We start from the raw sequence: 56,402 nt of genomic DNA, 5'->3' as shown, positions 1-56,402 counted from the left end.
GTACTTGCGGCGCCAGCTCTGGGTTTTGCACCAGTAACCCTATCAGTATACGCATGGTTGTGCGTTTTAGCTGTGGCGCGGGGCGAACCGCACCGTTTTCCGCCAGTTTAGGCATTAAACGTTCAAGCTGGCTGTCATCCAGAATGCCGAGCTTGTTGCCGAGCTCCTGACGCAGGTAAATGCGCAGCGTCTCGCCTGGGACCTGAGAAATCAGCGGCAGGGCCAGCGTACTCAGCTGAGCGCGTCCGTCCGGGGTACTCAAATCCACCTGCGGCATCAGGCTGTTAAACAAAAACGTGGAGAGCGGCTGAGCCTGCTCCATCCGCGCTTCAAACGCCGCTTTGCCCTCTTTACGCACCAGCGTATCCGGGTCTTCACCGTCGGGCAGGAACATAAAGCGCAGCTGGCGCCCGTCGGTCATATAAGGTAGTGCAGTTTCCAGCGCGCGCCAGGCGGCGTCGCGTCCGGCTCGGTCACCGTCGTAACAACAGATGACGTTATTCGTCGCCCGGAACAGGAGCTGAATGTGGTCGGCGGTGGTGGACGTTCCCAACGACGCTACCGCGTAGTTGATGTCGTACTGCGCCAGCGCGACCACGTCCATATAGCCTTCGACCACCAGTAAACGCCGGGGTTCAGCGTTATCCTGCTGGGCTTCATAAAGGCCATACAGCTGGCGACCTTTGTGGAAAATATCGGTTTCCGGGGAGTTGAGGTATTTCGGCATGCCGTCACCCAGCACGCGCCCACCAAAACCAATCACCCGGCCTCGCTTATCGCGAATGGGGAACATCACCCGCTCGCGGAAACGGTCGTAGCTTCTTCCCTGATCGTTTGTCACCAGCATGCCGGCGTCGATCAGAGATTGACGATCTTCGCTATTGCCACCAAAACGCTTTAACACGTTGTCCCAGCCGGGCGGGGCGTAACCAATAGCGAAACGCGCAATGACTTCGTCGCTTAAACCGCGTCGGGTCAGATACTGACGCGCAGGTTCAGCTACTTTTTGCTTAAGAGACTGTTGGTAAAACGAATTCAGACCGTCCATCAGCTGGTAAAGCGTTTGTCGTTGATGACGCTCTATCTGACTCGGACCGCTGCCTGCTTCGTAAGGCACTTCAAGGTTGTGCATCGCCGCCAGTTCTTCGACGGTTTCCACGAACTCGAGCTTGTCGTAGTTCATCAGGAAGTCGACGGCATTACCGTGTGCGCCACAGCCAAAGCAGTGGTAAAACTGTTTTTCACCGTTTACGGTGAAAGAGGGGGTTTTTTCGTTATGGAACGGACAGCACGCATGGTAGTTCTTGCCCTGCTTTTTGAGCTTTACCCGCGCGTCGATGAGATCGACGATGTCGGTTCTGGCCAGCAGGTCATTGATAAATACGCGTGGGATTCGTCCAGCCATAGGCCCCGTAAAAATTTGCTACGCATAAACGAAAATAAGCCGCGCATTCCTTCCGGAAGCACGGCCTTACGACTATAACTCAGTCTGACCATTGAGGGCGTGCGCCCTCAACAGATTAGTACAGACGAGTACGGCGTGCGTTTTCGCGAGCCAGTTTCTTCGCGTGACGTTTCACAGCAGAAGCTTTAGCGCGTTTACGTTCGGTAGTCGGTTTTTCATAGAACTCACGACGACGAACTTCCGCCAGAACACCTGCTTTCTCGCATGAACGCTTGAAGCGACGCAGTGCTACGTCGAACGGCTCGTTTTCACGTACTTTAATTACCGGCATGTAACTCTCACCTTTGATAAATTCGGTTTGCCGCTGGCATCGGCGCCAGCTTATTTCAAAATGGTGCGGAATTTTACTGCAACTAATGCTGCTTTGTAAAGCACCAATGCCGTTTTTGAACGGGACTTTTGTAAGGGGTGAGAGTATACACGAACTCACCCCTCAGGGTATACATCGACCCGCATTCGCCCTACACTGCGCGGTATCGAAAAGAGGTAAATTAAGCCATGCGTGTACTGGGTATTGAAACATCCTGCGATGAAACCGGCATCGCCATTTACGACGACGAAAAAGGTCTGTTAGCCAACCAACTGTATAGTCAGGTGAAATTGCACGCTGATTACGGCGGAGTGGTGCCTGAGCTGGCGTCGCGCGATCACGTGCGCAAAACGGTTCCCCTGATTCAGGCGGCGCTGAAAGAGTCCGGATTGACCGCAAAAGATATCGATGCGGTGGCCTATACCGCCGGGCCGGGTCTGGTCGGTGCACTGCTGGTCGGAGCGACAGTCGGGCGTTCGTTGGCGTTTGCGTGGGATGTTCCGGCGATTGCGGTTCACCATATGGAAGGGCACCTTCTGGCACCGATGCTGGAAGAGAATCCGCCTGAGTTTCCGTTCGTAGCGCTGCTGGTTTCCGGCGGTCATACCCAGCTTATCAGCGTAACCGGCATTGGTGAGTACGAGCTGCTCGGCGAGTCCATCGATGACGCCGCCGGTGAAGCTTTCGATAAAACCGCCAAACTGCTGGGCCTGGATTATCCTGGTGGCCCAATGCTGTCGAAACTGGCGTCACAGGGTGTTGAAAAACGCTTCGTTTTCCCGCGTCCAATGACCGATCGCCCAGGGCTGGATTTCAGCTTCTCGGGCCTGAAAACCTTCGCGGCGAACACCATTCGTAATAATGAAAATGACGATCAGACCCGCGCGGACATCGCTCGTGCGTTTGAAGATGCGGTGGTGGATACGCTGATGATCAAGTGCAAACGCGCGCTGGATCAGACCGGCTTTAAGCGTCTGGTGATGGCGGGAGGCGTGAGCGCCAACCGCACGCTGCGTGCGAAGCTGGCGGAGATGATGCAAAAACGCCGCGGCGAAGTGTTTTACGCGCGTCCGGAGTTTTGTACCGATAACGGCGCGATGATTGCCTACGCGGGCATGGTGCGTGCGAAAGCGGGCGCGACGGCGGATTTGAGCGTTTCCGTGCGTCCACGCTGGCCGCTGGCGGAGTTGCCTGCGGCATAAGTGCGGTCTGTATTGCCCGGTGGCGCTGCGCTTACCGGGCCTACAAACGGTGCGGTCTGTGTCGCTGCGCTTACCGGGCCTACAAAACCGTAGGCCGGTGCAAGCGAAGCGCCGCCCGGCAAAACCCGCTAAACCCTCAACATCCCTTTCACTTCCAGAAATTCAATAATCCTCGCCAGACCATCACCCGCTTTCAGGTTGGTAAAGGTCCACGGACGTTCGCCGCGCATCCGGTTGGTGTCGCTTTCCATGACTTCCAGAGACGCCCCGACGTACGGCGCCAGATCCGTTTTATTGATCACCAGGAAATCCGATTTAGTGATCCCCGGTCCGCCTTTGCGCGGGATCTTTTCGCCCTCGGCGACGTCAATCACGTAGATCGTCAGATCCGCCAGCTCCGGACTAAAGGTGGCGCTGAGATTATCCCCGCCGCTCTCGACAAAAATCAGATCCAGATTGCCGAACTTCTCGCTTAACGCTTCCACCGCCGCGAGATTCATCGAGGCATCTTCGCGGATCGCCGTATGCGGGCAGCCGCCTGTTTCCACGCCGACAATGCGTTCCGGCTCCAGCGCCCCCGCTTCCGTCAGGATGCGCTGATCCTCTTTGGTGTAGATGTCGTTGGTCACGACGGCCAGCTGGTATGTGTCGCGCATCGCTTTGCACAGCGCTTCGAGCAGGGCGGTTTTTCCCGAACCGACCGGGCCACCGACGCCCACGCGCAGGGGATGTTTGTAATCAGCCATAAAAAAATCCTCAGGATCGGAATAACCGTGAATATTGGTTTTCGTGACGCGCCGAGGCGATGGCCGAGAGCGGCGTCGCCGCCCCCAGTTCGTCATCGCTGCGCGCCCACGCCTGACCGAGCTTTTCAGCAAAATGGTCGCTTAATTCGATAATCAACTGCTGGGCCGCCTGCTGGCCAAAGGGCACCAGCTTCACACCCGCCATCACCGCGCTCTCTATCCAGCTGTAGCCGAGACTCAGAGCCAGGGCATGAGCGTCGATTTTCCAGCGCACGCCGAGCCACGCCATGCCGCACAGCTGGCTCTGTGAAAAGAGCGGCAGCCAGTCGGGTGGACAGTCAGGCTCCCAGCTCTTAATCAGCCGGGTAAAAGCCGCGCCGCGATTGCGCTCCTCTTCGCGCAGTTCGCGCGTTTCCCGGCAGGCGAGCAGGTACGCCGTCCAGCGTTTTGCGGCGGCGAAGTCGTTCTGCTCGCAGGCGCGATACAGGCGCAGAAACAGCGGCAAATCGACGCACAAAAAACTCTGCTCCATCTGCTGAATCTGCCAGTGGCTGAACTCTGCCACCGTAGTGATCCAGCCTGCTTCCACCGCCCACTCGAGCCCCTGGGACCAGGTGAACGAGCCGACCGGCAGGCTGCTGCTGGAGAGCTGCATCAGGCGTAACTGCTGGCGGTTGTGCTCCATTCGTTCAGCGCGCCTTAATGGGAATGGGCGTGCGAGTGACCCTGGGCTTCACTTGTGTAGGCCCCGGCTTCCGGCTCAAACGGCAGATGCGCAAAAGTTACGTCGAGATCGAACTGGCGCAGCATGTCGTCGAGGACGTGATCGTGGTGATAGCGCAGTTCGCCGGGCATGATTTGCAGCGGCACATGGCGATTGCCAAGGTGATAGCAGGCGCGGGCGAGCAGATACGGGTCGGCGCAGCGCACCACCGACACGGACTCCGGCGCGGCGATCACTTCGATCACCTCCAGGCCGTCGTCGGTGGTGAGCAGATCGCCGCCTCGCAGCAAAAGCCCGCGCGGTAGCATCAGGCCCGCTTCGCGCCCATCGTTCAACTCCACGCGGGCGCGGCTTTTCACCCGCACATCAATCGGCAGGGTCACGCTGGCGGTGACCGGGTGGGCGTGATCAAGGCGTTGGGTTAAGTAGATCATTATCTCTCCTCAGAACAGGAAATAGCGTTGCGCCATCGGCAGGACGTCTGCCGGTTCGCTGGTGATCAGTTCGCCGTCAACGCGTACCTCATAGGTTTGCGCGTCGACGGTGATGTTCGGCTGCAGGCTGTTGTGGATCATGTCGGCTTTTTTCACCGTCCGGCAGCCCTTCACTACGGCAATAGCGCTTTGTAAATTGAGCTGCTGGGGAATGCCGTTCGCGGCGGCGGCCTGGGAGACAAAGGTCAGGCGCGTGGCGTGACGTGCTGCCCCGAGGGATCCAAACATCGGGCGATAGTGCACCGGCTGCGGCGTGGGGATCGAGGCGTTGATATCCCCCATCGGCGCGCAGGCGATCATCCCGCCTTTGACGATCGTGGCCGGTTTGACGCCAAAAAACGCCGGGGACCAGACCACCAGATCCGCCAGTTTTCCCGCTTCAATCGAGCCGACTTCGTGGGCGATGCCGTGGGTCAGCGCCGGGTTGATGGTGTATTTGGCGACGTAGCGTTTAACGCGGAAGTTGTCGTTATCCCCGGACTCTTCCGCAAGCGGTCCGCGCTGCACCTTCATGCGGTGCGCCACCTGCCAGGTGCGGATAATCACTTCACCCACGCGGCCCATCGCCTGGGAATCGGACGAAGTCAGGGAGAAGGCGCCGATATCATGCAACACATCTTCGGCGGCAATGGTTTCGCGGCGAATGCGCGATTCGGCAAAGGCCACGTCCTCGGCGATATCCGGATCAAGATGGTGGCAAACCATCAGCATATCGAGGTGCTCGTCGATGGTATTGACCGTGTACGGCAGCGTCGGGTTGGTGGAGGAGGGCAAAATGTTCGGGTGCGCGCAGGCGGTAATAATATCCGGCGCATGGCCGCCGCCCGCCCCTTCGGTATGGAAGGTGTGAATGGTTCGCCCGCCGATGGCTGCCAGCGTATCTTCGACAAACCCGCCTTCATTGAGGGTGTCGCTGTGCAGCGCCACCTGAATGTCCATCTCTTCGGCAACCTCCAGCGAGCAGTTGATCGCCGCTGGCGTTGAGCCCCAGTCTTCGTGAATTTTCAGGCCGATCGCGCCCGCCGCGACCTGTTCGCGCAGGGCGTCAGGATTGGACGCGTTGCCTTTGCCCAGCAGACCGATATTCACCGGCAGGGTGTCGGCGGCCTGCAACATTCGCGCGATATACCATGGCCCCGGTGTGCAGGTGGTGGCGTTGGTGCCCGCCGCCGGACCGGTGCCGCCGCCAATCATCGTCGTCACGCCGGAGACCAGCGCCTCTTCCGCCTGCTGCGGACAGATCCAGTGGATGTGGGTGTCGATCCCACCGGCGGTGACGATCTTGCCTTCGGCGGCGATCACCTCTGTCGCCGCGCCGATCGGGATCGTCACGCCAGGCTGAATATCCGGGTTTCCGGCTTTGCCGATGGCGAAGATCCTGCCGTCTTTGACGCCGATATCGGCCTTCACGATCCCCCAGTGATCGACGATCAGCGCGTTGGTCAGCACCAGGTCTACACAGTCCTGAGCGGTCATCTGCCCCTGTCCCATGCCGTCGCGGATCACTTTTCCGCCGCCGAATTTGACCTCTTCACCGTAAATCGTCAGATCGTTTTCCACCTCGATCCACAGCTCGGTGTCGGCCAGCCGCACTTTATCGCCTGTCGTCGGGCCAAACATGTCGGCATACGCCTGCCGCGAAATCTCAGCCATTGTTCTCCTCCAGACGACCCATCACTTCGCCGCGAAAACCAAACACTCGTTGCGCCCCGGCGATCAGCACCAGCGTCACCTCGCGCTTTTGCCCCGGCTCGAAACGCACGGCGGTGCCTGCCGGAATGTTCAGGCGATAGCCTTTGGTCGCTTCGCGATCGAATTTCAGCGCCGGGTTAACTTCGTAAAAATGGTAATGGGATCCGACCTGGATCGGGCGGTCGCCGTGGTTTTCGACGATCGTGCGCTGGGTTTTGCGCCCGACGTTGAGGGCGATCTGGCCGGGTTTAATCTGGTATTCGCCTGGGATCATCGTTCCACCTCAAAGGATCGGATTGTGGACGGTGACGAGCTTGGAGCCGTCCGGGAAAGTGGCTTCCACCTGAATATCCGGGATCATCTCTGGCACGCCCTCCATCACCTGCGCGCGCGTCAGGACATGGCGGCCCGCTTCCATCAGCTCCGCTACGGTTTGCCCGTCGCGCGCGCCTTCCATAATGAAGGCGCTGATCAGTGCGACCGATTCCGGGTAGTTGAGTTTGACGCCGCGTGCGAGGCGGCGCTCCGCGACCAGCGCGGCGGTAAACAGCAACAGCTTGTCTTTTTCTCTGGGGGTCAGTTCCATAGGGTTCTCTTAGGTCTGCCAGATTCGGGGGGCGTGGGGCGCTTTGGCGGTAACAAACGGTCGCAGGTACTGCCAGATGTCGCGCATCGCCTGCTGGCAAATCAGGTTGTCGTGAGAGAGAAAACGCACCGACAGCAGGCCGTCGGTGAGGGTCGCACCGGCAAAATGTTCAAGCGGCGTGAGGCGCTCGCGCACGCCGTCCAGCAGGGCGTCGCTCGCCGGATAACAGAGCAGGGTGCCGATCCACGGGTGATTCGCTACCGGGGTTAAATCGCCGTCGACCAGATGCTGGCGCTCAATGAGCAGCGGTACGTCGTCGAGCCACACCTCCAGTCGGCTGTCGAGCCTGCCGTGGCTGAAGGTCTCGCCGATCACCGGGCGGCCCAGGCACAGCAACTCCCAGGCCAGCAGCGTACTGGAGTGATGCAGATGGAATACGGAGCGAAGCCGGGCATTCGCACCGGGGAAGAAAATGGTGTCCTGCGGCAGCCACTCAAGCGTCGCATTCTCTTCAATGAAAAATCGTTGATTGAGAAGGGCCTGCGCGCCCTGGCTACGATAGAACTTGCTGGCACCCGGCATGGTGATGAGCGCATGGCTATCCGCGGCCAGTTCGACCGAAATATCGAGTGAATCGCCGCCGACAATCCCACCGGGCGGGTGCAATAAATAGAGATGACAGGTTTCGTCTTCGGGATAAAAAGGGCGTTGAACGGTGAGCGGGCCGACGTGTCGCGCCGAGTGCAGGATGGTTTTTTCAGGGGTGTGGCGAAACTGCAACGCAAGCGATGCCTGCCAGCCTTTATACGCGTTATCAGTGACCTGGGTTGCTAACATGCTGCATCCATCCGCTCGCCATTTACTGCTTCAGTATGCCCTGGCAGAAATGAACCTTGTCATATGAGACGCTTATGGATGGAGGCGTAAAACCCGAATTACTCCGGGTCTTTTTTCTTTCTCTTCAACTTGGTCCAGATTTTGGTTTCCTGGCGACGCCACAGACGCTGGATGTTGTCGTGATGACGCAGAAGAATCAGGCAGGAGAGCATGGAAACGGGGAAGGTGAACTGGGGTTTAAACCACCAGACATAGAACGGGGCGATCAGCGCGCTGACAATCGCGCCCAGCGACGAATAGCCGCTCAAGAGCACGCTCAGCAGCCAGGTGCCTGCCATCACGCCGGTTAAATCCCAGCCGATGGGGGCAATCGCGCCGAACGCGGTGGCGACGCCTTTACCGCCTTTAAAACCAAAGAATACTGGCCAGATATGGCCCAGACAGGCGGCGATGGCGATAAGCCCCAGCCAGAACGGCGTCACGCCCAGAGCATAAGCGCCCCAGACGGGTAACATCCCTTTCAGAACATCAAAGATCAATACCGCTACGGCTGCTCCCTTGCCGCCAATTCGTAATACATTGGTCGCCCCTGGATTCCCGGATCCGCTGACGCGAGGGTCAGGCAATCCGGCGATGCGGCAGACCAGAATGGCGCTGGAGATTGAGCCGCAAAGGTAAGCGAGGAAGATCATTCCAGGCGCGATTGCACTCATAACGCTGTTCCGTTTTGAAAATGTATCTGTATTCTCTGCATCTGTGGATAATACGCATAATTCGCCGGAAGTGGTATCCGGTTTAGCCAAAAACCAGGCAGGTCGTGATGGATATTGTATTTATAGAGCAACTTTCGGTAATCACCACAATTGGTGTTTACGACTGGGAACAGACCATCGAGCAGAAGTTGGTGTTCGATATCGAAATGGGCTGGGATAACCGTCTCGCCGCAAAAAGTGATGATGTCAAAGACTGCCTGAGCTATGCCGATATCAGCGAAACGGTAGTGAAGCATGTCGAAGGACAACGTTTTGCACTGGTGGAGCGTGTGGCAGAAGAGGTGGCCGATCTGCTGTTAAGCCGTTTCAACTCGCCGTGGGTGCGCATTAAACTCAGCAAACCAGGTGCTGTGGCGCGTGCTGCCAACGTTGGCGTGATCATCGAGCGTGGCACAAATCTTAAAGCAAAGATTTAACGTCATAAATGCTAAACCATTTTTAGATATACAGGTCTTAAAGCTGTCTCTTTCACGGCGTCCATTGTGGTGCGCCGTTTTTTACATTTTTAGAAGGGTTAATAGATGAGCGATATACACTCGCTGCTGGTGGCGGCAATACTGGGTGTGGTCGAAGGATTGACGGAATTTTTGCCCGTTTCCAGTACCGGACACATGATCATCGTCGGTCATTTGCTCGGCTTCGAAGGTGAAACGGCAAAGACCTTTGAAGTGGTGATTCAGCTGGGTTCCATTCTGGCCGTGGTGGTGATGTTCTGGCGTCGCCTGTTTGGGCTTATCGGCATTCACTTTGGCCGTCCGCCGCAGCACGAAGGCGAGGGTAAAGGCCGTCTGACGCTGATCCACATCCTGCTGGGTATGGTGCCGGCGGTGGTGCTGGGGCTGATTTTCCACGACACGATCAAATCGCTGTTTAACCCGATTAACGTGATGTACGCGCTGGTGGTTGGCGGTGTGCTGCTGATTGCCGCCGAACTGCTGAAACCGAAAGAGCCGAAAGCGCCGGGTCTGGACGACATGACCTACCGTCAGGCGTTTATGATTGGCTGTTTCCAGTGTCTGGCGCTCTGGCCGGGCTTTTCCCGTTCAGGGGCGACGATTTCCGGCGGGATGCTGATGGGCGTGAGCCGCTACGCGGCGTCCGAGTTCTCGTTCCTGCTGGCGGTGCCGATGATGATGGGCGCCACCGCGCTGGATCTCTATAAGAGCTACCACTTCCTGACGGCGGGTGACATTCCAATGTTCGCCGTGGGCTTTGTGACCGCGTTCCTGGTCGCGCTGGTGGCGATCAAAACCTTCCTGCAGATCATCAAACGTATCTCGTTCATTCCGTTTGCGATCTACCGCTTCATCGTTGCAGCGGCCGTTTACGTGGTCTTCTTCTGAGCCACTGCCCTCAGTCTTTCGGCTGAGGGCAACGCGTTTCCTTCCAGTCTGTTACGGCCTGAATCCGGCGTTTGGTTAACTCGTCGCGGATTGCCGGGCCTTTGAATCCAGCTTCCACCACCGCTTTCGTCGGTACCGCTTTCGCAATTTCCCAGGCTTCACGCAGCAAACGGCCCTGCGGATAATCACAGGCTTCAAAACCGGTGCGCCCGCGCACGTCCGCTTCGCTGGTGAGCGCGATTTGCTCGACGCGCTGCGGTTTGCGCCAGGCGTCGATGCTGTCGAACAGCTTGACGATGGTGGCCGGTTTCAGGATCGGGAAGGTGTGGATCAGGTCGTGGAATTCGGCGACCAGTTTTGCCAGATCGCGGATCTCGTTGGGTACCCGCAGACGCTGGCAGATATTTTCCACCAGTTTGACCCCCGCCGGGCCGTGCCCGTGATGGCGTGGCCAGAGCGCTTTCGGGGTTAAGCCTTTGCCCAGATCGTGACAGAGCGTGGCGAAACGCACGTCGACTTCCGGGCTGAGCATCGCCGCCATGCTTAAGGTCATCAGGGTATGAATACCGGTGTCGATTTCGGGGTGCCACTTCGCCGGAGCCGGGACGCCAAACAGGGCGTCGATCTCCGGGAACAACACTTTTAGCGCGCCGCAGTCGCGGAGCACCTGGAAAAAGACCTGCGGATTGCGCGTCGTGAGGGCATTTTCCGTCTCTTTCCACACCCGTTCCGGCGTGAGATGTTCCAGCTCGCCCGCGTCGGTCATGGCGGTCATTAAGGCCATGGTTTCATCGGCAATGCGGAAACTGAGATGGGCGTAGCGGGCAGCAAAACGCGCCACGCGCAGGACGCGGAGCGGGTCTTCAGAGAAGGCCGGGGAGACGTGGCGTAAAATTCGGTTTTGCAGATCGGCCTGGCCGCCGTAAGCATCGACAATATGGCCGTCGTCGTCCTGCGCCAGGGCGTTGATGGTCAGATCGCGGCGCAGCAGATCCTGCTCCAGCGTGACGTCCGGCGCGGCATAGCAGGTAAAACCGGTATAACCGAAACCGGCTTTACGCTCGGTGCGCGCCAGGGCGTACTCTTCGCGGCTTTTAGGGTGAAGAAACACGGGAAAATCGCGGCCTACCTGCTGGTAGCCCGCGTTAAGCATCTCTTCGGGCGTGGCACCCACCACAACCCAGTCTTTATCTTTGACCGGCAGACCTAACAACGCATCACGAACCGCACCACCGACCAGATAAATCTTCACGCCTGAACTCCCGAATTCTCTTTTCACCAGATAATACGTAAGTCTGGCAGAGAAGACGAATTAGTTCATCCAGCGATCTTTACGCTTACGGCTCGGGATCAGATGTGGCAGCACCAGGCCGAGGAACAGACCCACGCCCAGCACGCCGCCGCCATACATAAACCACTGCATGATGATGGTGCGCTGTTTGTCATCGAGCTGCAGATTGGCGGCGCTCACTTTCTTCTGCGCCACAATCAGCTCGTTTTTCAGCTTCTGGTTCTCTTCTTTCAGGCCGTTGATCACGCTGTCGCTCTGGGCCACTTTCTGCTGCATTTCGGCCGTGCGCTGGTTCCAGGTGGTGTCGATGTTGGTCAGCTTGTCGGTCAGGGTTTTGACCTGATTTTCCAGATCCGGCACGCGGGTGCGCAGGCTCGGCACATTGCTCAGCTGTTTAAGCGGGATCCACGACGTACGGCCCGTGCTGTCGCGCACCTGACCGTAATTACTGTCCTGATTTGTCTGTAACAGAACCACTTCCTCGCCGGCATTCACCGTGCCCACGAGGCGATAATTGTCTCCAGGGCCGCTACGTACCCAGGTGTTTAATTCGTCAGAAACATAACGTTTCTCTTCAGCATGGACCGCGGTCGCGGCGCTGAAAGCAAGTAAAGTCAGTCCAATCAGGCGTAATTTAAGCATCATTAGTCGTTATTTTCATAAAAAGTGGAACGATAGTAGTGGCAACAGTGTCTCCACGCAAAGCATTCGCATCAGCTATCGGAATCATCTGTGCCACCGCGTTAAACTTTTACGCCCGTCAAATTGCTCATTGCGTGGCAATTTGGCGCAAAATACTATGTACTGACAAACAAATGGCGAGGAAGTTCGCCTTCATTGACGCGGCTGTGACGCAACCGAAAGTACAGGGCTATGGCACAAGAAATCGAACTAAAATTTATCGTCGAAAAGGGCAGCGTCGATGCGCTGCGAACCCATCTGAATCAGCTGACGGCTGAACATCACGAACCGGTTCAACTCCTTAATATCTATTACGAAACCGCCGATAACTGGCTGCGTAGCCATGATATGGGGCTGCGCATTCGTGGCGCGAACGGGCGCTACGAGATGACGATGAAAATTGCCGGGCGTGTGGTCGGCGGTTTACATCAGCGTCCTGAATATAATATCGACATTGAAAAACCAGAACTTGAACTGAGTCGACTTCCGGCAGACGTCTGGCCGAACGGCGAACTGCCGGACGGGCTGTCAGACCAGGTGCAGCCGCTGTTCAGCACCGATTTCTGGCGCGAAAAGTGGCTGGTGAACGAAGGGAAAAGTCGCATTGAAATCGCGCTCGATCTGGGTGAAGTGAAAGCGGGCGAGTTCCATGAGCCGATTTGCGAGCTGGAGCTTGAACTGCTGGAAGGCAACGCCGACGACGTGCTGAAGCTGGCGCGTAAGCTGGTGGGCCAGTCGGGCCTGCGTCAGGGTAGCCTGAGCAAAGCCGCGCGCGGGTACCATCTGGCGGCGGGCAATGCGCCGCGTCAGGTGAAAGCCACCACCCTTCTGCACGTGGCACCCAAATCCAGCGTCGAGCAGGGGCTGGAAGCCTCGCTGGAGCTGGCTCTGAGCCAGTGGCAATACCACGAAGAGCTGTGGGTGCGCGGCGTGAGCGAAGCGAAAAAGCATGTGATTGCGGCGATGGGCCTGGTGCGCAGCACCCTGACCCTGTTTGGCGGTGTGGTGCCGCGTAAAGCGAGCGCTCACTTACGTGACTTCCTGACCCAGACCGAAACCCTGATGGCGACGGACGTCTCTGCTGAAACGGCGGTCTACAGCCCGCAAACTGCGGCCGCCAAACTGGCGTTGACCGAGTTTCTGGTGACGCGCGGCTGGCAGCGTTTTCTGGATGACAAAACCCAGAAGAAAATCGCCGACTCATTCAAGCGTTTCGCCGATACGCATCTCTCCCGCAGCAACTCGGAGCTGAAAACCATTTTTGACCGCCCGCTCGGCGATCAGTACAGCGATCAGCTGGTGCGTCTGAACCGCGATATCGACACGGTTCTGCTGCTGGCGGGGAGCTACGACGGCCCGAAAGCACAGGCGTGGCTGGAGAACTGGCAGGGGCTTCGCCATGCCATCGAAACGCGCCAGCGTATTGAAATTGAACATTTCCGCAATGAGGCTATTTCGCAAGAGCCGTTCTGGCTGCACAGCGGAAAACGTTAACTCAGGCAAGGAACCCGATAATGCCGCTTTCTTCACAGCTCACGCAGCACTGGCAGACGGTTTGTGCGCGTCTGCCGGAATCATTACCCGCCGACTCACTCAGTGAGCAGGCGCAGCAAGTGCTTACTTTTAGTGATTTTGTCCAGGAGAGCATCACCGCGAATCCTGACTGGCTGGCTGAACTGGAAGCGGCACCGCCGCAGGCAGACGAGTGGCAGCACTATGCGCAGTGGCTGAGCGACGCGCTGGCAGAGGTGAACGATGAGCCGACGCTGATGCGCGTGTTGCGCCAGTTCCGCCGTCGCGTGATGGTGCGCATCGCTTGGGCGCAGTCGCTGGAGCTGGTGAGCGAAGAGAGCACCCTGCAGCAGCTGAGCGTTCTTGCGGAGACGCTGATTGTGGCCGCGCGCGACTGGCTGTACGACGCCTGCTGCAAAGAGTGGGGCACGCCATGCAGCGAAGAGGGCACGCCGCAGCCGCTGATGATTTTGGGCATGGGGAAACTGGGCGGCGGTGAGCTGAATTTCTCGTCGGATATCGACCTGATCTTCGCCTGGCCGGAAAAGGGCGCAACCCGCGGCGGACGCCGCGAGCTCGATAACGCGCAGTTCTTTACCCGTCTCGGCCAGCGGCTGATTAAAGCGCTGGATCAGCCGACCCAGGACGGTTTCGTCTATCGCGTGGATATGCGCCTGCGTCCGTTCGGCGACAGCGGCCCGCTGGTGCTGAGCTTTGCCGCACTGGAAGATTATTACCAGGAGCAGGGCCGCGACTGGGAGCGCTACGCGATGGTGAAAGCGCGGATCATGGGCGATAACGGCGACGTTTACGCCGATGAGCTGCGCGCCATGCTGCGCCCGTTCGTTTTCCGCCGCTATATCGATTTCAGCGTCATTCAGTCCCTGCGCAACATGAAAGGGATGATTGCCCGCGAGGTGCGTCGTCGGGGCCTGAAAGACAACATCAAACTCGGCGCGGGCGGTATTCGTGAAATTGAGTTTATCGTGCAGGTCTTCCAGCTGATCCGCGGTGGGCGCGAGCCGTCCCTGCAATCCCGTTCGCTGCTCCCGACGCTGAACGCCATCGAACAACTGCATTTACTGCCGGAAGGCGATGCGCAAACCCTGCACGATGCCTATCTCTATTTGCGTCGCCTTGAAAACCTGCTGCAAAGTATCAACGACGAACAGACCCAGACCCTGCCCGGCGACGATCTCAACCGCGCGCGTCTGGCCTGGGGGATGCGCGTTGACGACTGGCAAAAACTGACTGAACAGCTGGACGCCCATATGGCGGGCGTGCGGCGGATCTTTAACGATTTGATTGGCGATGACGAAGCCGAATCGGCGGACGATACCCTGTCCGAACACTGGCGCGAACTGTGGCAGGATGCGCTGCAGGAGGACGACACCACGCCGGTGCTGGCGCATTTAAGCGATGACGATCGTCATCGCGTGGTGGCGCTGATCGCTGATTTCCGCATGGAAATGAACAAACGCGCCATCGGGCCGCGCGGACGACAGGTGCTCGATCACCTGATGCCGCATCTGCTGAGCAACGTCTGCTCGCGGGCGGATGCGCCGATCCCGCTGTCGCGCCTGACGCCGCTGCTCACCGGGATTATCACCCGCACGACTTATCTTGAACTCCTGAGCGAATTCCCCGGCGCGCTCAAACACCTGATTTCGCTCTGCGCCGCGTCGCCGATGGTCGCCAGCAAACTGGCGCGCTACCCGCTGCTGCTGGACGAACTCCTCGACCCGAATACGCTCTATCAGCCGACGGCGATGGATGCCTATCGCGATGAGCTGCGCCAGTATCTGCTGCGCGTGCCGGAAGAGGACGAAGAGCAACAGCTTGAGGCCCTGCGCCAGTTTAAGCAGGCGCAGATGCTGCGCGTGGCGGCGGCGGATATCGCCGGAACCCTGCCCGTGATGAAAGTCAGCGACCATCTCACCTGGCTTGCGGAAGCGATCATCGACGCGGTGGTCCAGCAGGCGTGGGGCCAGATGGTGGTGCGCTACGGTCAGCCGAAACATCTGGCGGACCGCGAGGGTCGCGGGTTTGCCGTGGTTGGCTACGGTAAACTGGGCGGCTGGGAGCTGGGCTACAGCTCCGATCTGGATTTGATCTTCCTTCACGATTGCCCGGTTGATGTCATGACCGACGGCGAGCGGGAAATCGACGGGCGTCAGTTCTACCTGCGCCTGGCGCAGCGCATTATGCATCTGTTCAGCACCCGAACCTCGTCCGGGATTTTGTACGAAGTGGATGCAAGACTGCGTCCGTCCGGCGCGGCGGGCATGTTAGTCACTTCCACCGAATCTTTTGCGGATTATCAGCAAAACGAGGCCTGGACGTGGGAGCATCAGGCGCTGGTGCGCGCTCGCGTGGTGTACGGCGATCCGCAGCTGAAAACGCAGTTCGACGCGATTCGCCGCGATGTCCTGACCGCGACGCGTGAAGGTGAAAAGTTGCAGACCGACGTGCGTGAAATGCGCGAGAAAATGCGCGCCCATCTGGGCAACAAACATCGCGATCGCTTTGATATCAAAGCCGATGAGGGCGGGATCACCGATATCGAGTTTATTACCCAGTATCTGGTGCTCCGTCATGCGCATGACAAGCCGAAGCTGACACGCTGGTCTGATAACGTGCGCATTCTGGAACTGCTGGCGCAAAACGACATTATGGATGAGCAGGAAGCGCAGGCGTTGACCCACGCTTACACCACGCTGCGTGATGAATTGCATCATCTGGCGTTACAGGAACAGCCGGGCCATGTGGCGCCGGAATGTTTTAACATCGAGCGAGAACGCGTTCGCACCAGCTGGCAGAAGTGGCTGGTGGAGCCGTGCGTATCGAAACATGTGTGATATTATCGCGCGCAAATTGTGAATCTTTCTGGAGTCAGGAATGAAAGTAACACTGCCAGAGTTTGAACGTGCTGGGGTTATGGTTGTCGGTGATGTGATGCTGGACCGCTACTGGTACGGGCCAACCAGCCGCATCTCGCCGGAAGCCCCGGTCCCGGTCGTTAAGGTCGATACCATTGAAGAGCGTCCTGGCGGCGCGGCCAACGTGGCGATGAACATTGCTTCTCTCGGCGCGCATTCCCGTCTGGTCGGGCTGACCGGCATTGATGATGCGGCGCGCGCGCTCAGCAAAACGCTGACCGAAGTCAACGTGAAATGCGACTTCGTTTCCGTGCCGACGCATCCGACCATCACCAAACTGCGCGTGCTCTCCCGCAACCAGCAGCTGATCCGCCTCGACTTTGAAGAAGGTTTTGAAGGCGTAGATCCTGAGCCGCTGCACGAGCGTATCGCGCAGGCGCTGGGCAATATCGGCGCGCTGGTGCTGTCTGACTACGCCAAAGGCGCGCTCGCCAGCGTACAGCAGATGATCCAGCTGGCGCGTAAAGCGGGCGTTCCGGTGCTGATCGACCCGAAAGGGACCGATTTCGAGCGCTATCGCGGTGCGACGCTGCTGACGCCAAACCTGTCTGAGTTTGAAGCGGTGGCCGGTAAGTGCAAAAACGAAGAAGAGATCGTTGAACGCGGGATGAAAATCATCGCCGATTTCGACTTCTCCGCGCTGCTGGTGACGCGCTCTGAGCAGGGCATGACGCTGTTGCAGCCGGGCAAACCACCGCTGCATATGCCGACCCAGGCGCAGGAAGTTTACGACGTGACCGGTGCGGGCGATACGGTGATTGGCGTGCTGGCGGCAACGCTGGCGGCGGGCAATTCCCTCGAAGAAGCCTGCTACTTCGCGAACGCGGCAGCGGGCGTGGTTGTCGGTAAACTCGGGACTTCGACCGTGTCACCGATCGAGCTGGAGAACGCGGTACGCGGTCGTGCGGATACCGGCTTTGGCGTGATGAGTGAAGACGAGCTGAAAACAGCCGTCGCGGCGGCGCGTAAGCGCGGCGAGAAAGTGGTGATGACCAACGGCGTGTTCGACATTCTGCACGCGGGCCACGTTTCGTATCTGGCGAATGCGCGCAAGCTCGGCGATCGTCTGATTGTCGCGGTGAACAGCGATGCATCGACCAAACGTCTGAAGGGCGAAACGCGTCCGGTGAATCCGCTGGATCAGCGCATGATTGTGCTCGGCGCGCTGGAAGCAGTCGACTGGGTGGTCTCTTTTGAAGAAGACACGCCGCAGCGTCTGATTGCTGGCATCCTGCCAGATCTGCTGGTGAAAGGCGGCGATTATAAGCCAGAGCAGATTGCGGGTAGCGAAGAGGTCTGGGCCAATGGTGGCGAAGTGATGGTGCTCAACTTTGAGGACGGGTGTTCAACCACCAACATCATTAAGAAGATCCAGAAAGACAGTCAGTAACAAAAGCCCGGTGGCGCTTTTTCGCCGGGTGGCGGCTGCGCCTTACCCGGCCTACGGTTTTGTAGGCCCGGTAAGCGAAGCGCCACCGGGCAATAAGTGCTTATGCTTCTTCGACGGGCGGGATCGCCGGCGCCGGTTTCACTTCCGCTGGCTGACTGCGGTTTTCCAGCTCGGTCAGACGCTGTTCCAGCAGCGCCAGCTTTTCGCGGGTACGCAGCAGAACCTGCGTCTGCACGTCAAACTCTTCACGGCTCACCAGATCAAGACGCGTCAGCTGCGACTGCAGCACCTGGCGGATTTTCTTCTCGACGTCATCGCCAAACTCACGAATGCCTTTCGGCATGGATTCATGAACCTGACGGGCAATTTGTTCAATTTTTTTCGGGTCAATCATGGTCGTTTCCCTTGATCGGAAGGTGTTAGCGAACATTGTAGCGCGTAACCCATAGACATAAACCAGAATTGTTTGATGCTTATGCATTGCCCAGCATAATCAATAGCGTTATAGTTATCTCGCTTATTCTCAGGGCGGGGCGAAATTCCCCACCGGCGGTAAATCAGCCTTGCGCTGAAAGCCCGCGAGCGCTTTGGGTGAAAACTCAAAGGTCAGCAGATCTGGTGTAATTCCAGAGCCGACGGTTAGAGTCCGGATGGGAGAGAGTAACGATCCAGCCGGGCGAGGCCCGCTCACGTTATTTTTTTGCCGCTTACGCGGTGCTCCTAAGACTGCCCTGATTCTGGTAACCATAATTTTAATGAGGTTTTTTTACCATGAATCAGACGCTACTTTCCGCTTTTGGCATCTCTACCGATCGTGTAGAGCTTGCACTGACCGCACTCCGTGAACATCGCGGTGTGATGGTTCTCGATGACGAAGACCGTGAAAACGAAGGCGATATGATTTTCGCCGCAGAAACCATGACCGTTGAGCAGATGGCGCTGACCATCCGTCACGGCAGTGGCATCGTATGTCTTTGTCTGACCGACGAACGTCGTAAACAGCTCGATCTGCCGATGATGGTCGAAAACAACACCAGCGCATTCGGCACCGGTTTTACCGTGACCATCGAAGCCGCGCACGGTGTGACCACCGGCGTTTCTGCCGCTGACCGTCTGACGACCGTTCGTGCTGCTACCGCTGACAACGCAAAACCTTCAGACCTGAACCGTCCTGGCCACGTCTTCCCACTGCGCGCGCAGCCGGGCGGCGTGTTGACTCGCGGCGGCCACACTGAAGCGACCATCGATCTGGTGACGCTGGCAGGCTTTAAATCTGCGGGTGTGCTGTGTGAACTGACCAACGACGATGGCACCATGGCGCGCGCGCCGGAGTGCATCGAGTTTGCGAAGAAACACAATATGGCTGTGGTGACGATCGAAGACCTGGTGGCCTACCGCCAGGCGCACGAACGCAAAGCCAGTTAAATAAAAAACGCCGGGTTATCCCGGCGTTTTTTTATCCAATGCCCGCAGTTTGTAGCAGCACCAGACTTAATCCCATCACCGACATTCCGCACAGCACGCCGTAACTGGGGTTGTTGTTAGGATCGATCTCTTTCGCCAGCGGCATCAGCTCGTCAACCGACAGCGCGACCATAATCCCCGCAACCGCCGCCATAATCGCTGCCATCACTACCGGGGAGATCATGCTGCCGAGAATCAGCCACGCCAGCACGCCGCCTAAAATTTCCGCCAGACCCGAAATCCCGGCCCAGAACACCGCCGTGCGTTTTGAGCCCGTTGCCGCATAAACCGGTCCTGCGACGGCCAGTCCTTCAGGAATATTGTGCAACGCTACAGCCAGCGCAATGCCAAAGCCCAGCTCGAGGTTATTGCTCGCCGTCACGTAGGTGGCCACGCCCTCAGGGAAGTTGTGCAGGCTGATGCCGAGGGTGAGCAAAATGGCCGTGCGTTTGATATTTCCGTGCGACGGTTTGACGCTTTTTTGCATCAAATCCTGCGGATGCGCGTGGGGCAGCATGCGGTCGAGACCGAAATAGCCCAGCAGACCCACGACGAACATGCCGTAGCCGAGCACCGGCGACATTCCCTCGGTGCCGAGCGCCGCGGGCAGCATCTCCATCAGGGAGATCAGCAGCATGATCCCGGCGGCAAAGCCGAGAGAAAATGCCAGTACGCGGTTCGAAGGCTTTTGCCCGAGCACGCCAAGAATCGCACCAATGAAGGTGGCGGCACCCGCAAGTATCGTCAGAATCAAGGGTACTGACATGAATCGCTCCTTATGATAATGATTCTCATTAATGCTAATGATTAATTTGCTGCAAAGCGAGAGGGGACTCCCGGCTTTACAGTTTCCTTACATTCAAATTTTCTGAAGATCTTCATCATGCTTATCTGAGTTCATGTTGTGCAGATAGCGGGTAATGTAGTGACATTAAACAGACACCCTATGTAAGGATATCACCATGACTTCTTCTCGTATGCCAGCACTGTTTTTGGGCCACGGTAGCCCGATGAACGTCCTGGAAGATAACGTCTATACCCGCGCCTGGCGTCATCTCGGCGAGACGTTGCCTCGTCCGAAGGCGATCGTGGTGGTCTCTGCGCACTGGTTTACCCGCGGCACCGGCGTGACGGCGATGGAAGCACCGAAAACCATTCATGATTTTGGCGGTTTCCCGCAGGCGCTGTACGACACGCACTACCCGGCACCGGGCTCGCCAGCGCTGGCACAGCAGTTAGTCGATCTGCTGTCCCCGGTTCCTGTGACGCTGGATAAAGAGGCCTGGGGCTTCGACCACGGCTCCTGGGGCGTGCTGATCAAAATGTACCCGGATGCCGACATCCCGATGGTGCAGCTGAGTATCGACAGCACCAAACCGACGGCGTGGCACCTGGAGATGGGCCGTAAGCTGGCGAAACTGCGCGACGAAGGCATCATGCTGGTGGCGAGTGGTAACGTGGTCCACAACCTGCGCACGGCGCGCTGGCACGGTGAAAACACACCGTATCCGTGGGCGACGTCGTTCAATGATTTTGTTAAAGCGAATCTGACCTGGCAGGGCCCGGCGGAAGACCATCCGCTGGTGAACTATCTGGATCATGAGGGCGGTTCGCTCTCGAACCCAACCGCGGAGCACTTCCTGCCGCTGCTGTACGTACTGGGCGCGTGGGACGGCAGTGAGCCCGTTACCGTTCCGGTGGACGGCATTGAAATGGGAAGTCTGAGTATGCTTTCCGTGCAGGTGGGCTAAAAAGAAAGCCCGGTGGCGCTGCGCTTACCGGGCCTACAAAGGCAGATCGTAGGCCGGGTAAGGCGAAGCCGCCACCCGGCACAAACACTCACTCCACAAAAATATGCGGATAGAAGCGTGACAGATCCTGAGTGATCAGCGCGCGGTCTTCGCGAATGCCAATCCCGGCTGGCTGATCGTTGATGAGCCAACTGCCAATCAGCACATAGCTGTCGCCAAATTTCGGCAGGGGATAGAACTCCTGCACGATCATCCCTTCTTCGCCGTATGGCCCTTCGGCCGCTTCCAGGGTTTTGCCGTTTTCAATAATCGAAACGTTAGCCCCTTCGCGGGAGAAGATCGGCTTGATGACGTACTTATCCATCGGCGGATAATCGTCTTCGGCGAAATACGCGGGCAGCAGGTTCGGATGGTTCGGGAACATCTCCCATAGCATCGGCAGCAGCGCTTTGTTGGAGATAATGCTCTTCCAGGCTGGTTCCAGCCAGCGCACGCCCGCGTCTTCCAGCTTGGTGGAGAACACTTCGCGCAGCATATATTCCCACGGATAAAGCTTGAACAGGTTGCTGATCACCTGGTCCTGAGTATCCGTAAACTGACCGCGCTCGCCTAAACCGATATCTTCGATGTACAGGAATTCCGTCGCCACTTCCGCTTCAGCGGCACAATCTTGCAGATATTGCACGGTACCGCGATCTTCCACGGTATCGCGGCAGCAGGCCAGATGCAGGTAATTAAACCCGTGCTGCTCGCGCAGCTCTGCGAAGCGCTCGATCAGCTTCTCCTGCAGGGAATTGAACTGGTCGCTGCCTTCCGGCAGGTTGCCCGCAGCAATCTGATCTTCAAGCCAAATCCACTGGAAGAACGCCGCTTCGTACAGCGAGGTTGGCGTATCAGCGTTGTTTTCCAGCATCTTAGGATCGCCCACGCCGTCCCACGCCAGATCGAGGCGCGAGTAGAGCGAAGGCTGGTTAGTCTGCCAGGCGTGACGCACAAAACCCCAGGTGTGTTTAGGGATGCGGAATTTGGTCATCAGCTCATCGCTGGCAACCACCTTTTCCACCACCTTCAGGCACATCTGGTGCAGCTCGGCGGTCACCTCTTCCAGTTTTTCGACCTGGGCGAGGGTGAGCTTGTAGTAGGCATCTTCACACCAGTAGGGTTCGCCGTACATGGTGTGGAAGTTAAAACCGTATTCAGTGGCTTTTTCGCGCCAGTCCGGGCGCTCGACAATACTGACTCGTTCCATGATCAGCCGCCCATTGATCGAGAAGTGGAGCCTGTCGCGCTACGCTGCATGGTGGACTGTTTCGCCACGGACTCGCCAAAGCCACCGCGCGTTACGGTGCTGGTGGTCGCAGGTTTAGGTGCCATAGCGGATTTCGGAACGGTCGCGGTACGGCCAGGCGTTGCCGCGCCGTAGTTTTTGCCGCTCGCATCGGTGTACTTACCGTACGCCGGGCTGGACGGATTTTTGGAGCTGAACAGCGGCTGCTGCTGGCCCATACCGCCGCCCATCATACGGCCCATCATGTAACCCGCCATCAGCGGCATCCAGAAGCTGCCGCTGGACTGAGCCTGCGCCTGATTTTCTGGCGCCATACCGGCCTGAGCCGGTGCCTGCTGGCACTGACCTTCACCGAATTCGGCGATACAGTCTTCACGGGTGGCGTATTTCGGGGCGGTACGCTCCGCTTCTTTCAGGGCGTTGTTATAGGCAGTGTTACATTCTGCGCTTTTACCGGTGGCTGATGAGCAGTCATCGGCATTCTGATACATCGATACCGTTTCATCGGATTGCTCACAGCCTGCCAGCATAAAGACGGCCGTGAACGCCAGGGCGACAGGGGTGAGGTGACGCGCGTTCCAGTTTTTGCGGAACGAAGCGTGATTAATCGTTTTTGTCCGTTTCATTTTGTCTTCCAGGACCCAGAGGTGAACACACAGTAAATAAGGCTCAGGATAGAGGATGAGTGGTCGAAAATGAAGCGCAGAGGGGGATTCGGGGGGATCTTTACGTTGGCTTACGTTTGGATGTGATTTCGCCCCAGCTGGCGCTCTGCTTAACCGGCCTACACGACGGTAGGCCCGATAAGCGAAGCGCCATCGGGCAAAACTTAATGGCTACGGAACGGGTTGTTGCTGTTGCTACCGGTCGTGGTGGTACGAGCGGCGGCTGGCTGTGCCGCAGGGGCGGTGCTATTGGCGTTGTAGCCATCAGCGTTAGCGTCCTGCTGTGGGTTTTCTGGTGCCACGCTTTCAGGCGTGGTGGAAACCGGTTTGCCCAGCGTGCTGTTCAGCATCTGCAGGTCCTGCTCGTTCAACGTACCCAGCGCTGATTTGATATTCAGCTGGTTGATCAGGTAGTTGTAACGTGCGCTGGAGAGCTGTTGCTTCGCGTTATACAGCGTGGTGGTCGCGTCTAACACGTCAACGATGGTACGTGTACCGACGGAGTAACCCGCTTCCATCGCATCGAGGGAGCTTTGCGCAGACACAACGGCCTGTTTGTACGCGTTGATGCTGCTGATGGAGGCGTTCACGTTGTTAAAGGAAGAACGCACGGTCTGCACGACGTTGCGGTGCGCGCTTTCAAGCTGCTCGCTCGCGCCAACAAAGTTGTACTGAGCCTGTTTGACCTGAGAGTTCACCATGCCGCCCTGGTACAGAGGCAGAGAGAAGTTCAGGCCGATCTTGTTCTGACCCATGTTGCTGTCATCGTACTGGGTCGAATTATTGGTTTTTGAACCGCTATAGCTGGTGTCAGAAACGCCCGTCGATGCGGTCAGGCCCACGGTTGGCAGATGGCCATCCTGCGCCTGGCGGATTTGCTCGCGCGCCAGATCCTGGCTCAGACGAGCCTGCAGCAGCGCCAGGTTACGGTTTTCAGCTTCTTTCAGCAGGGCGTTAACCGCCTGCGGCTTATCCGTCTTGAAATTGTCGACGTTCAGGGACGCCAGCTCAGGGTAGTAATTGCCGGTCACCTGACGCAGGGATTCGAGTGCGTTATCCAGGTTGTTACGGGCAGTCACTTCGTTCGCCAGCACGCTGTCGTACTGTGAACGGGCGTTCTGCACGTCAGTGATCGCCACCAGACCCACGTTGAAGCGCTGGGTGGTTTGATCTAACTGACGGTAAATCGCCTGTTTCTGCGCTTCGGTGTAGGAGAGCGAATCGATCGCGCTCAACACGTTGAAATACGCGGTAGCGGTGTTCAGGATCAGCGTTTGCTGATCGGTCTGATAGGTCACGTCCTGGATACCGGCGCTTTTTTCCTGCAGGGAGAGCGCGCGCCATTTGGACATATCAAACAAGGTCTGCGTTAATTGCAGGGACGCGCTGGTGACGTTGGAGTTCACGCCGTTCGCATCGCGGAAGCCATTGTTGTAGGTATAATCTGCGCCTAAACCCAATTGCGGCAGCAGCGGGCTACGTGCTTCATTAATCTTTTCGAACGCAGCATCACGGTCGGCGGCTGACTTACGCAGCTCAGGGTTGCCCAGACGTGCTTGCTGATAAACCTGTAACAGGTTTTCTGCCTGGCTCATCGCGCTGAAGCCCGTCAGGCTCAGGCCGATAAGGATGGGGAGCAATTTCTTCATTTGCATTCCTTGTTGTGAAGCAGTATTAGCGCTGATCTAATTAAAAATAATTGCCGATTCTAACAGAATCATCCACACCAAAAGGTTGGCGTTACGTGCCATCTGGCGGTAATTTGCACCAATCTATCATATAGCCTTTGAAACGGCAGCCAAACAGCTTGAAATTCATGATTTCAACACAATTGTGACCAGGATACCGCCATGCAGAAACCAGATAAGTTGCCAGTGACTTTCACCAAAAACGATGTAGAAATTATTGCACGGGAAAAGCTTTATAGCGGTTTTTTTTCACTGGAACTTTACCGTTTCAGGCATCGGCTGTTTAACGGTGAAATGAGTGGCGAAGTCCGCCGCGAAATTTTTGAGCGCGGGCATGCCGCAGTGTTGCTACCCTTTGACCCAGTGCGTGACGAAGTGGTATTGATTGAGCAGATTCGAATTGCCGCCCTGGATACCAGCGAAAGCCCGTGGCTGCTGGAGATCGTCGCCGGGATGATTGAAGAGGGCGAAACGCCGGAAGACGTCGCCCGCCGTGAGGCGCAGGAAGAAGCAGGGCTGATTGTGGGCCGAACCAAACCGGTGCTGAGCTACCTGGCAAGCCCGGGTGGTGCCACCGAGCGCTCTTCGATTCTGGTGGGTGAAGTGGACGCCACGACCGCGCAAGGTATTCACGGTCTGGCAGATGAAAACGAAGATATTCGTGTTCATGTGGTGAGTCGGGAGCAGGCTTATCAATGGGTCAATGAGGGGAAAATCGACAACGCAGCCTCTGTCATCGCTTTGCAATGGCTCCAGCTGCATTATCAAGACTTACGAAAAGAGTGGAAAAAATGAAGCGTTATACACCTGACTTCCCAGAAATGATGCGTCTGTGCGAGACCAACTTCGCACAATTACGTCGCCTGTTGCCGCGCACCGACGCGGCCGGCGAAACGGTGAGCTATCAGGTGAGCAACGCGCAATATCGCTTAACGATTGTGGAATCCACTCGCTACACTACGCTTGTCGAGATCAAACAGACGGCTCCCTCGGTGAGCTACTGGAGCCTGCCGTCGATGACCGTCAGGCTTTATCACGACGCGATGGTGGCTGAAGTGTGTTCAAGTCAGCAGATCTTTCGCTTCAAAGCGCGATATGATTATCCTAATAAAAAGTTGCATCAACGCGACGAAAAGCATCAAATTAACCAGTTTTTAGCTGACTGGCTAAGATATTGTTTAGCACATGGAGCAATGGCGATTCCGGTTTGTTAGCGTCATAAACCTACCTAAGGACACCATTTGGAAAGCCTGTTGAACCTGACTGTTGCTGGTGGGGCGCCAGTCAGGATATTACAAATTACTGATACTCACCTGTTCGCCGAAAAGCATGAAACGCTGCTGGGGGTCAACACCTGGGAGAGTTATCAGGCTGTACTTGATGCCATTCGTACCGAAAACCGCGACTGCGATTTAATCGTCGCGACCGGCGATTTGGCACAGGATCAAAGCGCCGCGGCCTATCAGCATTTTGCTACCGGGATCGCGAGCTTCAGCGTGCCTTGCGTCTGGTTACCGGGCAATCACGACTTCCAGCCCGCCATGTACAGTGCGTTGCAGGAAGCGGGGATCTCCCCGGCCAAGCGCGTGTTCGTGGGCGATCACTGGCAAATCCTGCTGCTCGACACCCAGGTGTTCGGCGTGCCGCACGGTGAGCTGAGTGATTTCCAGCTCGAGTGGCTTGAGAACAAGCTCATTGATGTGCCTGATCGCCACACTCTGCTGTTGCTGCACCATCACCCGCTCCCGGCGGGATGCAGCTGGCTCGATCAGCACAGTCTGCGCAACTCTGCCGCGCTGGATCGCGTGCTCTCGAAATATCCTCATGTGAATAATCTGCTGTGCGGACACATTCACCAGGAACAAGATCTCGACTGGAATGGCCGCCGTCTGCTGGCGACGCCGTCAACCTGCGTACAGTTTAAACCCCACTGCGCCAACTTTACTTTAGATACCATTGCGCCGGGATGGCGCTGGCTGGACCTCCATGCGGATGGTCGGCTGACCACGGAAGTTTGTCGTCTGGAAGGCGCGCAGTTCCGCCCGGACACTGCTTCAGAAGGATACTGATGTCTACGCTCCTCTACCTGCACGGGTTTAATAGCTCCCCGCGTTCCGCGAAGGCGACCCAGTTTCGCCAGTGGCTTAGCGAGCATCATCCGCACATCGAGATGATCGTCCCGCAGCTGCCACCCTACCCGGCGGACGCCGCCGAAATGCTCGAGTCCATCGTGATGGAACACGGCGGAGAATCCTTCGGCGTCGTCGGCTCGTCGCTGGGCGGTTATTACGCCACTTGGCTGTCGCAATGCTTCATGCTGCCTGCGGTCGTGGTTAACCCGGCGGTACGCCCGTTTGAGCTGCTGACGGACTTTCTCGGCCACAACGAGAACCCCTACACGGGGCAGCAATATGTGCTAGAGTCACGCCATATTTACGACCTCAAAGTGATGCAAATAGACCCGCTGGACGCGCCAGATCTCCTCTGGCTGCTGCAACAGACGGGTGATGAAGTGCTGGATTACCGCCAGGCGGTGGCGTATTACGCGTCTTGCCGCCAGACTGTAGAAGAAGGCGGAAACCATGCTTTCACGGGCTTTGAGAATCATTTCACCCAGATTGTCGATTTTCTTGGGCTGCACAGCCTCTGACAACCAATGCGAATTGCTAGCTAAATCATGACGCAAACCTATAACGCTGATGCCATTGAGGTACTCACCGGGCTTGAGCCGGTTCGCCGCCGCCCTGGGATGTACACCGATACCACGCGCCCAAACCACCTGGGCCAGGAAGTAATTGATAACAGCGTCGATGAAGCACTGGCAGGCCATGCCAAACGCATCGACGTGATCCTGCACGCCGACCAGTCGCTCGAAGTGATCGACGACGGCCGCGGTATGCCGGTCGATATTCACCCGGAAGAGGGTGTCCCGGCCGTTGAACTGATCCTTTGCCGTCTGCACGCGGGCGGTAAGTTCTCCAATAAAAACTACCAGTTCTCCGGCGGCCTGCACGGCGTGGGGATCTCCGTGGTTAACGCCCTGTCTAAGCGCGTGGAAGTGACCGTGCGCCGCGACGGCCAGGTCTACAACATCGCCTTTGAAAACGGCGACAAAGTTCAGGAACTGCAGGTCATCGGCACCTGCGGCAAACGTAACACCGGGACCAGCGTCCACTTCTGGCCCGACGAAAGCTTCTTCGACAGCCCGCGTTTTTCCGTCTCACGCTTAACGCACATTCTGAAAGCGAAAGCGGTGCTTTGCCCTGGCGTAGAAATCACCTTCAAAGACGAAGTGAACGGCAGCGAGCAGCGCTGGTGCTATCAGGATGGTCTGAACGACTATCTGGGCGAGGCGATTAACGGCCTGCCGACGCTGCCGGAAAAACCGTTCCTCGGTAACTTCTCCGGCGATACGGAAGCGGTCGACTGGGCGCTGCTGTGGCTGCCGGAAGGCGGTGAACTGCTGACGGAAAGCTACGTCAACCTGATCCCAACCATGCAGGGCGGTACGCACGTCAACGGTCTGCGTCAGGGTCTGCTGGATGCGATGCGTGAGTTCTGCGAATACCGCAACATTCTGCCGCGCGGCGTGAAGCTCTCGGCGGAAGATATCTGGGATCGCTGCGCGTATGTGCTGTCGGTCAAAATGCAGGATCCGCAGTTTGCCGGGCAGACCAAAGAGCGTCTCTCCTCGCGTCAGTGCGCGGCCTTCGTTTCCGGCGTGGTAAAAGACGCCTTCAGCCTGTGGCTGAACCAGAACATTCAGACCGCCGAAATGCTGGCGGAAATGGCGATCTCCAGCGCCCAGCGCCGTATGCGTGCGGCGAAGAAAGTGGTGCGTAAAAAGCTGACCAGCGGTCCGGCCCTGCCGGGCAAACTGGCCGACTGTACCGCGCAGGATCTGAATCGCACCGAACTGTTCCTCGTGGAAGGTGACTCGGCGGGCGGCTCTGCCAAACAGGCGCGCGACCGTGAATTCCAGGCGATCATGCCGCTGAAGGGTAAGATCCTGAACACCTGGGAAGTCTCTTCTGATGAAGTGCTGGCCTCGCAGGAGGTGCATGACATCTCGGTGGCGATCGGCATCGATCCAGACAGCGACGACCTGAGCCAGCTGCGCTACGGCAAGATCTGTATCCTCGCGGATGCGGACTCAGATGGTCTGCACATCGCCACGCTGCTGTGCGCGCTGTTCGTGAAACACTTCCGTACGCTGGTGAAGAACGGTCACGTCCACGTCGCACTGCCGCCGTTATACCGTATCGATCTCGGCAAAGAGGTCTATTACGCCCTGACGGAAGAGGAGAAAGCGGGCGTGCTGGAGCAGCTGAAACGCAAGAAGGGCAAACCGAACGTCCAGCGCTTTAAAGGGCTGGGTGAGATGAACCCGATGCAGCTGCGTGAAACCACGCTGGATCCGAACACTCGCCGTCTGGTGCAGCTGGTGATCAGCGACGAAGACGAACAGCAGACCAACGCCATGATGGACATGCTGTTAGCCAAGAAACGTTCTGAAGATCGACGCAACTGGTTGCAGGAAAAAGGCGACCTGGCGGATATCGAAGGTTGATGCGAAAAGGCCCGGTGGCGCTACGCTTACCGGGCCTACGATCGATCCCCTCGCCCCTTTGGGGAGAGGGTTAGGGTAAGGGGAAACCCCGCTCGAATCAAAAATCCATCTTCACCGTAAACTGCACTTCGCGCGGATCGCCAATCTGGTTGCCCAGATTATTGGTACCAATCGACGACGTGTAGTAGGTCTTATCAAACAGGTTTTTCACGTTCAGCTGCAGCGTCACCGGATACTGCAACTTCAGCTTGTACGCCGCAAAGGCGTCAGCCACAAAATAGCCCGGCAGATAGTAATCCGCACCGTTGGTGGCCGAACGACGGCTCACGCCATGCCCACCGCCGCCGAGCGTCAGAGTATTCCCACCGATCGCGTTTTGAATATCGTAAGTCAGGAACAGAGAACCCGTATGACGCGGCACGTTCGGCAGCGGTTTGCCCGCGTAGTCCGGATCTTCCAGCACCTTCGCGTCCGTGTAGCCATAGCTGGCGATCACGTTGGTGTTCTCGGTCAAACGGCCCGCCAGATCCACTTCCACGCCCTGAGAACGCACGCGTCCGGCGGTTTTCGCCACCGTCTCATCTCCCACGCTCTCCGTGTAGAGCACGTTGCGCTTATGAATATCAAACAGCGCGATATTAGCGGTAATCCCGTCGAACAGGTCAAATTTGGCACCCACTTCGTAGGCATTCGACGTTTCCGGCGGCAGGTTGCCAATGTAGCTGGCGATAGACGACTGCGGCATAAACGTCTGCGAATAGTTGGCGAACAACGACACCTGCGGCGTCAGCTTGTAGACCAGGCCCGCTTTCGGCGTCCACTGGTCGTCGCGGCTGTCGGTATTGACGTTAAACGGACGACCTTTCCCCGCGTACTGGGTGTAAGACTGATAGCGCAGGCCGGTGACCGCAATCCATTTATCCGTCAGATAGAGCGCATCCTGCACGTAGGCGGAGTAGCTCTCCTGCTTGATGGTCTGGTCGCTGTCGGAGGCCGACACGGTCGTACATTTACCCAGATTGCCATAAGACGGATTGTAGATATTGAAATCTTTCACGTTCTTACAGCGGATCATGTCCGTGCGCAGCAGATCGTAATTCTCGTACGACACCCCGGTCAGGATCTCATTGTAAAACCCGGCAATATCCACGTTGCCCTGCAGATCCGCGCGGGTTGAGTGCATGCGCTGGGTCGAACCCTGGGTGGCGTCCACGCGGCGGGTCAGGTTGCCGGTGGCGGAGTCATAGGCCATCACGCGCGCCTGATTATCCGTGTATTTATCCTGGCTAAAGCTGTAGTCGAATTTCGCGGTCCATTGGCTGTTGAGACGGTATTCGGCGTTCAGCTGGGCCAGATCGGACTCCCCGTCGGTAATGTTGAAGGGTTCGTCAAAGCGCGTTTTGCGATCCACATTCACCGGCTGTTTGGTCGTCAGATCGAAGATCGTCCCGCGATCGAACGGGGTCTGATAATCGCGGTGGGAATAGAGCACCGTGACGGTCGCGTCGTCGCCAAACCAGGTCAGGGACGGCGCGATAAAGGTGCTGCGCTCTTTGCCGAAATTGCGCCAGTAATCCTCTTTCTGATATTCCCCCGTCAGGCGATAGGCAAGACGCGTGCCTTCAATCGGACCGGTCACGTCGAGCTGTCCGGTGCCGCCGCCAAAGCTGGTGGAGGTCGCCGAGATCGAGCCGCCAAACTGCTGCTCCGGACGCTTTGTCACCACGTTGATCAGCCCGCCGGGATCGAGAATGCCATACAGCGTCGACGCCGGGCCTTTCAGCACTTCGACGCGCTCCGTCGAGGCGTTAAAGCTGCGCGGCAGCACGGTGCGCAGGCCGTTGGTCATGATCGACCCGTCACGGTTGGCGCCAAAACCGCGGCGCACGAACGCATCCTGCGTGCCGCCGAGGGTGTTGGTTTGCACCACGTTGCTGACGTTATACAGCGCTTCGTCGAGCGTGGTGGCGTGCTGATCTTCCAGCACCTTGTCGCTCACGGTATTCACCACCTGCGGGATATCCAGCATCGGCATGTTGGTGAGCGTGGCGGTGGAGGTGTTCAGCGGCTGATAGCCGTTGGTGGCATCCGTTTTCGCAGACGTATCGGCGGTGACGGTCAGGGTTTCGCCGTCTTTCGCGGTGGCGCTGTCGGCCGCCTGTGCGAAGGGGGCGAGGAACAGCAGTGAAAAGAGCGCGCGCCCTTTAATCCCAGAGAATGAAGGTGTGAACTTAGCCATTAAATCTGTTTTCCCGAAATACCCGCGAAGGGTCGCGGATGAAGATGGTGTGTCATTGCCCGTAAAGCGCTACCCGTTTGCCTGTCCGGTATCGGGTATGTAATTGAGAATCATTCAAGCATGCGGGAATGTAGTAGTAAATGGAAAAAAGCAAAATTCGGCTACAGTCAAAAATCGTCGGATTTGCGATAGCCATGAAACTCTTAATGCTATGAAAATATGGAATTAATTAAGTGATTCCTTAAAGCGATACAGCCCATTAATCCCTGGTTTTTTTAGGGTGTTTATCCCCTTGACTACTACATGGCGCAGCGGCAAACTCACAAAAGAGAATGAGATTTATTTTTATTTATTGGTTATTTGATTAAGTTGGCGTACACGTGGCTCATAACGCGACAAAGCAGGGGCTGGTTCTTGAAAACCTCTCTGCTGGCTATCAGAAAAACATCATCGTCGATGATATTTCCCTCACTATTCCCTCTGAAAAAATGACCGTGCTGGTCGGGGCGAACGGCTGCGGGAAATCGACGCTCCTCAGCACCATGGCGCGCCTGCTGCAGCCGATGGGCGGCACAGTCTTGCTGGACGGCAAAGCGATCCACGACCAGCCGACCAAAGCGGTCTCGCGCGAGCTGGGCATTTTGCCGCAATCGCCGCTGCTGCCAGAAGGGCTGACGGTGTTTGAGCTGGTGTCGCGCGGGCGTTTTCCGTGGCAGAACTTTATGCGCCAGTGGACCGACGCCGACGAGCTGGCGGTCGAAGAGGCGCTCCGTCTGACGGGCACCCAGGCTTTCGCGCATCTGCCCGTCGAGAGTCTCTCCGGCGGTCAGCGTCAGCGCTGCTGGATCGCGATGGCGCTGGCCCAGCAAACGCCCACCATTCTGCTGGACGAACCCACGACCTTCCTCGATCTGCGCTATCAGGTGGAGATCCTCGAACTGCTGCACGATCTCACCCGTCATCACGGGCGTACCGTCGTGGTGGTGCTCCACGATCTCAATTTTGCGGTGAACTACGGCGATACGCTGGTGTTCTTACGCGAAGGCAAGGTGGAGGGCGTGCTGCACGAGGGCGACGTCTGCACGCCTACACTTATCAAAACCGTGTTCGATGTCGACGTGCAAATGTCCATCAACCCGATGACCGGCAAACCCTTCTTTATCCCGTTTCGCCGCAGCGGCGTAACAGCATGATGCGCACGAGTCTGGCTTCCGTCGTATTTTTGGCGCTGCTGCTGATGGGCGCCATTGTCCATCTCGGCCTCGGCGCGCGCTTTATCGCTCCGCAGGCCGTGGTGCAGGCGTTTCTGGCGTTTGATCCGCGCAACTTCGACCACAACGTGATCATCAATCTGCGCCTGCTGCGTCTGGCGGCAGCGCTGACCACCGGTGCCGCGCTCGGCGTGGCGGGCGTGCTGCTGCAGGCGGTGATCCGCAATTCTCTCGGCGAACCGCATATTCTCGGCTTAAACGCTGGCGCCGCGCTGGCCGTGGTCATCACCAGCGCCCTCGGGCTGGCGCTCCCGGTAGGGCGTCCGCTGATTGCGGCGGCGGGGGCGGCGATCCTGTTTCTGCTGGTGCTCACCCTGTCGTCTGCCGGACGCACCGGCCTGACGCCGATGAAAGTGACCCTCTGCGGTGTGGCGCTGTCGGCGTTTGCGTCGTCGATTACTGCGGCGGTGCTGATCCTCGATGAACAAACCCTGCTGGCGATGCGCACCTGGCTGGCGGGCGATCTGGCGGGCTTAAGCTGGGCAACGACGCAAAACGCCGCCTGGGTTACGGCGGTGGGACTGGCGCTTGCCGTGTGGATTTCGCCTTCCCTGAACATGCTGGCGCTGGGCGATCGCATGGCGCAGGGGCTAGGCGTCTCGCTCGTGCGCATGCGGATACTTGCCCTGATCGCCATTGCGTTGCTGTGCGGCGCAGCGGTGTCGATTGCCGGGCCGATTGGCTTTATCGGGCTCGTCGTCCCGCAGATTATCCGCCGTCTGGTGTCGGTGGATTTGCGTGTGATGGTCCCGCTCTCGGCCTGCTGCGGCGCGCTGGTGTTACTGCTGGCGGATATCGCGGCCCGCACTCTGTTTACGCCGCACGAACTGGCGACCGGCGTGATGACGGCCCTGGTAGGTGCGCCGGTGTTTATCCTGATGGCCGCGAGGATGTTCCGATGAGCCGGGCCGTGCTGCGCGCTGAGTTGCGCCCGCTGCGTTGGGGCCGGTTTTCAACATTGATTCGCCCCAAGGCCTTGGCCTGGCTGGCAGGACTCATGGCACTGATCGCTGCGCTGCTGGTGCTGGGCTTGACCCACGGCACGCTGCCGATCCCCACGTCCGACGTGGCGCGCGCCCTGTTTTATCCCGAGGTCCTGAGCGCCGACGCGCGTTACATCGTGCAGGAGATCCGTCTGCCGCGCCTGCTGATGGCGCTGCTCTGCGGGGCGATGCTCGGCATGGCCGGGGCGGCGATGCAGTCCATCACTCGCAACGGGCTGGCCGATCCCGGTCTTATCGGGGTGAAAGAGGGCTGTAGCGTGGCGGTGCTGCTGCTGATATTCCAGTTCCCGGCGCTGTCAGTGCTCTGGCGTCCGGTGGTGGGAATGGCGGGCGGCTTGCTGACCGCGCTGCTGGTGGTGCTTCTCGCCCGTGATATCTCCCGTCCGCGTTTCATCCTGATTGGGATTGGCGTCTCCTGGGCCTTCGCCGCCGGGATGGGCGTGTTCATGACCACCGCAGACGTGCGCGACGTGCAGACCGCGCTGCTATGGCTGGCGGGAAGCCTGCATGCTGCAAACTGGACGCTGGTGAGCGTGGCGGCGGGCTGGGCGCTGCCCGCGTTTGCTTTGCTGCTGTTCACGGCCCGTGCGGCGGATGTTGCCCTGCTCGGCAACCACACTGCCACCGGGCTCGGCGTGCGCATCTCGCGTCTGGCGCTGCTGCGCGTGCTGGCCCCGGTGCTGCTGACGGCGGCCTGCGTCTCTTGCGTGGGGAGTATTGGATTTGTTGGTTTGATCGCCCCGCACATGGCGCGTTTTCTGCTGCGCGGCGGCCAGACCACGCTGCTGGTGGGCAGTGCGGCGCTGGGTGCGCTGCTGGTTCTGCTGGCAGACAACATCGGCCGACTGGCGTTTCTGCCGCTGCAACTGCCCGCGGGCATTGTTATCTCGCTGATTGGCGGGCCATTTTTCCTGGTGTTGCTCTGGGCGCGCCGGGACAGGTTTTAAAAGGGGAAGGGTATGCGCGTCATGTTATTGATGCTGCTGCTGGCGGGGTTTTCCGCGAGCGCAGCCGAACCGGTTCAGACGTTTACGGATGATTTGGGGCGCACGGTGACGGTGCCCCTGCACCCGAAACGCATCGTGTCGCTGCACGATCTCGACATCACTATTCCGCTGATCGAACTCGGCGTGCCGCCGGTGGCCAGCCACGGGCGCACGCGTCCGGATGGCAGCCATTTTATTCGCTCCGGCGGGCTGCTGACGGGCGTGGATTTCGACAATTCGTCGATTCAGTTTATCGGCACGGCGGATATTGATATCGAAGCCATCGCCGCCGCCAAACCGGATCTGATCATCACCGAGCCGACCCGCAATACGCCGGTAGCGCAGCTGGAGAAAATCGCGCCGACGGTGAGCATCGATCACCTCGACGGCGGTGCGCCGGAAATCTACCGTAAACTGGCGCAGCTGACCGGAACCCAGGAACGGCTCAAGCTCCTTGAGCGTCGCTATCATGATCAGATCAGCGCGCTAAAAGCGACGATCGAGACGAAGAAAATCAGCGTCTCAGTGATCCAGGCCAATCAGGGCAAAATCACCGTCATGCACAGCTATCACTCCCTGGGCCGCGTGCTGCGTGACGCCGGGTTTACTTTCCCGCCGCTGGTCGAGAGCATTCCCGAGGGCGGGCGCATTGACGTCAGCGCCGAACGCCTGCCGGAACTGGATGCGGATTTCGTGTTTGCCACCTGGCGCGGCGACACGGGCGGTAAACCGCAGGACGAGCTGGCGGCGATGGATGCCGTGATGCCCGGCTGGTGCCAGTTCCTCAACGCCTGCCGCACCGGGCATTACGTGCTGATTTCACGCGAAGAGGCGATCTCCAACTCCTTCGCCTCGCTGGGGTTAATGGCCGCGCAGATCCAGTCACAGATCGCTGGTCGTCCGCTACCGGAGGCGAAATGATCCGAAAAGACAAATCGCGAGTGGACGTGTATGGCGAGCGTTTTCGCGCCCGTGGGCATCAGCTGACGCCACGCCTGCTGCTGGTCGCCAGCTACATCAACGACAACCGTGAAGCGGTGATGGAGCAAACGGCGATGGAGATCGCCGCCACGCTGAAAACCTCCGATGCCACCGTGGTGCGCGCCATTCAGGCGCTGGGCTTTGCCGGACTGCGCGATCTGAAACAGACGCTGGAGCACTGGTTTGGCCCGACGCTGAGTTCCAGCGAGAAGATCACCACCACCGTGAAGGCGCTGACCAGCGACGTTAATTCGAGCATCGATTTTGTTCTGGAGGGGCATCAGCACACCTGCGAAGTGCTGTCTGAACCCGCCAATCGCTACGCCCTGGCGCAGGCGGTGGCGCTGCTGGGCGAGGCGCGGCAGGTGGCGATTTTCGGCATCGGTGCCTCGGGGATTCTGGCGGAATACACCGCCCGACTGTTCAGCCGCATCGGCCTGCCCGCCACGGCGCTAAACCGTACCGGGATTAACCTCGCCGAGCAGCTTATCGACCTCCAGCGCGGGGATGTGCTGGTGATGATGGCGCAAAAATCCGCGCACCGGGAAGGGCAGACCACTCTGCGCGAAGCTCGGCGTTTAGGTATACCGACCATTCTGCTGACCAATGCCGTCGATTCGCGGTTCAGCAAAGAGGCGAGCGTGGTGATCCACGTTCCGCGCGGGAACGAGAAGGGCAAAATCCCGCTGCACGGCACGGTGATGCTGTGTCTGGAGATGATTGTGTTATCCGTGGCTTCCACCGCGCCGCAGCGTACGATCAAGTCCATGAAGCGTATCAACGAGTTTCACCGCGGATTAAAGCCGGGGAAGAAAAGTGCATAACATTTCCCCCTCACCCTAACCCTCTCCCCGTGGGAGAGGGACGGGGTGAGGGCACCAGACCGCACCCAACCTCAACCCCCCGAATGGTTCTTCCGATACTGCAGCGGCGTCTCGCCGATCCCCTTCTTAAACGCGCTGATAAAATACGTCACATCCGAAAATCCGACCCGCGCACCGATATCCCGCACGCTCTCGTCACTGTGCAACAGGCACTCACAGGCCTTTCGCAGTCGCAGCGTATTCAGGTAATCGTGAATTTTCTCGCCCGTCTCCGCGTGGAATTTACGCGACACATAGCTGCGGGATTTACCCAGCTCAAGCGCCAGCGCGTCGAGGCTAAATTTGACCTGATAGTTCTCATCCAGCCAGAACATCACCTGGCTGGCGATCCCGTGACTGCTCCCCGGCGCGCCGTCGCTGTCGTCCGGCAGCATGGCAAACAGCCCAATCAGCAGGCTGGCGATACTTTCGCTGTTCATCGGCGGCTGATAGCAGTTGAGCAGATGATTAATATGGATCTGACTTTGCGCCACGTCGGCCACCCACGCGGGTCCGCCGCGTCGCGACAGTTTTTGTAGCCGCTGCTGCGCCTGCGGAAAATCGCGCAGCACTTTCAGCAGCGCTCGGTGATCGAGATGGATAATGGTGCGGCGATAAATCGCCTCAGCCTGTTCATCCACCATCACTTTATGCAGGGTAAACGGCGGGAAGAAAAACATCCGCCCGGGACGCATGGTGTAGTGACGGTTATCGACGATCGCCACGCCAAATCCCTCTTCGACGTACAGAATTTCCAGACACTGATGCCAGTGATGATAGCGCACGGTATTGGCGAACAGGCGGCTGAACGACACGATGGTGTCGTTGAGGGTGATCAACTCCAGATAGTCGGATTTTGGCGTGTCGCGCATAGTGCAATAAAACTCAACTTTTCCCCGTCTCCTTCTCGTTATAAACCACCTTTTTAAATTTTCTCAACTTCGGGTTTATTCATCTCTCTTCCCTGTGACACGGCTAACATTTCTGAGGGTTATGGATTCACTATTCTTTGCCGCAGATGATTACGAGGATGAGCGTATGTGGGCGGCAAATAAAGAAACATCAAATCCATTGTCTTCCCGTCAGGATGTGGTGGCGGAGCTAAATTCCCTGTTAGGCGCGCTGGATAAGCAGTTTGCACCGGGCAGTTCACGTATTTCGCTGGGTGGTACCTGCGCGCACTACGCGACGGATATTGCCGAAATGGAGGGGCTGTCGCGCGCCCTGTGGGGCCTGTTCCCGCTGCTGGCGTCTGGCGACAGCACGCGCTACAGCGAGAAATACATCACCGCCATCAAACGGGGCACCGACCCGCAAAGCGCGGGCTACTGGGGCGAAACCGCGCCTTACGATCAGCGTCTGGTGGAGATGGCGGCCTACGGCCTCGGGCTGGCGCTGCTGCAAAACCGGCTCACGGATCTGTTCAGCGAGCGCGAGGTGCAGAACCTGCATACGTGGCTGAATCAGATAACCGATGCCCAGATGCCGGACAGCAACTGGAACTATTTTGCCATTATGGTCCAGCTCGGTTTTAAACGAGCCGGACTGCCGTTTGACCAGTCCGCCATCGATCGCCGCTTTGCGCTGATGGACGCCTACTACCTCGGCGACGGCTGGTATTCCGACGGCGTGGGCCGCCCGAAAGACTATTACATCTCAATGGCGTTCCACTTCTACGGCCTGATCTACGCCACCCTGAGCGGTGACGAGGCGAGGGCGGCGGTGCTGAAAGCGCGCGCGCGCCAGTTTGCTGACGATTTCATTTACCTGTCCGCCGCCGACGGGGCCTCGATCCCGTTCGGGCGCAGCCTGACCTACCGTTTTGCGATGGTCGCTTTCTGGAGCGCGGTGGCGTTTTCTGAGCTGGATGTGTTCACGCCTGGCATTGTGAAGGGCGTGATTCTGCGCCATCTGCGCTGGTGGCAGCAGCAGCCGATCCTCGATCGCGACGGTATTCTGACCCTCGGTTTTGCCTATCCGAATCTGGCGATGTGCGAGGACTACAACTCCCCTGGATCGCCGTACTGGGCGCTGAAAACTTACCTGATCCTGGCGCTGAAAGAGGATCACCCGTTCTGGCAGGCAGAGGAACAGCCGTTGCCGAAACGCGCGGAAAAACACCTGATCCCCAACGCGCAGCAGATCCTGATCCACGCCGATGATTCTCAGCACGTCACCCTGCTCACCGCCGGGCAGCTGGAGCTGAATAACTACGTCAACACCGAGGCGAAATACACCAAATTTGCCTACTCCAGCCGCTTTGGTTTCACCATTGAGCGCGGGCGCTACGGCATCAAACACGCCGCCTGCGATTCCATGCTGCTGCTCAGTGATGGCGATAACTACTTCCGCGGTCGTCGCGACTGCGAAGAGGTGCGCATTGATGAAAACTTCATTTTCTCCCGCTGGTCGCCGTGGCACGACGTGCATATCGATACCTGGCTGGTGCCGTTCGGCGAGTGGCATTTGCGTCTGCATCGCATTGATAGTGCACGCAAATTGCAAACGGTGGAGGGCGGCTTCGCGGTGATCAAAGCAGAACATCGCCTGCAGGGGCGCGGGTCTGTTTTGAATGCGGAAAATGGCAGCAGCGTGATTGTCGATCTCTCACCCGCGATGGCGCGCCAGCCCGACAGCATTGTTACGCCCCCGAACAGCAGCGTGATGTTTGCCCAGTGCGCGTCGATTCCTGTGCTCACCACGGAAATCCCGGTCGGAGAGAGCTGGCTCTGTTGCGCCGTCACAGCCTGTGGAGAACAGAAAAACTACGCGGTCACGCCGCGGCTACAAATCAACAATAACCAGGTCGTGATCCACGAGCCGGGAAGCGAACGTCAGTTGTCGTTCTTTATATAAACACTCTGGACCCTACAAGTTGGCGAGGATTCTATGAAAATCAGCTCAACGAATAAAACCGAATATTACAAAATCAGTACCTTTATTTTTCTCTATTTCTTTACCTGGTCGGCCAGTATTGGCCTGCTGGCGATCTGGCTCGGCCAAAAAGCGAATCTGAGCGGTTCGGTGATTGGCACCGTATTTGCGGTGAACGGCGTGTTCTCCGTTATTCTGAAACCGATTTATGGCTATATTCTCGATAAAATCGGCATGAGCAAATATCTGCTCTATTTTGTGGTGGCGATGTCCGCCCTGATGGCTCCGTTCTTTATTTATGTCTATCAGCCGTTACTCATGTCCAACACGATGCTGGGGATTATTATCGGCGCGCTCTATTTAAGCTTCGCCTGGTATGCGGGCGTGGCGGCGTGCGAATCCTATTCCGACCGCTTTAGCCGCCTGAACGGCATGGAGTTCGGCCAGATCCGTATGTGGGGATCGCTCGGCTGGGCGGTGGCGTCGTCGTTCTCCGGGCTGCTGTTTAACCTCTCTCCGGCCTACAACTTCATCATGGGCAGCGTGGCGTCGGTCATCATGCTAATTGTCCTGCTGAACCTGAAAGTGAACACTAACTCCGTCCATGCGGGCGAGGTGCTCACCAAAGAGAAGATCGCGCCGTCGGACGTCTACGCGCTGCTGCGTAACGGCAAATTTTGGGCCTTCTGCCTGTATGTCGCGGGTGTGGCGTGGATGATGTTTATCGCCGAGCAGCAGTTCTCGCGCTACTTCGTCACCTTCTTCGACGATGTGCATCAGGGCAACGCGGTGTTTGGTTATCTGGGCACCGTGCAGTCTGGGATGGAATTCCTGATGTATATGGTGATCCCGCTGTTCGTGAACTTTATTGGTGCCAAACGCGGGTTATTAATCGTCGGATTAGTGGTCAGTGCGCGCCTGATTATTTCCGGGATGTGCGATTCGCACCTGTTAATTTCGATTCTCAAACCACTATACGGTCTGGAAATCTGTCTCCTGCTGGTATCGGTCTTTAAATATATCGCCGAGCATTTCGATAAACGCGTGAACGCCACCATGTATTTATTAGGCTATCAGGCGATGCTGTATGTCGGCAACGTGGTGGTCTCTTCACCGGCCGGATATATGTATGACCGCATCGGTTTCGAGCAGACCTATATCATCATGGGTGCCACGGCGCTGACCTTTACGCTTATTTCTGCCTTTACCTTATCCGCCTGCCAGAGCAAATGGCGCGGCGCGCAGGCGATTAACGTCGCAGAACAACACCCATCACGCTAATTTTTGCTGTCAAAGAAGGAACCGAAATATGTTAAATCGTATCGCAGAGGAACGCCTGTCCGCTATTCCTGCACCCGTGGATGCGCGCGTGTTCAGGGATGAATTAAGCTCGGCGCGGGATCATGTCCTCGAACTGATTAGCCGTCATTTAACGGAGTTCGGCGAAAAATTCCCGGCGGAAACCTGTGAGGAGGGTTTTTACCCCCTGACGGACAACGTCGAGTGGACCACCAGCTTCTGGACCGGGCAGCTGTGGCTGGCGTGGGAGATGAGCGGCGAGGAGAAATTCCGCGCGATGGCCGAGAAAAATGTGCGCTCGTTTGGCCTGCGCATCGCCGGGCGCCACGACACCAATACCCACGATTTAGGCTTTCTGTATACCCTGTCGTGCGTGGCGGCCTGGCGTCTGACGGGCAATCGCGAGGCGCGCGGTTTCTCGCTGCTGGCCGCCGAAGCGCTGCTTGAGCGCTTCCATGAGAAGGCGAAAATCATTCAGGCCTGGGGCGATCTCTCCGACCCGGAACAGGCCGGGCGGATGATCATCGACTGCAACATGAACCTGCCGCTGCTCTACTGGGCGACGGAGCAGACCGGCGATCCGCGCTTTGCTGAGGCGGCTAAAGCGCACGTGATGCAGGCGGCGACGTACCTGATTCGCGAGGATGCCTCGACGTTCCATACCTACTATATGGACGTGAAAACCGGCGCGCCGCGCTACGGTAATACGCAGCAGGGCTATGCGGACGACTCCTGCTGGTCACGCGGCCAGGCGTGGGGGATTTACGGCTTCCTGCTGAGCTACATCTACACCGGCGACGAGACGATGATTGCCCTGTCGAAGCGGCTGGCGAACTACTTCCTCAATCGACTGCCGGAGGATTACGTCTGCCACTGGGATCTGGCGCTGGTGGGCACCGATGCGCTGCGCGATTCATCGTCGGCGGCGATTGCGGTGTGCGGCTTGCTGGAGCTGGTGAAGCATCTCCCGGTGACCGATCCGGATCGCGAGCGTTATCTGGAGTGGGCGAAAGGGATGATGTCGTCGTTGACCCGTCACTATCTGATGGGCAAAGAGGAGAAGGGCAACGGGCTGCTGAAGCACTCGGTTTACCACCTGGCGAGCAACAAAGGGGTGGATGAGTGTGCGAGCTGGGGGGATTATTTCTACGTTGAGGCGCTGGTGCGGTTTACGCAGAGCTGGAAGTTGTACTGGTAATAAAAAAGCCCGGTGGCGCTGCGCTTACCGGGCCTACGGGTTAGGGTTGGGTTTTGTAGGCCGGGTAAACGCAGTGCCACCCGGCAACGTCCACAGAACTTAAACCCCTTGCTCCAGAATACGGATATGCGTTTCCAGAACGTTCCCTTTCACCGCTTCGCTCCACGCTTTCATGTGCGCGGTTTGCAGATGCGCTTCCAGGTGTGCCACGGTTTCCCACAGTTCAACCATGATGATCGAATCGGGCGCGGTGGTCTGGAAGCTCACGCCAGCGGCGGTGTCGACCATCGGCGCATAGCCGTGGCAGCCTTCTTCTTTCAGCACGGTCGGGATAATCTTCGCAAATTCATCCAGCACCGCCTGACGGTGATGTTGACCTGGACGCGTACGGATTTCAGCAATAACAGTAAGCATAGACATGATTAACTCCTTCTAATTCCAGGCTACCAGTTAAGCAAAAATCTCAGCCAGATGCTTGCGATATTCTGCGATATAGCGCGGCACGTCCGGCATTTTAATCACGTCGTTGACGATAAAGGTCGGGAGTGGCTCCAGCGCCAGGAACTGGTTGGCTTTGTGGAACGGCAGGTAAGCACCGTCTACGCCGACGCCGTGGAAGAACTGATCTTCATCGGTGAACGCATCCAGCGGGGCGTTCCAGGTCAGGGAGAGCATGTATTTTTTACCGTGCAGCAGACCGCCGGAACCGTATTTTTTGGACGCGTCGGAGCGGGTGCGGCCATCGCTGGCATACAGAGAACCGTGACCCTCGGTGAAGACATCGTCCATGTACTTTTTCACGGTCCAAGGCGCGCCCATCCACCAGCCAGGCATCTGCCAGACAATCACGTCGGCCCACAGGAAGTTCTGCACTTCGGCCTGAATGTCGTAATCGCTATCGGCGCGCACGACCTTAACATCATGCCCGGCGTCGCGCAGGAAACCATCCGCGACCTCGGTCAGGGTGTCATTCAGTTGGCCGTTGGAGTGGGCGAATTTTTTCGCACCGTTGATAATCAGAATGTTGCTCATTATTTGTCCTCAGACTGGCGAGTTTGGCAGTCATGTTACCCGTAATAACGGTGCAGAAAAATGAGCAAAATGTGCAAAGTCTTTTGCTCATAGGGCAATAATCCGACTACCAGCTCGCCGTCGCCTCAAACCCGCCCTCGCGCGCATTGGCAAGGGTGACCCGCATCCCGTGCAGGGTGGCGATACGTTTGACGATGGATAACCCCAGCCCGCTGCCGGTCTGTTCCTGGCCCGGTGGACGATAAAAACGCTCGCCGATGCGCGCCAAATCGGCGGCAGAAATTCCCGGCCCGTTGTCGCGCACGATAAAACGGTTGGCTTCCAGGGTGACATCTACCACGCTTCCGCGCGGGCTGTAGCGCACGGCATTATCCAGAAGATTGCGCACCAGCAGGCTCAGCAGCAGCGGCTGCCCGGAGCACACCACCTCAGGCGCCTGGATGTTCAGACGCAGTTCGATGCCCGCCTGCTGCGCCGGATGGTAACTGTCCATCACCGCCGATTGCAGCAGATCCGCCAGCGCGATCGGCTGGATATCATCGAGATTTTCCAGCGAATCAAGCCGTGACAGGGTGAGGAGCTGATCCACCAGCCGCGAGGCGCGGTCGATCCCCGCGTGCAGCTGTTTGAGGGCTTTTTCCTGCGCCTGCGGGTCGTCGAGCGACAGCTGCGCCACTTCGGTCTGCACCTTCAGAGCGGCCAGCGGGCTGCGCAGTTCGTGGGCGGCATCGGAGGTAAAGCGCCGCTCACGGGTCATCATCTCCTGGGTGCGGGTAAACAGATGATTCAGGGCGTCGAGCAGCGGGCGCACTTCCGTCGGTAGCCCGTCGGTCGCAAGCTGATCGGTTGCATCCGGTGACCGCTGGCGCAACGTCCGGGCAAGATTTTTCAGCGGACGCAGTTCGCGGGCGAGTAACACAATCAGCAAGAGCAGCATCAGCGGGAGCGCCACCAGCCACGGGGTGAGCTGTGAGGTGACAATGTCCAGCGCCATCTCCTGGCGATACTCCCACTCCTGGCCGACCACAATCCGGTATTTGCCGTTCGGCGCGCTCAGCCACAGGAATCGCCATTCGTCGTTATCGTCCTTTAGCCGTCCGTCCGTAAAACCGTCGCGGCGATAGTGATAGGGAATATCCCGGCCATTTTCGCCGTCGTTGAGCAGCATTTTCCCGTCGGCGGAGTAGATGGCAAACGCCAGCGCGTCGTCATCCAGGTGGCCGTGTTTGGCTTTTTTCGGCACATCGCTCATGCGCACCGGCGCGTTGAGTTCGTCGAGATCCATGGTCATCAGCCGTTTGGCGAACAGCATCTGCTGGGTATCGAACAGCTTATCGAGTTTGTGGGTGGTCTGCTGCCAGGCGACGACGCTGGCCGCCAGCCATGCTCCGAGGGACAGCACCAGAAAGAGCAGCGTCAGGCGCAGCTTCAGGCTCAGGCGTTGAGTCAGTTTCATGCGTCACCCAGGGTATAACCGATGCCGTGCACGGTGCGGATAAAATGGCTGCCGAGCTTGCGGCGTAAATGGTGGACGTGGACTTCGACGGCGTTGCTGGAGACGTCGTCGTCCCAGGTATAAAGCTTCTCTTCGATCAGTTTGCGCGGCAGAACACGGCCTGCGTTGCGCATCAGCAGCTCCAGCAGGGCGAACTCTTTTGGTTTGAGGACCAGCGTTTCGCCGTTGAGAGTCGCGACCAGACTGACCGGGTCGAGCGTGACCGGGCCGTGGCGCAGTTCGCTGCGGGTTTTGCCGTGGCTGCGCCGCACCAGCGCTTCGAGGCGCGCCGCCACTTCGATCAGGGCAAAGGGCTTGCACAGATAGTCGTCCGCGCCGAGCCGCAAACCTTCGACGCGCTGATCGAGAGCATCGCGCGCGGTGAGGATCAGCACCGGCTCGCTGCGCCCGTTTTCGCGCCATTCGCGCAGGATGTCGAGGCCGTCCATGCCCGGCAGCGTCAGGTCGAGCACCACCGCATCGAAAGGCGCGGTATAAATAGCCGCTTTCCCGGTGGCTCCGTCGGTGAACCAGTCCACGCTAAAGCCCATTTTCGTTAAGCCCGCTTTGATGCCGTCACCAATCAGCCGGTCGTCTTCTACCAGTAAAATGCGCATGTTCCCTCCTTGATGCCGCGAGATAAGTGCAGTAAACCCTCTGTGACATCATGCTGTACAGCAATAAAATTTATATTTTCCCCTTAAGAAGTCGTTAAGGTTTACCCTGTTTAATGGCATTCGACACCACATTAAAGGGAGAGAAAACGATGAAAAAATTCGCAGCCATTACGGCAATCATGATGATGACCACGGCCCCGGTATTTGCAGCAGAGGGCGGATTCAACGGCCCGTCCGCCACACCGGCACAAACCCAGACCCAGCAGGGCGGTTTTGTCGATAACGACGCCAACCTGACCACCGCGGCCAAAGTGAAAGATCAGAAGGACGACAGCTGGGTCAAACTGCGCGGGAACATCACCGAGCGCCTGTCCGATGACCGCTATCTGTTCCGCGATACCACCGGCACGGTGAATGTGGAAATTGACCACAAACGCTGGAACGGACAGACCATCAGCCCGCAGGACAAAGTGGAGATCCAGGGTAAGGTCGATAAAGAGTGGAACGAGTTTGAAATCGACGTGAAACAAGTCATCAAACTGAGCAAATAATGATGAAAAGGGCCGATTCCGCGGCCCTTTTTCTTTGTGACTCAACTCGTCAGATAGGGTAGTATCTGCGGCAATATTGCCTGAAACCCACAGGTTTCTGAGTTGAGGAATGACATTTAATGAGCGATATGGCAGAGCGCCTCGCGCTACATGAATTCACTGAAAACGCCTATCTGAACTATTCCATGTACGTCATCATGGACAGGGCACTGCCGTTTATCGGCGATGGCCTGAAACCGGTTCAGCGTCGCATCGTTTACGCGATGTCTGAGCTGGGCCTGAGCGCCAGCGCCAAATTCAAAAAATCCGCCCGTACCGTGGGTGATGTGCTCGGTAAATACCATCCGCACGGCGACAGCGCCTGCTACGAAGCGATGGTATTAATGGCGCAGCCGTTCTCCTACCGTTATCCGCTGGTCGACGGCCAGGGAAACTGGGGGGCACCGGACGATCCGAAATCCTTCGCGGCGATGCGTTATACCGAATCCCGCCTCTCTAAATACGCAGAACTGCTGCTCGGCGAACTCGGCCAGGGCACGGTGGACTGGGTGCCAAACTTCGACGGCACCATGCAGGAGCCGAAAATGCTGCCTGCCCGCCTGCCGAATATCCTGCTGAACGGCACCACCGGTATCGCCGTGGGCATGGCGACGGATATTCCGCCGCACAACCTGCGCGAAGTGGCAAAAGCCGCGATTACCCTGATTGAACAGCCGAAAACCACGCTGGATGAACTGCTGGATATCGTGCAGGGGCCGGACTATCCGACCGAAGCGGAGATCATCACCTCCCGCGCCGAAATCCGCAAAATCTACCAGAACGGTCGCGGCTCCGTGCGTATGCGCGCGGTGTGGAATAAAGAAGACGGGGCCGTGGTCATTACCGCGCTGCCGCACCAGGTGTCCGGCGCGAAAGTGCTGGAGCAGATCGCCTCCCAGATGCGCAACAAAAAGCTGCCGATGGTCGACGACCTGCGCGACGAATCGGACCACGAAAATCCGACGCGTCTGGTGATTGTCCCGCGCTCGAACCGCGTGGATATGGACCAGGTGATGAACCACCTGTTCGCCACCACCGATCTGGAAAAAAGCTACCGCATCAACCTGAACATGATCGGTCTGGATGGTCGTCCGTCGGTGAAAAACCTGCTGGAGATCCTGACCGAGTGGCTGGCGTTCCGTCGCGATACGGTGCGCCGCCGTCTGAACTATCGTCTGGAAAAAGTCCTCAAGCGCCTGCATATCCTCGAAGGTTTGCTGGTGGCGTTCCTCAATATCGACGAAGTCATTGAGATTATCCGCTCCGAGGACGAACCGAAGCCGGCTCTGATGTCGCGTTTTGGCATCAGCGAAACCCAGGCTGAAGCGATCCTTGAACTGAAATTGCGCCACCTCGCCAAACTGGAAGAGGTGAAAATTCGCGGCGAGCAGGACGAGCTGGCGAAAGAGCGCGATCAGCTGCAGGCGATTCTGGCGTCCGAGCGCAAGATGAGTAACCTGCTGAAGAAAGAGCTGCAGGCGGATGCAGAAGCGTTCGGCGACGACCGTCGCTCACCGCTGCACGAGCGCGAAGAAGCGAAAGCGATGAACGAGCACGACATGCAGCCGTCTGAACCGGTGACGATCGTGCTGTCCCAAAGCGGCTGGGTGCGTAGCGCCAAAGGCCACGATATCGACGCGCCGGGCCTGAGCTACAAATCCGGCGATAGCTTCAAATCGGCGGTGAAGGGCAAGAGCAACCAGCCGGTGGTGTTCCTCGATTCCACCGGACGCAGCTACGCCATCGACCCGATCACGCTGCCGTCGGCGCGCGGACAGGGCGAGCCGATCACCGGCAAGCTGACGCTGCCGCCGGGTGCGACCGTGGATCATATGCTGATGGAAGGCGAAGAGCAGAAACTGCTGATGGCCTCCGACGCCGGGTACGGTTTCATCTGTACCTTCAACGATCTGATTGCCCGCAACCGCGCGGGTAAAGCGATGATCAGCCTCCCGGATAACGCGCACGTGATGCCGCCGATGGTGATTGAGAACGACAGCGACATGCTGCTGGCGATCACCCATGCCGGACGCATGCTGATGTTCCCGGTCAGCGACCTGCCGCAGCTGTCGAAAGGCAAGGGCAACAAGATCATCAACATTCCGTCGGCGGAAGCGGCGAAAGGCGAAGACGGGCTGGCGCATCTCTTTATTCTGCCGCCGCAAAGCACGCTGACCATTCATGTCGGCAAACGTAAGATCAAACTGCGTCCGGAAGAGTTGCAGAAAGTGGTGGGTGAGCGCGGTCGTCGCGGCTCGCTGATGCGCGGTCTGCAGCGTATTGACCGCGTGGAGATCGAATCACCACTGCGCGCGAAATCGGGCGATAGCGAAGAGTAATGTCGCCTCTCCCCCTCCGTTCCGGAGGGGGTTCTCGCTAAAAATTTTCCGTCTTTATATAAAGTCCTTACCTGACTGACATTGGAGTATATAATTGTCAGCGGTCAGGGCTTCTGAGGTCGCTATGCTATTCATTGTTCGTTCAATTCTCACCGTTATCTACTGCATTCTGGTCTGCGTGTTCGGCTGCATTTACTGCCTGTTCAGCCCGCGTAACCCGAAGCATGTTTCCACTTTTGGTCGTATGTTTGGCCGACTGGCACCGATGTATGGCCTGAAGGTCGAAACCCGCCTGCCGGAAGGCGCGGAAAACTTCGGCAACGCTATCTATATCGCCAATCATCAGAACAACTACGATATGGTCACCGCCGCGAACATCGTGCTGCCGCCGACGGTCACCGTCGGTAAAAAAAGCCTGCTGTGGGTGCCGTTCTTCGGCCTGCTCTACTGGCTCACCGGCAACCTGCTGATCGACCGTAACAACCGCGCTAAAGCGCACAGCACCATCGCTGAAGTGGTGAATCACTTTAAGAAACGCAAAATCTCTATCTGGATGTTCCCGGAAGGGACGCGCAGCCGTGGTCGCGGTCTGCTGCCGTTTAAAACTGGCGCGTTTCACGCCGCAATTGCAGCAGGCGTTCCGATTATTCCTGTGTGTGTTTCCAATACTTCGAATAAGATTAATCTTAACCGCCTGAAAAACGGGCTGGTGATTGTGGAAATGCTGCCGCCGGTCGACACCAGCAAATACGGTAAAGACCAGGTTCGTGAACTGGCTGCCCATTGCCGCGAGCTGATGGCGCGTCAAATCGAAGTGCTCGACAAAGAAGTCGCAGAGAGAGAAGCCTCCGGCAAGATCTAAGCCGGAGTTACAGGGAAATGAATTCCCGGGTTTTATCGTCGTTTCACATGGAGCAAATATGTCACTCAGTCGGCGTCAGTTTATTCAGGCTTCAGGAATCGCCCTTTGTGCTGGCGCGGTTCCGCTGACAGCCAACGCCGCCGGGCAGCAACAGCCGCTGCCCATTCCGCCGTTACTGGAGTCCCGTCGCGGGCAACCGCTGTTCCTGACCATGCAGCGCAGCCACTGGAGCTTTACCCAGGGCACGCGCGCGTCGATCTGGGGCGTGAATGGCCGCTATCTTGGGCCGACGATCCGCGTCTGGAGCGGGGATGACGTGAAGCTGATCTACAGCAACCGCCTGGCGGAAAACGTCGCCATGACCATCAGCGGTTTGCAGGTGCCAGGCCCGCTGATGGGCGGCGCGGCGCGTATGATGACCCCGAGCGCCGACTGGGCGCCGGTGCTGCCGATTCGCCAGAGTGCCGCGACCTTGTGGTATCACGCCAATACGCCAAACCGCACCGCGCAGCAGGTCTATAACGGTCTGGCGGGAATGTGGCTGGTGGAAGACGAAGTGAGTAAATCGCTGCCGATCCCGAACCATTACGGCGTCGATGATTTCCCGGTCATTATTCAGGACAAACGCCTCGATAACTTTGGCTCGCCAGAGTACAGCGAGCCGGGCAGCGGCGGTTTTGTCGGCGATACGCTGATGGTCAACGGCGCGCAAAGCCCTTACGTCGAAGTGTCCCGCGGCTGGGTGCGTCTGCGTCTGCTGAACGCCTCCAACTCGCGTCGCTATCAGCTGCAGATGAGCGATGGCCGCGCGCTGCATGTGATCTCCGGCGATCAGGGCTTTTTACCAGCGCCGGTTTCCGTCAAACAACTGGCGCTGGCCCCGGGCGAACGGCGTGAAATCCTCGTGGATATGACCAACGGGGATGAAGTGTCGATTACCTGCGGCGAGGCGGCGAGCATCGTCGACCGTATTCGCGGCTTCTTCGAGCCGTCGAGCATTCTGGTCTCAACGCTGGTGTTAACCCTGCGCCCGACCGGTCTGTTGCCGCTGGTGACGGACAGCCTGCCGATGCGTTTACTGCCGGACGAGATCATGAGCGGAACGCCGGTGCGCAGCCGCGACATCAGTCTCGGCGACGACCCGGGCATCAACGGCGCGCTGTGGGATGTGAACCGCATTGATATCACCGCCCAGCAGGGCTCCTGGGAACGCTGGACCGTGCGCGCGGAAATGCCGCAGGCGTTCCACATCGAAGGGGTGAGCTTCCTGATCCGCAACGTCAACGGTGCGATGCCGTTCCCGGAAGACAGGGGCTGGAAAGATACGGTCTGGGTCGACGGGCAGGTCGAACTGCTGGTCTACTACGGACAGCCTTCGTGGCCGCACTTCCCGTTCCTGTTCCATAGCCAGACGCTGGAGATGGCGGATCGCGGTTCGGTGGGGCAGCTGCTGGTGAATCCGCTGGTGTGATTTCCCCCTCACCCTAACCCTCTCCCAAAGGGAGAGGGGACTTATACACCCTCTCCCCGTGGGAGAGGGCTGGGGTGAGGGCAAAACCCCGCACAATACCCTTCATTTCACGTATAAATCCAGCGTATAATCCCCGCCCTTTGTTTATTTTTTCTTCGGAAGCATTATGAGCGCAATATCCCTGATCCAGCCGGATCGAGACCTCTTCTCCTGGCCCCAGTACTGGGCGGCCTGCTTTGGACCGGCGCCATTCCTGCCGATGTCCCGCGAAGAGATGGACCAACTGGGCTGGGACAGCTGCGACATTATTCTGGTGACAGGCGATGCCTACGTCGATCACCCGAGCTTCGGCATGGCCATCTGTGGCCGTATGCTGGAGGCGCAGGGCTTCCGCGTGGGGATCATCTCCCAGCCGGACTGGAACAGCAAAGAGGCGTTCATGAGCCTCGGCAAACCGAACCTGTTCTTCGGCGTCACCGCCGGAAACATGGACTCGATGATCAACCGCTACACCGCCGATCGCAAACTGCGTCACGACGATGCTTACACCGCCGATAACGTCGCGGGCAAGCGCCCGGATCGCGCCACTTTGGTTTACACCCAGCGTTGCAAAGAAGCATGGAAAGACGTGCCGGTCATCCTGGGTGGCATCGAAGCGAGCCTGCGCCGTACCGCGCACTACGATTACTGGTCTGATACCGTGCGCCGTTCGGTGCTGGTGGATTCCAAAGCCGATATGCTTATTTTCGGCAACGGCGAGCGCCCGCTGGTGGAAGTGGCGCACCGTCTGGCCCAGGGCGAACCGGTGGGCAATATCCGCGACGTGCGTAATACCGCGATCATGGTGAAAGAGGCGCTGCCGGGCTGGAGCGGAGTGGATTCCCGCATCATCGATATGCCGGGCAAAATCGACCCGATCCCACATCCGTACGGCGAAGATCTGCCGTGTGCCGACAATAAACCGGTCGAACCGAAGAAGGCCGAAGCCAAAGCCGTTGTCGTGCAGCCCCCGCGTCCAAAACCCTGGGAAAAAACCTACGTGCTGCTGCCTTCCTTCGAGAAAGTGAAAGCGGACAAAGTACTTTACGCCCACGCGTCACGCATTCTGCACCACGAAACCAACCCTGGCTGCGCGCGTGCGCTGATGCAGAAGCACGGCGAGCGCTATATCTGGGTCAACCCGCCGGCGATCCCGCTCTCCACCGAAGAGATGGACAGCGTTTTTGCCCTGCCGTACAAACGTATTCCGCACCCGGCGTATGGCAACAGCCGCATTCCGGCGTACGAGATGATCCGCTTCTCGATCAACATCATGCGCGGCTGCTTCGGCGGGTGTTCGTTCTGTTCGATCACCGAGCATGAAGGGCGCATTATCCAGAGCCGTTCGGAAGATTCGATCGTTAACGAGATCGAAGCCATTCGCGACTCGGTTCCGGGCTTTACCGGCGTGATCTCCGATCTCGGTGGTCCAACGGCCAACATGTATATGCTGCGCTGCAAATCCCCGCGCGCGGAGCAAACCTGCCGCCGTCTGTCGTGTGTCTATCCTGACATCTGTCAGCATATGGACACCAACCACGAGCCGACGATCAACCTCTACCGCCGCGCCCGCGATCTGAAAGGCATCAAGAAGATCCTGATCGCCTCCGGCGTGCGTTACGACATCGCCGTGGAAGATCCGCGTTACATCAAAGAGCTGGCGACCCACCATGTCGGTGGTTATCTGAAGATCGCCCCTGAGCACACGGAAGAGGGCCCGCTGTCGAAGATGATGAAGCCGGGCATGGGCAGCTACGACCGATTCAAAGAGCTGTTTGATACCTATTCCAAACAGGCGGGTAAAGAGCAGTACCTGATCCCGTACTTCATCTCCGCGCACCCCGGTACGCGCGATGAGGACATGGTGAATCTGGCCCTGTGGCTGAAGCAGCGCCGTTTCCGCCTCGACCAGGTGCAGAACTTCTATCCGTCGCCGCTCGCGAACTCGACGACCATGTATTACACCGGCAAGAACCCGCTGAGTAAGATTGGCTATAAGAGTGAAGATGTGGTGGTGCCGAAGGGCGACAAACAGCGCCGTCTGCATAAAGCCCTGCTGCGCTATCACGACCCAGCGAACTGGCCGCTAATCCGTCAGGCGCTGGAAGATATGGGCAAAAAGCATCTAATTGGTTCGCGCCGCGAGTGCCTGGTGCCTGCGCCAACGCTGGATGAGATGCGTGAAGCACGTCGTCAGAACCGCCATACGCGCCCGGCATTGACCAAGCATACGCCGGTGGCGCATCAGCGTCAGACGCCTGCGGCGAACAAAAAACGCGGAAAAGTGGCGGGGCGTTAAGCCTGTGTTGCCCGGTGGCGCTGCGCTTACCGGGCCTACGATTCTATAGATTTTGTAGGCCGGGTAAGGCGAAGCCGCCACCCGGCTTTTTTGACTGCGTTAACCTCCGAACTGATCCGGATCCGGCCCCAACCGCTTGCCCTGATCCAGCTTCGCTATCTCGCTCAACTCCTCTTTATCCAGACGGAAATCCCAGACGTCGAAGTTCTCGGCAATGCGCGACGGAGTAACCGATTTCGGGATCACCACCAGGCCGCTGTCCAGGTGCCAGCGAATGACGATCTGCGCGGCAGTTTTGCCGTACTTCTCAGCAAGATCCCGAATGATTTTCTGATCGAACACGCCTTCGCCGCCCTGGGCCAGCGGGCTCCAGGATTCGGTCTGAATTTTGTGGGTGGCGTTCCACGAGTGCAGCTGGCGCTGCTGCATCAACGGGTGCAGCTCAATCTGATTAATTACCGGCGCGACGCCCGTTTCATCAATCAGACGCTGCAGATGATGGATCTGGAAATTACAGACGCCGATGCTCTTCACCAGCCCCTCTTGTTGCAGGTCGATCAGCCCTTTCCAGGCCTCAACGTAGTGATCGATGGCCGGAACGGGCCAGTGCATCAGATAGAGATCGACGAAATCGAGCTGGAGTTTTTCCAGGCTTTCCAGCAGGGCTTCGCGCGGGCGTTTCTGGTCATCGTTCCACAGTTTGGTGGTGATGAATAACTCATCGCGAGAGATGTCAGCGCTGGACAAGGCTTTGCCCACGCCGTCTTCATTTTTGTATGCGGCGGCGGTATCGATAGACCGATAGCCGACTTCCAGTGCTTTGTGAATGGCGGAAACGACCTCGTCATTGCCGGCTTTCCAGACGCCGAGCCCCAGCTGGGGCATGACGTTGCCGTCCTGAAGCTTGATTAGGGTTTGGTTTGCCATTTTTCCTCCTCCATTTGCTCATCACCGGGGGTGTCCCCGGTGATGTGGTGTGCATTAAGTCTGGACGAAATGTCAAAAAACGAAAGGCGGGATGACAAAAACGCTTAGCGGGCCGCTTCGTAAATGCGACGGCTGACGTCCAGCGTAATGTCGTGTTTTTCGCCCAGTTGCGTCATACCGTGCTCTTCGAGTTTAGCCAGCAGGGCAGGGATGGAGCTGCCGTCAAGTCCGTAACCAGACAAGCGAGTTGGCACGCCCAGCGATTCGAAGAAGTTGCGGGTCGCCGCGATAGCCGCGTCGATACGCTCGTCGTCAGAACCGGAAGTGATATTCCAGACGCGCTCGCCGTATTGCAGCAGTTTTTCACGTTTGGTATCGCGTTTTTCATTCCACAACGCAGGCAGAACCACCGCCAGCGTCTGGGCGTGATCCAGACCGTGCATCGCCGTCAGCTCGTGGCCCAGCATGTGGGTGGCCCAGTCCTGCGGCACGCCTGCGCCAATCAGACCGTTCAGCGCCTGAGTCGCGGCCCACATCACGTTGGCACGCACGTCGTAGTTTTCCGGCTCTTGCAGCGCTTTCGGGCCATCTTCGACCAGGGTCAGCAGAATGCCTTCCGCGAAACGATCCTGAATTTTGCCGTTCACCGGGTAAGTCACGTACTGCTCAACGGTGTGAACAAAGGCATCCACCACGCCGTTCGCCACCTGACGCGGCGGCAGGGTGTAGGTGTAAACCGGGTCGAGAACCGCAAACACCGGCTGAACGTGTTCGTTCATGAACGCCTGTTTGTCACCGGTGGTTTTGCGCGAGATGACCGCGCCTTTGTTGGATTCAGAACCGGTCGCTGGCAGGGTCAGCACGGAACCCATCGGGATCGCGCTGGTGATTTTGCTCCCGCCGGTTTGCAGGATTTCCCACGGATCCACGCCATCAGCATAGTGTGCGGCTGCGGCGATAAATTTCGTGCCGTCGAGAACCGAACCGCCGCCGACCGCCAGCAGGAAGGTAATCTTCTCATCGCGGGCGATTTTGACCGCGTTCATCAGCGTTTCGTAAGACGGGTTTGGCTCAATGCCGCCGAACTCACGCACGTCCACGCCTTCCAGCGCGCTGTAAACCTGGTCCAGAACGCCGGTTTTCTTGACGCTGCCGCCGCCGTAGGTGATCAGTACACGGGCGCCAGCTGGGATCTGGTCGCGCAGATCGGCGATGGCGTCTTTGCCAAACAGAATGCGGGTTGGGGTGTGCAGGTTAAAATTATTCATTGCTCGTGCCCTTTAGGTGGGTGAAAAACGTGGCGGCGTCGATGGCTGCCTGATGGTGCCCATTGTGGACATCGGACGCCCGCCTCTCAATGCACATTCCTGCCGTTGTCTTGCCCATTTCTACAGAGGGCTGGAGAAAAGGGAAAAAGATGCGCAAACTGGCATCAGTGGAAACCCTGGCCGGAGCGAACCAAAATGAACCGCGATGAGATTTGCCTGCAATTGACAGGCCAAATTAATAGACTGAAAGATAAAGAAAATAACCTCACTGAGCTGCTGCCAGATATCCGTCTGTTGTACGGTACACAGCCCGGGACGCGCACGCCGGTGATGTATCAGCCTGGCATCGTATTTCTCTTTTCGGGTCATAAAATTGGCTATATCAACGAACGCGTGTTCCGCTACGACACCAATGAATATTTGCTCCTGACAGTACCTTTACCCTTTGAATGTGAAACTTTCGCGACAGAGGCGGTTCCGCTGGCCGGTATTCGTGTGAATGTGGATATTCTTCAGCTTCAGGAGCTGCTGATGGATATCGGCGAAGACGAACTGTTCCAGCCCGCGATGGCGGCAAGCGGGATCAACTCCGCGACGCTTTCGGACGAGATCCTCTGCGCCATTGAGCGCCTGCTGGATGTGATGGAGCGCCCGCTCGACGCGCGCATTCTCGGTAAGCAGATTATCCGCGAGATCCTCTATCACGTGCTGATGGGGCCGGGCGGCGGGGCGCTGCTGGCGCTGGTGAGCCGTCAGACCCATTTCAGCCTGATCAGCCGCGTGCTGAAACGCATTGAAAGTCAGTACACGGAAAACCTGAGCGTCGATGAACTGGCGTCAGAAGCCAACATGAGCGTTTCGGCGTTTCACCATAACTTCAAATCTGTTACCAGCACCTCGCCGCTGCAATATCTGAAAAGCTATCGCCTGCACAAAGCGCGGATGCTGATGATCCACGACGGTATGAAGGCCAGCGCCGCGGCGATGCGCGTCGGCTATGAAAGCGCGTCGCAGTTCAGCCGTGAGTTTAAGCGCTATTTTGGCGTGACGCCGGGGGAAGATGCCGCACGCATCCGGATGATGCAGGGCGTTTAAAGGGGATGGTAGGCCGGGCAAGCGCAGCGCCGCCCGGCGAAGCAGCAAAATCAGGCGCTGCAGTATTTCTTCTTAATCACGACCACCAGCGTCCCGATCAGACCCGCGACCAGCAGGAACATCGGCAGGATCATCAGGAAGGTCATCACCTGATCTTCGTGGCGTTTCACAAACGGGATCATGCTGATGGCATAACCCAGGGAGGTCACCACGCCGACCCACAGCACAGCGCTCAGCCAGTT

General features: G+C 58.0%; 53 protein-coding genes and 1 riboswitch (2 of these 54 cut by a window edge). Of the genes, 27 read left to right on the top strand and 26 right to left on the bottom strand.

The features are described 5' to 3' along the window. Positions 1–1,405 carry the 5' portion of a DNA primase gene (gene dnaG, locus QQF33_RS24795; RefSeq protein WP_282494270.1) on the bottom strand. The gene continues 341 nt to the left of window position 1, outside the view, so only the first 1,405 of its 1,746 coding nucleotides appear in the window; it begins with the start codon at positions 1,403–1,405; the stop codon falls past the left edge of the window. A 115-nt stretch (positions 1,406–1,520) separates the two neighbouring features. After that, positions 1,521–1,736, bottom strand: a complete 216-nt coding sequence (gene rpsU / locus QQF33_RS24790; RefSeq protein WP_001144069.1) for a 30S ribosomal protein S21 — start codon at positions 1,734–1,736, stop codon at positions 1,521–1,523. A gap of 227 nt (positions 1,737–1,963) precedes the next feature. Here rpsU and tsaD point away from each other — a divergent pair, with 227 nt between their 5' ends. Then, entirely contained in the window at positions 1,964–2,977 is a 1,014-nt protein-coding gene (gene tsaD, locus QQF33_RS24785) for a tRNA (adenosine(37)-N6)-threonylcarbamoyltransferase complex transferase subunit TsaD (RefSeq protein ID WP_282494271.1), read from the top strand. A 128-nt stretch (positions 2,978–3,105) separates the two neighbouring features. Here the strand turns inward: tsaD and ureG are convergent, their stop codons facing one another. The 8 genes from ureG to plsY all read right to left on the bottom strand — a co-directional run bounded on the left by ureG (position 3,106) and on the right by plsY (position 8,769). Beyond that, positions 3,106–3,723, bottom strand: coding sequence for an urease accessory protein UreG (ureG, locus tag QQF33_RS24780; protein WP_285145545.1), 618 nt, complete (start codon positions 3,721–3,723; stop codon positions 3,106–3,108). Between the two features lie 10 nt (positions 3,724–3,733). Then, positions 3,734–4,408: an urease accessory protein UreF gene (locus tag QQF33_RS24775; RefSeq protein WP_285158793.1), complete on the bottom strand. Its 675-nt coding sequence runs from the start codon at positions 4,406–4,408 to the stop codon at positions 3,734–3,736. Positions 4,409–4,422: 14 nt separating this feature from the next. Then, the gene (gene ureE, locus QQF33_RS24770; RefSeq protein ID WP_285158792.1) at positions 4,423–4,881 is read right to left on the bottom strand and encodes an urease accessory protein UreE; all 459 of its coding nucleotides are present in this window, start codon (positions 4,879–4,881) and stop codon (positions 4,423–4,425) included. 9 nt (positions 4,882–4,890) lie between these two features. Continuing rightward, on the bottom strand, positions 4,891–6,594 hold the full coding sequence (gene ureC / locus QQF33_RS24765; RefSeq protein WP_285158791.1) for an urease subunit alpha: 1,704 nt from the start codon (positions 6,592–6,594) through the stop codon (positions 4,891–4,893). Continuing rightward, positions 6,587–6,907, bottom strand: a complete 321-nt coding sequence (locus tag QQF33_RS24760) for an urease subunit beta (protein ID WP_282494277.1) — start codon at positions 6,905–6,907, stop codon at positions 6,587–6,589. Before QQF33_RS24760 ends, ureC begins: the two co-directional genes overlap by 8 nt. Positions 6,908–6,916: 9 nt before the next feature. After that, positions 6,917–7,219, bottom strand: a complete 303-nt coding sequence (locus tag QQF33_RS24755) for an urease subunit gamma (protein WP_039031754.1) — start codon at positions 7,217–7,219, stop codon at positions 6,917–6,919. A gap of 9 nt (positions 7,220–7,228) precedes the next feature. Then, positions 7,229–8,056, bottom strand: a complete 828-nt coding sequence (locus tag QQF33_RS24750) for an urease accessory protein UreD (RefSeq protein WP_285158790.1) — start codon at positions 8,054–8,056, stop codon at positions 7,229–7,231. Between the two features lie 98 nt (positions 8,057–8,154). Then, positions 8,155–8,769, bottom strand: a complete 615-nt coding sequence (plsY, locus tag QQF33_RS24745; RefSeq protein ID WP_282494279.1) for a glycerol-3-phosphate 1-O-acyltransferase PlsY — start codon at positions 8,767–8,769, stop codon at positions 8,155–8,157. A 107-nt stretch (positions 8,770–8,876) separates the two neighbouring features. Between plsY and folB the strand changes: the two genes are divergently transcribed. Then, entirely contained in the window at positions 8,877–9,245 is a 369-nt protein-coding gene (folB, locus tag QQF33_RS24740; protein WP_282494280.1) for a bifunctional dihydroneopterin aldolase/7,8-dihydroneopterin epimerase, read from the top strand. A gap of 105 nt (positions 9,246–9,350) precedes the next feature. Further along, the gene (gene bacA / locus QQF33_RS24735) at positions 9,351–10,172 is read left to right on the top strand and encodes an undecaprenyl-diphosphate phosphatase (RefSeq protein WP_282494281.1); all 822 of its coding nucleotides are present in this window, start codon (positions 9,351–9,353) and stop codon (positions 10,170–10,172) included. 10 nt (positions 10,173–10,182) lie between these two features. On the opposite strand, the gene QQF33_RS24730 is transcribed toward bacA, so the two are convergent. Then, positions 10,183–11,424, bottom strand: coding sequence for a multifunctional CCA addition/repair protein (locus tag QQF33_RS24730; RefSeq protein ID WP_285158789.1), 1,242 nt, complete (start codon positions 11,422–11,424; stop codon positions 10,183–10,185). Positions 11,425–11,484: 60 nt separating this feature from the next. Then, a complete protein-coding gene (locus QQF33_RS24725) occupies positions 11,485–12,105 on the bottom strand; it encodes a TIGR04211 family SH3 domain-containing protein (protein ID WP_282494496.1) in 621 nt (206 codons plus the stop codon). Between the two features lie 231 nt (positions 12,106–12,336). Here QQF33_RS24725 and QQF33_RS24720 point away from each other — a divergent pair, with 231 nt between their 5' ends. The 3 genes from QQF33_RS24720 to hldE are packed head-to-tail and all read left to right on the top strand — an operon-like array spanning position 12,337 to position 17,985. Continuing rightward, positions 12,337–13,638, top strand: coding sequence for a CYTH domain-containing protein (locus tag QQF33_RS24720; RefSeq protein ID WP_285158788.1), 1,302 nt, complete (start codon positions 12,337–12,339; stop codon positions 13,636–13,638). 20 nt (positions 13,639–13,658) lie between these two features. Further along, positions 13,659–16,514 (top strand): bifunctional [glutamate--ammonia ligase]-adenylyl-L-tyrosine phosphorylase/[glutamate--ammonia-ligase] adenylyltransferase, encoded by a 2,856-nt coding sequence (glnE, locus tag QQF33_RS24715; RefSeq protein ID WP_285158787.1) that lies wholly within the window; start codon positions 13,659–13,661, stop codon positions 16,512–16,514. Positions 16,515–16,554: 40 nt separating this feature from the next. After that, the gene (gene hldE, locus QQF33_RS24710) at positions 16,555–17,985 is read left to right on the top strand and encodes a bifunctional D-glycero-beta-D-manno-heptose-7-phosphate kinase/D-glycero-beta-D-manno-heptose 1-phosphate adenylyltransferase HldE (protein WP_285158786.1); all 1,431 of its coding nucleotides are present in this window, start codon (positions 16,555–16,557) and stop codon (positions 17,983–17,985) included. Positions 17,986–18,085: 100 nt separating this feature from the next. On the opposite strand, the gene ubiK is transcribed toward hldE, so the two are convergent. Beyond that, a complete protein-coding gene (gene ubiK, locus QQF33_RS24705; RefSeq protein WP_285148268.1) occupies positions 18,086–18,379 on the bottom strand; it encodes a ubiquinone biosynthesis accessory factor UbiK in 294 nt (97 codons plus the stop codon). Positions 18,380–18,500: 121 nt separating this feature from the next. Then, positions 18,501–18,651, top strand: a riboswitch (FMN riboswitch). Between the two features lie 105 nt (positions 18,652–18,756). On the opposite strand from ubiK, the gene ribB reads away from it, so the two are divergent. After that, positions 18,757–19,410: a 3,4-dihydroxy-2-butanone-4-phosphate synthase gene (ribB, locus tag QQF33_RS24700; RefSeq protein WP_285158785.1), complete on the top strand. Its 654-nt coding sequence runs from the start codon at positions 18,757–18,759 to the stop codon at positions 19,408–19,410. 31 nt (positions 19,411–19,441) lie between these two features. Here the strand turns inward: ribB and zupT are convergent, their stop codons facing one another. Beyond that, the gene (zupT, locus tag QQF33_RS24695) at positions 19,442–20,215 is read right to left on the bottom strand and encodes a zinc transporter ZupT (protein WP_100778889.1); all 774 of its coding nucleotides are present in this window, start codon (positions 20,213–20,215) and stop codon (positions 19,442–19,444) included. A gap of 196 nt (positions 20,216–20,411) precedes the next feature. Between zupT and ygiD the strand changes: the two genes are divergently transcribed. Then, on the top strand, positions 20,412–21,200 hold the full coding sequence (gene ygiD, locus QQF33_RS24690) for a 4,5-DOPA-extradiol-dioxygenase (RefSeq protein ID WP_285158784.1): 789 nt from the start codon (positions 20,412–20,414) through the stop codon (positions 21,198–21,200). A gap of 88 nt (positions 21,201–21,288) precedes the next feature. On the opposite strand, the gene QQF33_RS24685 is transcribed toward ygiD, so the two are convergent. The 3 genes from QQF33_RS24685 to tolC form a co-directional block, all read right to left on the bottom strand. Further along, a complete protein-coding gene (locus tag QQF33_RS24685) occupies positions 21,289–22,449 on the bottom strand; it encodes a glutathionylspermidine synthase family protein (protein WP_103946988.1) in 1,161 nt (386 codons plus the stop codon). A gap of 2 nt (positions 22,450–22,451) precedes the next feature. Beyond that, the gene (locus tag QQF33_RS24680) at positions 22,452–23,114 is read right to left on the bottom strand and encodes a DUF1190 family protein (protein ID WP_285158783.1); all 663 of its coding nucleotides are present in this window, start codon (positions 23,112–23,114) and stop codon (positions 22,452–22,454) included. 203 nt (positions 23,115–23,317) lie between these two features. Next, on the bottom strand, positions 23,318–24,802 hold the full coding sequence (gene tolC / locus QQF33_RS24675) for an outer membrane channel protein TolC (RefSeq protein ID WP_282494288.1): 1,485 nt from the start codon (positions 24,800–24,802) through the stop codon (positions 23,318–23,320). A 201-nt stretch (positions 24,803–25,003) separates the two neighbouring features. On the opposite strand from tolC, the gene nudF reads away from it, so the two are divergent. The 5 genes from nudF to parE are packed head-to-tail and all read left to right on the top strand — an operon-like array spanning position 25,004 to position 29,411. Then, complete coding sequence (gene nudF, locus QQF33_RS24670) at positions 25,004–25,636, top strand: ADP-ribose diphosphatase (protein WP_282494289.1); 633 nt, start codon at positions 25,004–25,006, stop codon at positions 25,634–25,636. Beyond that, positions 25,633–26,055 (top strand): DUF1249 family protein, encoded by a 423-nt coding sequence (locus QQF33_RS24665; RefSeq protein ID WP_102104786.1) that lies wholly within the window; start codon positions 25,633–25,635, stop codon positions 26,053–26,055. The genes nudF and QQF33_RS24665 overlap by 4 nt, the downstream gene beginning before the upstream one ends. 27 nt (positions 26,056–26,082) lie before the next feature. After that, the gene (cpdA, locus tag QQF33_RS24660) at positions 26,083–26,910 is read left to right on the top strand and encodes a 3',5'-cyclic-AMP phosphodiesterase (protein WP_282494291.1); all 828 of its coding nucleotides are present in this window, start codon (positions 26,083–26,085) and stop codon (positions 26,908–26,910) included. Beyond that, positions 26,910–27,491 carry an esterase YqiA gene (gene yqiA / locus QQF33_RS24655; protein WP_282494292.1) on the top strand — a complete coding sequence of 194 codons (582 nt, stop codon included), beginning with the start codon at positions 26,910–26,912 and terminating at the stop codon, positions 27,489–27,491. The genes cpdA and yqiA overlap by 1 nt, the downstream gene beginning before the upstream one ends. Positions 27,492–27,518: 27 nt before the next feature. Further along, positions 27,519–29,411: a DNA topoisomerase IV subunit B gene (parE, locus tag QQF33_RS24650; protein ID WP_282494293.1), complete on the top strand. Its 1,893-nt coding sequence runs from the start codon at positions 27,519–27,521 to the stop codon at positions 29,409–29,411. Between the two features lie 97 nt (positions 29,412–29,508). Here the strand turns inward: parE and QQF33_RS24645 are convergent, their stop codons facing one another. Beyond that, a complete protein-coding gene (locus QQF33_RS24645; protein ID WP_285143989.1) occupies positions 29,509–31,650 on the bottom strand; it encodes a TonB-dependent siderophore receptor in 2,142 nt (713 codons plus the stop codon). Positions 31,651–32,030: 380 nt separating this feature from the next. On the opposite strand from QQF33_RS24645, the gene QQF33_RS24640 reads away from it, so the two are divergent. From QQF33_RS24640 to QQF33_RS24620, 5 genes are read left to right on the top strand one after another with little or no spacing between them, the layout of a single operon-like run. Further along, on the top strand, positions 32,031–32,843 hold the full coding sequence (locus QQF33_RS24640) for an ABC transporter ATP-binding protein (RefSeq protein WP_285158782.1): 813 nt from the start codon (positions 32,031–32,033) through the stop codon (positions 32,841–32,843). Then, entirely contained in the window at positions 32,840–33,823 is a 984-nt protein-coding gene (locus QQF33_RS24635; RefSeq protein ID WP_285148272.1) for a FecCD family ABC transporter permease, read from the top strand. The genes QQF33_RS24640 and QQF33_RS24635 overlap by 4 nt, the downstream gene beginning before the upstream one ends. A gap of 11 nt (positions 33,824–33,834) precedes the next feature. After that, positions 33,835–34,872 carry a FecCD family ABC transporter permease gene (locus QQF33_RS24630; RefSeq protein WP_285148388.1) on the top strand — a complete coding sequence of 346 codons (1,038 nt, stop codon included), beginning with the start codon at positions 33,835–33,837 and terminating at the stop codon, positions 34,870–34,872. Positions 34,873–34,884: 12 nt separating this feature from the next. Then, complete coding sequence (locus QQF33_RS24625; protein ID WP_285148273.1) at positions 34,885–35,832, top strand: iron-siderophore ABC transporter substrate-binding protein; 948 nt, start codon at positions 34,885–34,887, stop codon at positions 35,830–35,832. Further along, entirely contained in the window at positions 35,829–36,716 is an 888-nt protein-coding gene (locus QQF33_RS24620; protein WP_285143985.1) for a MurR/RpiR family transcriptional regulator, read from the top strand. Before QQF33_RS24625 ends, QQF33_RS24620 begins: the two co-directional genes overlap by 4 nt. Positions 36,717–36,787: 71 nt before the next feature. On the opposite strand, the gene QQF33_RS24615 is transcribed toward QQF33_RS24620, so the two are convergent. Beyond that, on the bottom strand, positions 36,788–37,627 hold the full coding sequence (locus QQF33_RS24615; RefSeq protein WP_285158781.1) for a helix-turn-helix transcriptional regulator: 840 nt from the start codon (positions 37,625–37,627) through the stop codon (positions 36,788–36,790). A gap of 166 nt (positions 37,628–37,793) precedes the next feature. On the opposite strand from QQF33_RS24615, the gene QQF33_RS24610 reads away from it, so the two are divergent. The 3 genes from QQF33_RS24610 to QQF33_RS24600 are packed head-to-tail and all read left to right on the top strand — an operon-like array spanning position 37,794 to position 42,126. Then, the gene (locus tag QQF33_RS24610; RefSeq protein WP_285158780.1) at positions 37,794–39,611 is read left to right on the top strand and encodes a DUF2264 domain-containing protein; all 1,818 of its coding nucleotides are present in this window, start codon (positions 37,794–37,796) and stop codon (positions 39,609–39,611) included. A gap of 33 nt (positions 39,612–39,644) precedes the next feature. Further along, entirely contained in the window at positions 39,645–40,910 is a 1,266-nt protein-coding gene (locus tag QQF33_RS24605; protein ID WP_285158779.1) for an oligosaccharide MFS transporter, read from the top strand. 28 nt (positions 40,911–40,938) lie between these two features. Beyond that, entirely contained in the window at positions 40,939–42,126 is a 1,188-nt protein-coding gene (locus tag QQF33_RS24600) for a glycoside hydrolase family 88 protein (RefSeq protein ID WP_285158778.1), read from the top strand. 99 nt (positions 42,127–42,225) lie between these two features. Here QQF33_RS24600 and QQF33_RS24595 read toward each other — a convergent pair whose 3' ends face one another. The 4 genes from QQF33_RS24595 to qseB form a co-directional block, all read right to left on the bottom strand. Beyond that, a complete protein-coding gene (locus QQF33_RS24595; protein ID WP_285148391.1) occupies positions 42,226–42,540 on the bottom strand; it encodes a putative quinol monooxygenase in 315 nt (104 codons plus the stop codon). A 36-nt stretch (positions 42,541–42,576) separates the two neighbouring features. Then, positions 42,577–43,158: an NAD(P)H-dependent oxidoreductase gene (locus QQF33_RS24590; protein ID WP_103948117.1), complete on the bottom strand. Its 582-nt coding sequence runs from the start codon at positions 43,156–43,158 to the stop codon at positions 42,577–42,579. Positions 43,159–43,264: 106 nt separating this feature from the next. After that, positions 43,265–44,614 (bottom strand): quorum sensing histidine kinase QseC, encoded by a 1,350-nt coding sequence (gene qseC / locus QQF33_RS24585; protein ID WP_285158777.1) that lies wholly within the window; start codon positions 44,612–44,614, stop codon positions 43,265–43,267. Next, positions 44,611–45,270 (bottom strand): quorum sensing response regulator transcription factor QseB, encoded by a 660-nt coding sequence (qseB, locus tag QQF33_RS24580; protein ID WP_282494304.1) that lies wholly within the window; start codon positions 45,268–45,270, stop codon positions 44,611–44,613. The genes qseC and qseB overlap by 4 nt, the downstream gene beginning before the upstream one ends. Positions 45,271–45,419: 149 nt before the next feature. On the opposite strand from qseB, the gene QQF33_RS24575 reads away from it, so the two are divergent. The 5 genes from QQF33_RS24575 to QQF33_RS24555 all read left to right on the top strand — a co-directional run bounded on the left by QQF33_RS24575 (position 45,420) and on the right by QQF33_RS24555 (position 52,870). Further along, a complete protein-coding gene (locus QQF33_RS24575; protein ID WP_282494305.1) occupies positions 45,420–45,821 on the top strand; it encodes a YgiW/YdeI family stress tolerance OB fold protein in 402 nt (133 codons plus the stop codon). A gap of 119 nt (positions 45,822–45,940) precedes the next feature. Beyond that, positions 45,941–48,199, top strand: coding sequence for a DNA topoisomerase IV subunit A (gene parC / locus QQF33_RS24570; protein ID WP_285158775.1), 2,259 nt, complete (start codon positions 45,941–45,943; stop codon positions 48,197–48,199). A gap of 124 nt (positions 48,200–48,323) precedes the next feature. Continuing rightward, entirely contained in the window at positions 48,324–49,061 is a 738-nt protein-coding gene (plsC, locus tag QQF33_RS24565) for a 1-acylglycerol-3-phosphate O-acyltransferase (protein ID WP_282494307.1), read from the top strand. A gap of 58 nt (positions 49,062–49,119) precedes the next feature. Beyond that, the gene (gene ftsP, locus QQF33_RS24560; RefSeq protein WP_282494308.1) at positions 49,120–50,532 is read left to right on the top strand and encodes a cell division protein FtsP; all 1,413 of its coding nucleotides are present in this window, start codon (positions 49,120–49,122) and stop codon (positions 50,530–50,532) included. 166 nt (positions 50,533–50,698) lie between these two features. Then, positions 50,699–52,870, top strand: a complete 2,172-nt coding sequence (locus QQF33_RS24555) for a YgiQ family radical SAM protein (protein ID WP_282494309.1) — start codon at positions 50,699–50,701, stop codon at positions 52,868–52,870. Between the two features lie 99 nt (positions 52,871–52,969). Here the strand turns inward: QQF33_RS24555 and dkgA are convergent, their stop codons facing one another. Beyond that, entirely contained in the window at positions 52,970–53,797 is an 828-nt protein-coding gene (gene dkgA / locus QQF33_RS24550) for a 2,5-didehydrogluconate reductase DkgA (RefSeq protein ID WP_282494310.1), read from the bottom strand. 104 nt (positions 53,798–53,901) lie between these two features. Continuing rightward, positions 53,902–55,065 (bottom strand): alcohol dehydrogenase, encoded by a 1,164-nt coding sequence (yqhD, locus tag QQF33_RS24545; protein ID WP_285148278.1) that lies wholly within the window; start codon positions 55,063–55,065, stop codon positions 53,902–53,904. 195 nt (positions 55,066–55,260) lie between these two features. Here yqhD and QQF33_RS24540 point away from each other — a divergent pair, with 195 nt between their 5' ends. Next, the gene (locus tag QQF33_RS24540) at positions 55,261–56,160 is read left to right on the top strand and encodes an AraC family transcriptional regulator (RefSeq protein ID WP_282494312.1); all 900 of its coding nucleotides are present in this window, start codon (positions 55,261–55,263) and stop codon (positions 56,158–56,160) included. A gap of 50 nt (positions 56,161–56,210) precedes the next feature. On the opposite strand, the gene yghB is transcribed toward QQF33_RS24540, so the two are convergent. After that, on the bottom strand, positions 56,211–56,402 hold the 3' portion of the coding sequence (yghB, locus tag QQF33_RS24535) for a DedA family general envelope maintenance protein YghB (protein WP_282494313.1). The gene runs 468 nt beyond the window's last position; 192 of the gene's 660 nt are visible here — the last part of the coding sequence; the start codon falls outside the window, past its right edge; its stop codon occupies positions 56,211–56,213.

Source organism: Lelliottia wanjuensis, from assembly GCF_030238365.1.
In the GTDB taxonomy this organism is placed as follows: Bacteria; Pseudomonadota; Gammaproteobacteria; order Enterobacterales; family Enterobacteriaceae; genus Enterobacter; species Enterobacter wanjuensis.
This window is presented reverse-complemented; position numbering and strand designations above follow the sequence as displayed.

Excerpts from the sequence above, each read along its gene's own strand:
- QQF33_RS24665 (WP_102104786.1), top strand. The coding sequence starts at position 25,633 with ATGAAGCGTTATACACCTGACTTCCCAGAAATGATGCGTCTGTGCGAG.
- QQF33_RS24685 (WP_103946988.1), bottom strand. The coding sequence starts at position 22,449 with ATGGAACGAGTCAGTATTGTCGAGCGCCCGGACTGGCGCGAAAAAGCC.
- QQF33_RS24575 (WP_282494305.1), top strand. The coding sequence starts at position 45,420 with ATGAAAAAATTCGCAGCCATTACGGCAATCATGATGATGACCACGGCC.
- qseC (WP_285158777.1), bottom strand. The coding sequence starts at position 44,614 with ATGAAACTGACTCAACGCCTGAGCCTGAAGCTGCGCCTGACGCTGCTC.
- QQF33_RS24625 (WP_285148273.1), top strand. The coding sequence starts at position 34,885 with ATGCGCGTCATGTTATTGATGCTGCTGCTGGCGGGGTTTTCCGCGAGC.
- ureC (WP_285158791.1), bottom strand. The coding sequence starts at position 6,594 with ATGGCTGAGATTTCGCGGCAGGCGTATGCCGACATGTTTGGCCCGACG.
- zupT (WP_100778889.1), bottom strand. The coding sequence starts at position 20,215 with ATGTCAGTACCCTTGATTCTGACGATACTTGCGGGTGCCGCCACCTTC.
- QQF33_RS24615 (WP_285158781.1), bottom strand. The coding sequence starts at position 37,627 with ATGCGCGACACGCCAAAATCCGACTATCTGGAGTTGATCACCCTCAAC.
- dkgA (WP_282494310.1), bottom strand. The coding sequence starts at position 53,797 with ATGGCAAACCAAACCCTAATCAAGCTTCAGGACGGCAACGTCATGCCC.
- QQF33_RS24750 (WP_285158790.1), bottom strand. The coding sequence starts at position 8,056 with ATGTTAGCAACCCAGGTCACTGATAACGCGTATAAAGGCTGGCAGGCA.
- parC (WP_285158775.1), top strand. The coding sequence starts at position 45,941 with ATGAGCGATATGGCAGAGCGCCTCGCGCTACATGAATTCACTGAAAAC.
- folB (WP_282494280.1), top strand. The coding sequence starts at position 8,877 with ATGGATATTGTATTTATAGAGCAACTTTCGGTAATCACCACAATTGGT.
- ureE (WP_285158792.1), bottom strand. The coding sequence starts at position 4,881 with ATGATCTACTTAACCCAACGCCTTGATCACGCCCACCCGGTCACCGCC.
- QQF33_RS24775 (WP_285158793.1), bottom strand. The coding sequence starts at position 4,408 with ATGGAGCACAACCGCCAGCAGTTACGCCTGATGCAGCTCTCCAGCAGC.
- tsaD (WP_282494271.1), top strand. The coding sequence starts at position 1,964 with ATGCGTGTACTGGGTATTGAAACATCCTGCGATGAAACCGGCATCGCC.
- ygiD (WP_285158784.1), top strand. The coding sequence starts at position 20,412 with ATGACTTCTTCTCGTATGCCAGCACTGTTTTTGGGCCACGGTAGCCCG.
- QQF33_RS24720 (WP_285158788.1), top strand. The coding sequence starts at position 12,337 with ATGGCACAAGAAATCGAACTAAAATTTATCGTCGAAAAGGGCAGCGTC.
- hldE (WP_285158786.1), top strand. The coding sequence starts at position 16,555 with ATGAAAGTAACACTGCCAGAGTTTGAACGTGCTGGGGTTATGGTTGTC.
- QQF33_RS24590 (WP_103948117.1), bottom strand. The coding sequence starts at position 43,158 with ATGAGCAACATTCTGATTATCAACGGTGCGAAAAAATTCGCCCACTCC.
- QQF33_RS24620 (WP_285143985.1), top strand. The coding sequence starts at position 35,829 with ATGATCCGAAAAGACAAATCGCGAGTGGACGTGTATGGCGAGCGTTTT.
- plsC (WP_282494307.1), top strand. The coding sequence starts at position 48,324 with ATGCTATTCATTGTTCGTTCAATTCTCACCGTTATCTACTGCATTCTG.
- QQF33_RS24610 (WP_285158780.1), top strand. The coding sequence starts at position 37,794 with ATGTGGGCGGCAAATAAAGAAACATCAAATCCATTGTCTTCCCGTCAG.
- QQF33_RS24760 (WP_282494277.1), bottom strand. The coding sequence starts at position 6,907 with ATGATCCCAGGCGAATACCAGATTAAACCCGGCCAGATCGCCCTCAAC.
- glnE (WP_285158787.1), top strand. The coding sequence starts at position 13,659 with ATGCCGCTTTCTTCACAGCTCACGCAGCACTGGCAGACGGTTTGTGCG.
- qseB (WP_282494304.1), bottom strand. The coding sequence starts at position 45,270 with ATGCGCATTTTACTGGTAGAAGACGACCGGCTGATTGGTGACGGCATC.
- QQF33_RS24755 (WP_039031754.1), bottom strand. The coding sequence starts at position 7,219 with ATGGAACTGACCCCCAGAGAAAAAGACAAGCTGTTGCTGTTTACCGCC.
- plsY (WP_282494279.1), bottom strand. The coding sequence starts at position 8,769 with ATGAGTGCAATCGCGCCTGGAATGATCTTCCTCGCTTACCTTTGCGGC.
- QQF33_RS24555 (WP_282494309.1), top strand. The coding sequence starts at position 50,699 with ATGAGCGCAATATCCCTGATCCAGCCGGATCGAGACCTCTTCTCCTGG.
- QQF33_RS24595 (WP_285148391.1), bottom strand. The coding sequence starts at position 42,540 with ATGCTTACTGTTATTGCTGAAATCCGTACGCGTCCAGGTCAACATCAC.
- QQF33_RS24605 (WP_285158779.1), top strand. The coding sequence starts at position 39,645 with ATGAAAATCAGCTCAACGAATAAAACCGAATATTACAAAATCAGTACC.
- ribB (WP_285158785.1), top strand. The coding sequence starts at position 18,757 with ATGAATCAGACGCTACTTTCCGCTTTTGGCATCTCTACCGATCGTGTA.
- ubiK (WP_285148268.1), bottom strand. The coding sequence starts at position 18,379 with ATGATTGACCCGAAAAAAATTGAACAAATTGCCCGTCAGGTTCATGAA.
- ureG (WP_285145545.1), bottom strand. The coding sequence starts at position 3,723 with ATGGCTGATTACAAACATCCCCTGCGCGTGGGCGTCGGTGGCCCGGTC.
- QQF33_RS24540 (WP_282494312.1), top strand. The coding sequence starts at position 55,261 with ATGAACCGCGATGAGATTTGCCTGCAATTGACAGGCCAAATTAATAGA.
- nudF (WP_282494289.1), top strand. The coding sequence starts at position 25,004 with ATGCAGAAACCAGATAAGTTGCCAGTGACTTTCACCAAAAACGATGTA.
- yqiA (WP_282494292.1), top strand. The coding sequence starts at position 26,910 with ATGTCTACGCTCCTCTACCTGCACGGGTTTAATAGCTCCCCGCGTTCC.
- QQF33_RS24635 (WP_285148272.1), top strand. The coding sequence starts at position 32,840 with ATGATGCGCACGAGTCTGGCTTCCGTCGTATTTTTGGCGCTGCTGCTG.
- rpsU (WP_001144069.1), bottom strand. The coding sequence starts at position 1,736 with ATGCCGGTAATTAAAGTACGTGAAAACGAGCCGTTCGACGTAGCACTG.
- QQF33_RS24645 (WP_285143989.1), bottom strand. The coding sequence starts at position 31,650 with ATGGCTAAGTTCACACCTTCATTCTCTGGGATTAAAGGGCGCGCGCTC.
- tolC (WP_282494288.1), bottom strand. The coding sequence starts at position 24,802 with ATGAAGAAATTGCTCCCCATCCTTATCGGCCTGAGCCTGACGGGCTTC.
- yqhD (WP_285148278.1), bottom strand. The coding sequence starts at position 55,065 with ATGAATAATTTTAACCTGCACACCCCAACCCGCATTCTGTTTGGCAAA.
- QQF33_RS24680 (WP_285158783.1), bottom strand. The coding sequence starts at position 23,114 with ATGAAACGGACAAAAACGATTAATCACGCTTCGTTCCGCAAAAACTGG.
- QQF33_RS24725 (WP_282494496.1), bottom strand. The coding sequence starts at position 12,105 with ATGCTTAAATTACGCCTGATTGGACTGACTTTACTTGCTTTCAGCGCC.
- bacA (WP_282494281.1), top strand. The coding sequence starts at position 9,351 with ATGAGCGATATACACTCGCTGCTGGTGGCGGCAATACTGGGTGTGGTC.
- QQF33_RS24600 (WP_285158778.1), top strand. The coding sequence starts at position 40,939 with ATGTTAAATCGTATCGCAGAGGAACGCCTGTCCGCTATTCCTGCACCC.
- parE (WP_282494293.1), top strand. The coding sequence starts at position 27,519 with ATGACGCAAACCTATAACGCTGATGCCATTGAGGTACTCACCGGGCTT.
- ftsP (WP_282494308.1), top strand. The coding sequence starts at position 49,120 with ATGTCACTCAGTCGGCGTCAGTTTATTCAGGCTTCAGGAATCGCCCTT.